The 57,671-nt window shown below is 71.2% G+C and carries 41 protein-coding genes and 1 pseudogene (2 of these 42 only partly in view); 22 read left to right on the top strand and 20 right to left on the bottom strand.

Annotation, left to right across the window (positions count from 1 at the left end; translation table 11 throughout):
• The 3 genes from ACTMVF_RS18065 to ccrA form a co-directional block, all read right to left on the bottom strand.
• A protein-coding gene (locus tag ACTMVF_RS18065) for a type I polyketide synthase (RefSeq protein WP_441272068.1) crosses the window boundary here: on the bottom strand, nt 1-12,231 show its beginning. It extends 14,802 nt beyond the left edge of the window; the window shows 12,231 of its 27,033 coding nt (coding positions 1-12,231); its start codon is at nt 12,229-12,231; the stop codon falls past the left edge of the window.
• A gap of 169 nt (nt 12,232-12,400) precedes the next feature.
• Entirely contained in the window at nt 12,401-13,609 is a 1,209-nt protein-coding gene (locus ACTMVF_RS18060; RefSeq protein ID WP_441272067.1) for a cytochrome P450, read from the bottom strand.
• On the bottom strand, nt 13,606-14,961 hold the full coding sequence (ccrA, locus tag ACTMVF_RS18055) for a crotonyl-CoA carboxylase/reductase (RefSeq protein ID WP_441272066.1): 1,356 nt from the start codon (nt 14,959-14,961) through the stop codon (nt 13,606-13,608). The genes ACTMVF_RS18060 and ccrA overlap by 4 nt, the downstream gene beginning before the upstream one ends.
• 167 nt (nt 14,962-15,128) lie before the next feature.
• Here ccrA and ACTMVF_RS18050 point away from each other — a divergent pair, with 167 nt between their 5' ends.
• Both ACTMVF_RS18050 and ACTMVF_RS18045 read left to right on the top strand, forming a co-directional pair.
• Complete coding sequence (locus ACTMVF_RS18050) at nt 15,129-16,856, top strand: ABC transporter ATP-binding protein (protein WP_441272065.1); 1,728 nt, start codon at nt 15,129-15,131, stop codon at nt 16,854-16,856.
• A complete protein-coding gene (locus ACTMVF_RS18045) occupies nt 16,853-18,748 on the top strand; it encodes an ABC transporter ATP-binding protein (RefSeq protein WP_441272064.1) in 1,896 nt (631 codons plus the stop codon). The genes ACTMVF_RS18050 and ACTMVF_RS18045 overlap by 4 nt, the downstream gene beginning before the upstream one ends.
• 76 nt (nt 18,749-18,824) lie before the next feature.
• Here ACTMVF_RS18045 and ACTMVF_RS18040 read toward each other — a convergent pair whose 3' ends face one another.
• Nucleotides 18,825-19,856, bottom strand: coding sequence for a GDP-mannose 4,6-dehydratase (locus tag ACTMVF_RS18040; RefSeq protein WP_441272063.1), 1,032 nt, complete (start codon nt 19,854-19,856; stop codon nt 18,825-18,827).
• Nucleotides 19,857-19,867: 11 nt separating this feature from the next.
• Complete coding sequence (locus ACTMVF_RS18035; RefSeq protein ID WP_441272062.1) at nt 19,868-20,677, bottom strand: thioesterase II family protein; 810 nt, start codon at nt 20,675-20,677, stop codon at nt 19,868-19,870.
• 1,079 nt (nt 20,678-21,756) lie between these two features.
• Between ACTMVF_RS18035 and ACTMVF_RS18030 the strand changes: the two genes are divergently transcribed.
• Nucleotides 21,757-22,269, top strand: a complete 513-nt coding sequence (locus ACTMVF_RS18030) for a hypothetical protein (protein ID WP_441272096.1) — start codon at nt 21,757-21,759, stop codon at nt 22,267-22,269.
• A 98-nt stretch (nt 22,270-22,367) separates the two neighbouring features.
• Here the strand turns inward: ACTMVF_RS18030 and ACTMVF_RS18025 are convergent, their stop codons facing one another.
• Nucleotides 22,368-22,592: a hypothetical protein gene (locus ACTMVF_RS18025; protein ID WP_441272061.1), complete on the bottom strand. Its 225-nt coding sequence runs from the start codon at nt 22,590-22,592 to the stop codon at nt 22,368-22,370.
• A gap of 153 nt (nt 22,593-22,745) precedes the next feature.
• On the opposite strand from ACTMVF_RS18025, the gene ACTMVF_RS18020 reads away from it, so the two are divergent.
• Nucleotides 22,746-23,066, top strand: a complete 321-nt coding sequence (locus ACTMVF_RS18020) for an antibiotic biosynthesis monooxygenase family protein (RefSeq protein ID WP_031117185.1) — start codon at nt 22,746-22,748, stop codon at nt 23,064-23,066.
• Nucleotides 23,067-23,362: 296 nt separating this feature from the next.
• The gene (locus ACTMVF_RS18015) at nt 23,363-24,013 is read left to right on the top strand and encodes a zinc-binding dehydrogenase (protein ID WP_441272060.1); all 651 of its coding nucleotides are present in this window, start codon (nt 23,363-23,365) and stop codon (nt 24,011-24,013) included.
• A gap of 279 nt (nt 24,014-24,292) precedes the next feature.
• Here the strand turns inward: ACTMVF_RS18015 and ACTMVF_RS18010 are convergent, their stop codons facing one another.
• Nucleotides 24,293-25,198, bottom strand: a complete 906-nt coding sequence (locus ACTMVF_RS18010) for a S41 family peptidase (RefSeq protein ID WP_441272059.1) — start codon at nt 25,196-25,198, stop codon at nt 24,293-24,295.
• A gap of 57 nt (nt 25,199-25,255) precedes the next feature.
• On the opposite strand from ACTMVF_RS18010, the gene ACTMVF_RS18005 reads away from it, so the two are divergent.
• Nucleotides 25,256-25,798 carry an ArsR/SmtB family transcription factor gene (locus ACTMVF_RS18005; protein WP_441272058.1) on the top strand — a complete coding sequence of 181 codons (543 nt, stop codon included), beginning with the start codon at nt 25,256-25,258 and terminating at the stop codon, nt 25,796-25,798.
• An 83-nt stretch (nt 25,799-25,881) separates the two neighbouring features.
• A pseudogene (locus ACTMVF_RS18000) lies at nt 25,882-27,003 on the top strand (IS630 family transposase).
• Between the two features lie 18 nt (nt 27,004-27,021).
• Here the strand turns inward: ACTMVF_RS18000 and ACTMVF_RS17995 are convergent.
• The gene (locus tag ACTMVF_RS17995; RefSeq protein ID WP_441272057.1) at nt 27,022-27,705 is read right to left on the bottom strand and encodes an alpha/beta fold hydrolase; all 684 of its coding nucleotides are present in this window, start codon (nt 27,703-27,705) and stop codon (nt 27,022-27,024) included.
• A 384-nt stretch (nt 27,706-28,089) separates the two neighbouring features.
• Between ACTMVF_RS17995 and ACTMVF_RS17990 the strand changes: the two genes are divergently transcribed.
• The 3 genes from ACTMVF_RS17990 (at nt 28,090) to ACTMVF_RS17980 (ending at nt 30,340) form a co-directional block, all read left to right on the top strand.
• Nucleotides 28,090-28,587, top strand: a complete 498-nt coding sequence (locus ACTMVF_RS17990) for an effector-associated constant component EACC1 (RefSeq protein ID WP_441272056.1) — start codon at nt 28,090-28,092, stop codon at nt 28,585-28,587.
• 2 nt (nt 28,588-28,589) lie between these two features.
• A complete protein-coding gene (locus ACTMVF_RS17985; RefSeq protein WP_441272055.1) occupies nt 28,590-29,540 on the top strand; it encodes a hypothetical protein in 951 nt (316 codons plus the stop codon).
• 428 nt (nt 29,541-29,968) lie between these two features.
• Complete coding sequence (locus ACTMVF_RS17980) at nt 29,969-30,340, top strand: peptidase inhibitor family I36 protein (RefSeq protein ID WP_441272054.1); 372 nt, start codon at nt 29,969-29,971, stop codon at nt 30,338-30,340.
• A 139-nt stretch (nt 30,341-30,479) separates the two neighbouring features.
• On the opposite strand, the gene ACTMVF_RS17975 is transcribed toward ACTMVF_RS17980, so the two are convergent.
• The 3 genes from ACTMVF_RS17975 to ACTMVF_RS17965 all read right to left on the bottom strand — a co-directional run bounded on the left by ACTMVF_RS17975 (nt 30,480) and on the right by ACTMVF_RS17965 (nt 34,069).
• A complete protein-coding gene (locus ACTMVF_RS17975; protein ID WP_441272053.1) occupies nt 30,480-31,169 on the bottom strand; it encodes a hypothetical protein in 690 nt (229 codons plus the stop codon).
• 57 nt (nt 31,170-31,226) lie between these two features.
• Nucleotides 31,227-31,472, bottom strand: a complete 246-nt coding sequence (locus ACTMVF_RS17970) for a hypothetical protein (protein WP_441272052.1) — start codon at nt 31,470-31,472, stop codon at nt 31,227-31,229.
• A 146-nt stretch (nt 31,473-31,618) separates the two neighbouring features.
• Entirely contained in the window at nt 31,619-34,069 is a 2,451-nt protein-coding gene (locus ACTMVF_RS17965; protein ID WP_441272051.1) for a hypothetical protein, read from the bottom strand.
• Between the two features lie 214 nt (nt 34,070-34,283).
• Here ACTMVF_RS17965 and ACTMVF_RS17960 point away from each other — a divergent pair, with 214 nt between their 5' ends.
• Entirely contained in the window at nt 34,284-35,669 is a 1,386-nt protein-coding gene (locus ACTMVF_RS17960) for an MFS transporter (protein WP_441272050.1), read from the top strand.
• 61 nt (nt 35,670-35,730) lie between these two features.
• Here the strand turns inward: ACTMVF_RS17960 and ACTMVF_RS17955 are convergent, their stop codons facing one another.
• The 4 genes from ACTMVF_RS17955 to lnt form a co-directional block, all read right to left on the bottom strand.
• A complete protein-coding gene (locus tag ACTMVF_RS17955; RefSeq protein WP_441272049.1) occupies nt 35,731-37,674 on the bottom strand; it encodes a helix-turn-helix domain-containing protein in 1,944 nt (647 codons plus the stop codon).
• 76 nt (nt 37,675-37,750) lie between these two features.
• Nucleotides 37,751-38,560 carry a 3-hydroxybutyrate dehydrogenase gene (locus tag ACTMVF_RS17950; protein ID WP_441272048.1) on the bottom strand — a complete coding sequence of 270 codons (810 nt, stop codon included), beginning with the start codon at nt 38,558-38,560 and terminating at the stop codon, nt 37,751-37,753.
• A gap of 54 nt (nt 38,561-38,614) precedes the next feature.
• The gene (locus ACTMVF_RS17945; RefSeq protein ID WP_441272047.1) at nt 38,615-39,094 is read right to left on the bottom strand and encodes an NUDIX hydrolase; all 480 of its coding nucleotides are present in this window, start codon (nt 39,092-39,094) and stop codon (nt 38,615-38,617) included.
• Between the two features lie 78 nt (nt 39,095-39,172).
• Complete coding sequence (gene lnt, locus ACTMVF_RS17940; protein ID WP_441272046.1) at nt 39,173-40,783, bottom strand: apolipoprotein N-acyltransferase; 1,611 nt, start codon at nt 40,781-40,783, stop codon at nt 39,173-39,175.
• Nucleotides 40,784-41,139: 356 nt separating this feature from the next.
• On the opposite strand from lnt, the gene ACTMVF_RS17935 reads away from it, so the two are divergent.
• Nucleotides 41,140-42,207 (top strand): O-antigen ligase family protein, encoded by a 1,068-nt coding sequence (locus tag ACTMVF_RS17935; protein WP_441272045.1) that lies wholly within the window; start codon nt 41,140-41,142, stop codon nt 42,205-42,207.
• 102 nt (nt 42,208-42,309) lie between these two features.
• Here ACTMVF_RS17935 and ACTMVF_RS17930 read toward each other — a convergent pair whose 3' ends face one another.
• Both ACTMVF_RS17930 and ACTMVF_RS17925 read right to left on the bottom strand, forming a co-directional pair.
• Complete coding sequence (locus ACTMVF_RS17930; protein ID WP_441272044.1) at nt 42,310-42,852, bottom strand: hypothetical protein; 543 nt, start codon at nt 42,850-42,852, stop codon at nt 42,310-42,312.
• Between the two features lie 106 nt (nt 42,853-42,958).
• Entirely contained in the window at nt 42,959-43,744 is a 786-nt protein-coding gene (locus ACTMVF_RS17925) for a glutamate racemase (RefSeq protein WP_441272043.1), read from the bottom strand.
• 57 nt (nt 43,745-43,801) lie between these two features.
• Between ACTMVF_RS17925 and ACTMVF_RS17920 the strand changes: the two genes are divergently transcribed.
• The gene (locus tag ACTMVF_RS17920) at nt 43,802-44,977 is read left to right on the top strand and encodes a glycosyltransferase (RefSeq protein ID WP_441272042.1); all 1,176 of its coding nucleotides are present in this window, start codon (nt 43,802-43,804) and stop codon (nt 44,975-44,977) included.
• A gap of 53 nt (nt 44,978-45,030) precedes the next feature.
• On the opposite strand, the gene ACTMVF_RS17915 is transcribed toward ACTMVF_RS17920, so the two are convergent.
• Complete coding sequence (locus ACTMVF_RS17915) at nt 45,031-46,320, bottom strand: TerD family protein (protein ID WP_441272041.1); 1,290 nt, start codon at nt 46,318-46,320, stop codon at nt 45,031-45,033.
• A 298-nt stretch (nt 46,321-46,618) separates the two neighbouring features.
• Between ACTMVF_RS17915 and ACTMVF_RS17910 the strand changes: the two genes are divergently transcribed.
• The 4 genes from ACTMVF_RS17910 to ACTMVF_RS17895 all read left to right on the top strand — a co-directional run bounded on the left by ACTMVF_RS17910 (nt 46,619) and on the right by ACTMVF_RS17895 (nt 51,256).
• Complete coding sequence (locus tag ACTMVF_RS17910) at nt 46,619-47,053, top strand: DUF6643 family protein (RefSeq protein WP_441272040.1); 435 nt, start codon at nt 46,619-46,621, stop codon at nt 47,051-47,053.
• Nucleotides 47,054-47,095: 42 nt separating this feature from the next.
• Nucleotides 47,096-47,920 (top strand): MOSC domain-containing protein, encoded by an 825-nt coding sequence (locus ACTMVF_RS17905; protein WP_441272039.1) that lies wholly within the window; start codon nt 47,096-47,098, stop codon nt 47,918-47,920.
• 179 nt (nt 47,921-48,099) lie between these two features.
• On the top strand, nt 48,100-48,705 hold the full coding sequence (locus ACTMVF_RS17900; protein WP_441272038.1) for an Rv1733c family protein: 606 nt from the start codon (nt 48,100-48,102) through the stop codon (nt 48,703-48,705).
• A gap of 109 nt (nt 48,706-48,814) precedes the next feature.
• Complete coding sequence (locus tag ACTMVF_RS17895; RefSeq protein ID WP_441272037.1) at nt 48,815-51,256, top strand: right-handed parallel beta-helix repeat-containing protein; 2,442 nt, start codon at nt 48,815-48,817, stop codon at nt 51,254-51,256.
• A 61-nt stretch (nt 51,257-51,317) separates the two neighbouring features.
• Here the strand turns inward: ACTMVF_RS17895 and ACTMVF_RS17890 are convergent, their stop codons facing one another.
• On the bottom strand, nt 51,318-53,621 hold the full coding sequence (locus ACTMVF_RS17890; protein ID WP_441272036.1) for a hypothetical protein: 2,304 nt from the start codon (nt 53,619-53,621) through the stop codon (nt 51,318-51,320).
• Between the two features lie 293 nt (nt 53,622-53,914).
• On the opposite strand from ACTMVF_RS17890, the gene ACTMVF_RS17885 reads away from it, so the two are divergent.
• Genes ACTMVF_RS17885 through ACTMVF_RS17875 form a run of 3 tightly spaced genes read left to right on the top strand, consistent with a single transcriptional unit; the run spans nt 53,915 to nt 55,389 of the window.
• A complete protein-coding gene (locus ACTMVF_RS17885; RefSeq protein WP_274236726.1) occupies nt 53,915-54,745 on the top strand; it encodes a DeoR/GlpR family DNA-binding transcription regulator in 831 nt (276 codons plus the stop codon).
• Complete coding sequence (locus tag ACTMVF_RS17880; protein ID WP_441272035.1) at nt 54,726-54,851, top strand: Cys-every-fifth RiPP peptide CefA; 126 nt, start codon at nt 54,726-54,728, stop codon at nt 54,849-54,851. The genes ACTMVF_RS17885 and ACTMVF_RS17880 overlap by 20 nt, the downstream gene beginning before the upstream one ends.
• A 58-nt stretch (nt 54,852-54,909) precedes the next feature.
• Nucleotides 54,910-55,389: an SRPBCC family protein gene (locus tag ACTMVF_RS17875; RefSeq protein ID WP_441272034.1), complete on the top strand. Its 480-nt coding sequence runs from the start codon at nt 54,910-54,912 to the stop codon at nt 55,387-55,389.
• Nucleotides 55,390-55,399: 10 nt separating this feature from the next.
• Here ACTMVF_RS17875 and ACTMVF_RS17870 read toward each other — a convergent pair whose 3' ends face one another.
• Nucleotides 55,400-56,524: a PLP-dependent cysteine synthase family protein gene (locus ACTMVF_RS17870; RefSeq protein WP_441272033.1), complete on the bottom strand. Its 1,125-nt coding sequence runs from the start codon at nt 56,522-56,524 to the stop codon at nt 55,400-55,402.
• 342 nt (nt 56,525-56,866) lie between these two features.
• On the opposite strand from ACTMVF_RS17870, the gene ACTMVF_RS17865 reads away from it, so the two are divergent.
• Both ACTMVF_RS17865 and ACTMVF_RS17860 read left to right on the top strand, forming a co-directional pair.
• Nucleotides 56,867-57,190 carry a hypothetical protein gene (locus ACTMVF_RS17865; protein ID WP_302002917.1) on the top strand — a complete coding sequence of 108 codons (324 nt, stop codon included), beginning with the start codon at nt 56,867-56,869 and terminating at the stop codon, nt 57,188-57,190.
• A 184-nt stretch (nt 57,191-57,374) separates the two neighbouring features.
• Nucleotides 57,375-57,671 carry the 5' portion of an ATP-binding protein gene (locus ACTMVF_RS17860; protein ID WP_441272032.1) on the top strand. Its footprint extends 240 nt past the window's final position, so only the first 297 of its 537 coding nucleotides appear in the window; the start codon lies at nt 57,375-57,377; its stop codon lies off the right edge, out of view.

The following is a 57,671-nucleotide window of genomic DNA, read 5'->3' as shown; positions in this document are numbered from 1 at the left end:
GAGCGTGGCGAGGTCGGACTGCTCGACCGCCGTCCAGAACGCGGCGTCGGCCGGGTCGGCGGCACCGGCGGCCTGCGGCGGCATGGCCGGGCCGGTCCAGAACCGCTCACGCTGGAAGGCGTACGTCGGCAGGTCGACGCGGCGCGCCCCGGCGAACTGCTCCTTCCAGCGCACCGGAATCCCGCGCACCCACACCTCGGCGACCGAGGCGAGCACCCGGGCGGCGCCCCCCGCGTCACGACGCAGGGTGCCGGTGACGACGGCGCGTCGGCCGGCGTCCTGCGCGGCGTCCTGCACGCCAGGGGTGAGCACGGGATGCGAACTGACCTCGATGAACGCCTGGTGCCCGGCCGCGAGGAGCGTGTCCACGGCTTCGGCGAGGCGCACGGTGCGGCGCAGGTTGGTGTACCAGTACTCGGCGTCGGTGGTGGCGTGGTTCCACTCGCCGGTGACCGTGGAGAGGAAGGGGACCTCGGGTTCCCGCGGCCGGATCGGCGCCAGGTCGCGCAGGAGTTCCTCGCGGAGCACCTCCACCTGCGCGGAGTGCGAGGCGTAGTCGACCTCGATCCGGCGCACGCGGACGCCTTCCTCGGTGAGCGCCCCGCACAGCGCGTCCAGGGCCTCCAGGTCGCCGGAGACCGCGACCGAGCGGGGGCCGTTGGTGGCGGCGAGCGAGAGCCTCTCGCCCCATTCGGCGAGGCGCGGCTCGATCTCGGCGGCGGACAGCGCGATGGACACGATGCTGCCGGAGCCGGACATGGTGCGCCCGATGGCCTGGCTGCGCAGCGCCACCACGCGCGCGGCGTCCTCCAGCGACAGCGCGCCGGACACCGCGGCGGCGGCGATCTCGCCCTGGGAGTGGCCGATCACGGCGTCGGGGGTGACGCCGTACGCCTTCCACACCTCGGCGAGGGACACCATCACCGCCCAGGAGGCGGGCTGGACGACGTCCACGCGGTCCAGGAAGCCGCCGCCGCGGATGACGTCGATGAGCGACCAGTCGGTGAACGGGCGCAGTGCGGCGGCGCACTCGGCGAGCCGGGCGGCGAACACCGGTGATTCGTCGAGGAGTTGTGCGCCCATGCCGACCCATTGGGTGCCCTGGCCGGGGAAGACGAAGGTGACCTTGCGTTCCAGGTCGGCGACGCCGCGCGCGATCTCGACGCCGTCGAGGAGCACCGCGCGGTGGTCGAACACGGAGCGGTGGGCGAGCGAGAACCCGATGTCGTGCGGGCTTCCCGGCACCTCGCGCAGCCGCTCCACCTGGGCGAGCAGCGCGGCGTCGGACTTCGCGGAGACGACCCAGGGGGCGACGGCGGCCGCGCCGGCGAGGACCGGGACGGGCGCCTCGCTCACCTCTTCGGCGACCGGGGCGTCGTCGCCCGGCGCCTGTTCCAGGATCACGTGGGCGTTGGTGCCGCTGATGCCGAACGACGACACGGCGGCGCGCGCCGCGCGACCCGTCTCCGGCCACGGCGTGGGCTCCTTGAGCAGCGACAGCGCGCCGGAGCTCCAGTCGACGTGCGAGGACGGCGCGTTGAGGTGCAGGGTCTGCGGCAGGACCTCGTGCCGCAGCGCCATCACCATCTTGATCACCGACGCCACGCCGGCCGCGGACTGGGTGTGGCCGATGTTCGACTTCACCGAGCCGAGCAGCAGCGGCCGGTCGGCGTCCCGGTCGCGGCCGTAGGTGTTGAGCAGCGCCTGCGCCTCGATGGGGTCGCCGAGCGCCGTGCCGGTGCCGTGCGCGTCCAGGGCGTCCACCTCGGACGGCAGCACGTCGGCGTTGGCCAGGGCCTGCTGGATGACGCGCTGCTGGGAGGGGCCGTTGGGGGCCGACAGTCCGTTGGACGCGCCGTCCTGGTTGACCGCGGAGCCGCGTACGACGGCCAGCACCGGAAGCCCGCCCCGGCGCGCGTCGGACAGCTTCGCGAGGAACAGCATGCCGATGCCCTCGGACAGGATCATGCCGTCGGCGGAGTCGTCGAACGCCTTGCAGCGGCCGTCCTTCGCCAGGGCGCGCTGCCGGGAGAACGCGATGAGCGGCTTCGGGTTCGGCATCACGGTGGCGCCGCCGGCGACGGCGTACGTACTCTCCCCGGACCGCAGCGACTGGCAGGCCAGGTGCAGGGCGACCAGGGAGGAGGAGCAGGCGGTGTCGACGGTGACGGCCGGGCCCTCGAAGCCGAACACGTACGACACCCGGCCCGACAGCACCGACGGGCTGCTGCCGGTGACGGCGTAGCCCTCGCTGCCGCCGCCGTCGCCACCGCCGTACTCGATGTAGCTGGACCCGATGAACGCGCCGACGCGGTCGCCGCGCAGCGCGGCGGGGTCGAGGCCGGCCCGCTCGACCGCCTCCCAGGTGGTCTCCAGCAGCAGCCGCTGCTGCGGGTCCATGCCGGTGGCCTCGCGCGGCGAGATCCCGAAGAACGCCGGGTCGAAGTCGCCGGCGTCCGGCAGATAGCCGCCGGCGGTGGTGTACGTCGTGCCGGGCCGGTCGGGGTCGGGGTCGTACAACTGGCCCATGTCGAAGCCGCGGTCGCCGGGGAACTCGGTGATCGCATCGGTGCCCGCGAGCACCATGTCCCAGAACCGTTCCGGGGTGTCCGCGCCGCCGGGGAAGCGGCACGACATGCCGATGATGGCGATGGGTTCGTCGGAGCCGTCGCGGTGGGCGGTCCAGACGGTGTCGGCTTCGGTGGCGCCGAGCAGTTCGGCGAGCAGGTGGTCGGCGAGGACCGCGGGGGTCGGGTAGTCGAAGACCAGCGTGGCGGGCAGCTGGAGCCCGGTGGCGTCGGAGAGCTTCTTGCGCAGCTCGACGGCGGTGAGCGAGTCGAAGCCGATGTCGCGGAAGGCGCGGTGCTCGCCCACCTCGTCGGCGGAGCCGTGGCCCAGCGTCGCCGCGGCCTCGGCACGGACCAGGTCGACGATGCGGCGCCGCCGGTCGTCCTCCGGCAGATCGCGTAGCCCGCGGACGAAGTCGGAGTCGCTGCGCGCGGGTTCGGCGGGCGCGGTGAGCAGCGCCTTCGCCTCGGGCAGGTCGGCGAGCAGCGGGCTCGGCCGCACCGAGGTGAAGACCGGGAAGTAGCTCTCCCAGGCGACGTCGGCGACGGTGACGCAGGTGTCGCCGTGCACGAGGGCACGGTTGAGTTCGGTGACCGCCTGCTCGGGCGGAAGGAGGGTCAGGCCTCGCTTGGACAGGTGCTCCGACATCGCGGCGTGGGTCGCCATGCCGACCTCGGCCCAGGGGCCCCAGGCTATGGACGTGGCCGCGAGACCACGTGCCCTGCGATGCTCGGCGAGCGCGTCGCAGTACGCGTTGGCCGCACCGTAGGCGGCCTGGCCGCCGCTCCCCCACACGCCGGCGATCGAGCCGAACAGGACGAAGAAGGCGATGTCACCGACGAGTTCGTCGAGGTGTCGGGCGCCGTCGACCTTTGCGGCCAGCACGTCCGCGAAAGCGGTCAGGTCGGTGTGCTCCAGCGGCGCCTGCTGGGGGGCGCCGGCGGCGTGCACGACGCCGGTGAGGTCGTCGATGCCGTCCAGGAGGTGCTGGAGTGCTGCCCGGTCGGCGACATCGCAGGCGACGATCTCCACCCGGGGCCCCAACTCCTCCAGCTCCGCCCTGAGTTCGGCGGCGCCCGGCGCATCCGGGCCACGTCGGCTGGTCAGGACGAGGGTCTCGGCGCCGCGTCCGGCGAGCCACTTGGCGGTGGTGGCGCCCAGGCCGCCGGTACCTCCCGTGATCAGCACCGTGCCGGAGACGGGGAGGGCGGCGGGCAGCGCGTCGACCGGTCGGCGGGCGAGACGGCGGCCGAGAACGCCGGTCGAGCGCACGGCGACCTGGTCCTCGCCGTCGAGTCCGGCGACGACGGTGACCAGACGGCGCAGGGCGTTCTCGTCGAGGGTGTCCGGGAGGTCGACCAGGCCCGCCCAGCGCTGCGGGTACTCCAGCGCGGCGGCCCGGCCGAAGCCCCACACCGCCGCCTGGGCCGGCGAACGAACCTCGTCGCCGAGACCTGCGGCGACCGCGCCGGAGGTGACCGTCCACAGCGGGGCGTCGAGCCTCTTGACGAGTTCGACGGTGAGCGCGAGGCCGACGGTGAGCGCGGCGTGCGGACGCTCGTCCAGCGCGAGCAGCGACACCGCGCCGTCGCAGTCGGGGAGTTCGCCCATGGCGGCGACATCGGCGGGGTCGTCGGCCGGATCATCGAGGGTGACCACGGTGACGTCGGCGCCGTGCGCGGCGAGCGCGGCGCGGTAGGGCTCGGGGTCGGTGTCGCCGGAGGTGAACAGGGCGATGCGACCGTCCAGGACCGGGGTGGCGGCGGCCCGCAGCGGCGCCCACAGCACCCGGTAGCGCCAGGAGTCGAGGAGGGTCTTCTCCTGGTTGCCGTGCCGCCAGGACGACAGCACCGGGATCAGGGAGTCCAGGGAGGAGCGCTGGTCGGCGTCCAGCCCGAGCAGTGCGGCGAGTTCGCGGGCGTCACCGCGTTCGACGGCCGCCCACAGGGTGGCGTCGGCGGGGTCGGCCGAGGTGTCGGAGCCGGCGGCGGGCGGCTGCTGCGGCGCGCCGAGCGGCCAGTAGTACTCGTGCTGGAAGGCGTAGGTGGGCAGGACGATCTCGCGGGCGCCTGCGAAATAGGTGCGCCAGTCGACGCCCACCCCGGCCGCGAACAGCCGGCCCAGGGCGGCGACCACGGCCTCCTCCTCGCCCCGGTCCTTGCGCAGCACCGGGACGGCCTCGTCGACCAGGGCGGACAAGGCGCCCTCGGGGCCGATCTCCAGGAAGGTGGTGACACCCGAGTCGCGCAGTGCCTGGACGTGGTCCGCGAACCGAACGGCGTCGCGCACGTGCCGCACCCAGTACTCCGGGTCGGTCACGTCACCGCTGGTGACCAGCGGGATCTCGGGGGCGTTGAACGACAGCCCCGCGATGGCGGCACGGAAGTCGTCCAGCATCGGGTCCATCAACGGCGAGTGGAAGGCGTGCGACACCTTCAACCGCTTCGTACGACGGTCGGAGAACCGCTCCACGACCCGCGCCACATCGGCCTCGTCACCCGCAACCACCACGGACGACGGCCCGTTGACGGCCGCGATCGACACCGCACCATCCAGGTACGCAGCCACCTCCTCCTCGGTCGCCTCGACCGCCACCATCGACCCACCCGACGGCAACGCCTGCATCAACCGCGCCCGCGCCGACACCAGCGCACACGCGTCCTCCAGCGACAACACACCCGCCACATGCGCCGCCGCGATCTCACCGATCGAGTGCCCGGCGAGCGCGCCCGGCCTGATCCCCCACGAGCGCACGAGCCGGAACAGGGCGACCTCGACGGCGAACAGCGCGAGCTGGGCGTGGCCCGTCCGGTTCAGCTCCTCCTGGTCCTCGCCCCACATGACGTCGCGGACGTCGAGACGCTGCAGCACCTCGTCCAGGGCGTCCCTGAACACCGGGTGGCGCTCGGCGAGTTCACGCCCCATGCCGAGGCGCTGGGTGCCCTGTCCGGAGAACAGGAAGGCGACCTTGCCCGGCGCGGCCTCGCCCTCGACGAGCGCGCCGTCCGTGTGCTCGGTGGCCAGCGCGGTCAGCGCCCGCAGCAGCCCCTCGCGGTCCTCGGCGACGACGGCCGCCCGCTGCTCGAACGCGGAGCGGGTGGTCGCCAGCGAGTACGCGAGGTCGGTGAGGTCGAGCGAGGTGTCGCCGGCCACGAACGACCGCAGCCGGGCGGCCTGGCCGCGCAGCGCGCGCCGGGTGCGGGCCGACAGGACGAAGGGCCCGCGGACCTGCTGCAGCGACTCGCCTGCCTGCTGCAGGGACTCACGGGGCGGCTCCTCGGCCTCGCGGCGCAGCTGTGCGGCATCGGCGCTTTCGAGGATCAGGTGCGCATTGGTGCCGCTGATGCCGAAGGAGGAGACGCCGGCCCGGCGCGGCCGGTCGGCCTGCGGCCACTCGGTGTTCTCGGTGAGCAGCCGGACTGCGCCCTCGGTCCAGTCGACATGCGTGGACGGCTCGGTGACGTGCAGGGTTCTCGGCAGTACGCCGTGGCGCATCGCCATGACCATCTTGATGACGCCGGCGACGCCCGCCGCGGCCTGGGTGTGGCCCATGTTGGACTTCACCGAGCCGAGCAGCAGCGGCCGGTCGTCGTCGCGGTCCCGCCCGTAGGTGGCGAGCAGGGCCTGCGCCTCGATGGGGTCGCCGAGGGTGGTGCCTGTGCCGTGCGCCTCGACCGCGTCCACCGCGTCCGGGGTGAGCCCGGCGGAGGCCAGGGCCGCGCGGATGACGCGCTGCTGGGCGGGGCCGTTGGGGGCCATCAGGCCGTTGGAGGCGCCGTCCTGGTTGACGGCCGAGCCACGGACGACGGCGAGGACGCGGTGGCCGTTGCGCCGGGCGTCCGAAAGCCGTTCCAGTACGACCACACCGGCACCCTCGGCCCAGCCGACGCCGTCGGCGGAGTCGGAGAAGGCCTTGCACCGGCCGTCCGGGGACAGGCCGCGCTGCCGGGAGAACTCGATCAGCGCGGTCGGTGTCGACATGACGGTGACACCGCCGGCCACCGCGAGCGAGCACTCACCGGCACGCAGCGCCTGCATCGCCCAGTGCATGGCCACCAGCGACGAGGAGCACGCCGTGTCCACGGTGACGGCGGGCCCCTCCAGGCCCAGCGTGTAGGAGACCCGGCCGGACACGATGGACGGCGAGGTGCCGGCGCCCTGGAAGCCCTCGAAGTCGCCGCCGCCGAGCCGGGCGCCGTAGTCGTTGTACATGACGCCGGCGAAGACACCGGTCTGGCTGCCGCGCAGCGAGGTCGGGGCGATGCCCGCGTTCTCGATCGCCTCCCAGACGACCTCCAGCAGGATGCGCTGCTGCGAGTCGGTGCCAAGGGCCTCGCGGGGCGACATGCCGAAGAACCCGGCGTCGAACTCGCCGGCGTCGTGCAGGAATCCACCGGAGCGGGAGTACGTCGTGCCGGGGTGCTCGGGGTCGGGGTGGTACAGGTTCTCCAGGTCCCAGCCCCGGTTGGCGGGCAGGCCGGTGACGGCGTCGCCGCCCTCCGACACCAGCCGCCACAGGTCGTCGGGCGAGCCGATGCCGTCGGGGTAGCGGCAGCCCATCCCGACGATGACGATCGGGTCGTCGGAGACGTCGGTGACCGCGGTGGGGGCGGTGATCTCGGCCGCGCCGTCGAAGAGGTCGTCCAGCAGGTGGGCGGCGAGCGCGGTGGGGGTCGGGTAGTCGAACACCATCGTCGCGGGCAGTCTGAGCCCGGTCACGGCGGTGAGCTGGTTGCGCAGTTCGACCGCGGTGAGCGAGTCGAAGCCGAGGTCCTGGAACTGCCGCGTCGGCTCGATCTCGGCGCCCGAGGCGTGGCCGAGCACCGCGGCGACCTGCGTGCGCACCAGGTCGAGCAGGGCGTCGCCGCGCTCGTCCGCGGGCAGTTGGGCGAGGCGGCGGACGAGGGTGTCGGCGGTCTGCGAGCCGGTGGCGGCGCGGCGGACGCGGGTGCGGATCAGGCCGCGCAGCAAGGGCGGCACCTCGCCGCGCCGGCGCAGCGTCGCGAGGTCGAACCGCGCGGGTACGGCGGTGGCGTGGGAGCCCGCGACCGTGGCGTCGAACAGCCGCAGTCCCTGCTCGACGGTGAGCGGTGGCATGCCGGTGCGGGCCATGCGCTCGGCGTCGGCGTCGGCGAGCATGCCGGCCCCCGCCCAGGCGCCCCAGGCGAGCGACACGGCGGGCAGGCCCTCGGCCCGCCGGTATTCGGCGAGTGCGTCGAGGAAGTGGTTGCCCGCCGCGTAGTTGGCCTGGCCGGGGGTGCCCCAGGTGCCGGCGAGGGACGAGAACAGCACGAACGCCTTGAGGTCCAGGTCCCGGGTGAGTTCGTGCAGGTGCCAGGCCGCGTCCGCCTTGGGGCGCAGCACGGGGTGGAGCCGTTCGGGGGTGAGGGAGGAGAGCACGCCGTCGTCGAGGACGCCGGCCGCGTGCACGACCGCGCTGACGGGGTGCTCGCGCAGCAGCTCCGCCAGCGCCTCGCGGTCGGCGACGTCGCACGCGGCGACGGTCACCTCGGCGCCCAGCGCCCGCAGTTCGGAGACGTCGGCCGTGCCGCTGCGGCTGACCAGCACCAGTTCGCGGACACCGTACGCCGTCACGAGGTGCTGTGCGATCAGCTTGCCGAGACCGCCGGTGCCGCCGGTGACCAGGACCTTGTCGCCCCAGTCGGCCTGCGGCTCGGCGGCTTGGGCGCGGGTCAGGCGGGGCGCGTAGGCCTCGCCGTCACGCAGGGCGAGCTGCGGTTCGTCGGAGCCGATCGCCTGGCCCAGCGCCGTCAACGAGGCTTCGGTGCCGTCGAGTTCGAGCAGGGTGTGGCGGCCGGGGGCCTCGGACTGGGCGGAGCGGACCATGCCCCAGACGGCGGCGGAGGCGAGGTCGCGGTTGCTGGTGACGAAGACGAGCCGTTCCTCGCGCTCCTCCTGGAGCAGGCTGAGGACGCGTTCGGTGAGCGTGTGCACGGAGCCGACGACGTCCGCGTCGCCGAGCAGGGGCACGACGAGCACGTCGGCGTCGTCTTCGCCGCCGAGCCCGAACACGTCCTCGCCCAGCACGGAGTACGCGGTGGGCTCCGCGGGCACGGTGACCGACACCCAGTCGACGGTGAACAGCGCGTCGCGGTCGGTGGCGGCGGAGGGTGCGCCGACGGGCCGTACGACCAGCGAGTCCACGGTGGCGACCGGTTCGCCGGAGGCGTCGGCCGCGGCGATGGCGTAGGTGTTGTCGCCGCTGCGGGTCAGGCGCACGCGCAGTTCGCTCGCGCCGGTGGCGTGCAGGGACACGCCCTCCCAGGAGAACGGCAGTCCGGCGTCGCCCTCCCCGGCGGCGAGCGCGGCGTGCAGAGCGGCGTCCAGCAGTGCCGGGTGCAGGCCGAAGCCCGCCGCGTCGGCGTCCTCGGGCAGCCGCACCTCGGCGTAGAGGGCGCCGTCGCCGCCCTGCCAGGCCGCCTGGAGCCCCTGGAACACGGGCCCGTACTCGAAGCCCATGCCCGCGAACTGGTCGTAGCAGCCGTCGATGTCGAGGGGGCGGGCGTCGGCGGGCGGCCACACGGTGGTGCCGAAGGACGTGGCGCGGGCGGGTGAGGTGAGGACGCCGGTGGCGTGCTGCGTCCACGGCTCGTCCTCCTCGCCGTCCGGGCGGGAGTGGACGGTGACGGTGCGGCGGCCGTCGGCGTCCGGCTTGCCGATCCACAGCTGCACCTGGACGCCGCCGGTCTCGGGCAGCGCGAGCGGCGCGGTGAGGGTCAGTTCCTCGACGCGGTCGCAGCCGACCTCGTCGCCGGCGCGGACGGCGAGTTCGAGGAAGGCGGTGCCGGGCAGCAGGACCGTGCCGCGCACGGCGTGGTCGACCAGCCACGGGTGGGTGGTGCGGGTGAGGCGGCCGGTGAGCAGCACCCCGTCGGAGTCGGCGAGCGAGACCGCGGCGGTGAGCAGCGGGTGCTGCGCGGCGCCGAGGCCGGCCGAGCGCGGGTCGAAGCCGAAGCTGCCGCCCTTGGGCCAGTAGCGCCGGGTCTGGAAGGCGTACGTCGGCAGGTCGACTCGGCGGGCGCCGGTGCCGGCGAAGTACTCGGCCCACTTCACGGTGGTGCCGCGCACATGCAGGGCGGCGAGGGCGGCGGTGACGGTGTCGGTCTCGGGGCGGCCGGAGCGCAGCAGGGGCAGTGCGGTGACGTCGTCTGCGCTCTCCTGTGCCAGGGCGGACAAGACGGCGTCGGGGCCGACTTCGAGGAAGGTGGTGACGCCGTGCTCGTGCAGCCAGCGGACGCCGTCGGCGAACCGCACCGCGCGGCGGACGTGGTCCACCCAGTAGTCGGCGGAGGTGACCTGCTCGACGCGGGCCTGCTCGCCGGTGACATTGGAGATCAGGGGGATGAGCGGCGGGTTCAGGGTGAGGTCGGCGACGACGGCGCGGAAGTCGGCGAGCATCGGGTCCATCAGCGGCGAGTGGAAGGCGTGCGACACCGCGAGGCGCTTGGTCTTGCGGCCCTCGGCGGTGAAGTGCGCCTCGATCGCGGCGACGGCGTCGGCCGCTCCGGCGACGACGACCGAGCGGGGGCCGTTGACGGCGGCGACGGAGACCTGTCCGGCGGGGATCCGCCCGTCCGACTCGGCGTCGCCGAGGTGGGCCAGGACCTCGTCCTCGGTGGCGGTGACCGCCAGCATGGCGCCGCCGGCGGGCAGTGCCTGCATGAGGTCGCCGCGGGCGGTGACGAGGCGGGCGGCGTCCTCCAGCGAGAGCACTCCGGCGACGTGCGCGGCGGCGATCTCGCCGATCGAGTGCCCGGCGACGAAGTCGGGCTTCAGGCCCAGGGATTCGGCCAGGCGGTAGAGGGCGACCTCGAACGCGAACAGCGCGGGCTGAGTGTGCCGCGTCTGGTCCAGGATCTCGGCGTCGTCGCCCCAGACGATGTCGCGCAGCGCGGGGTCGAGGTGGGCCAGGGCGGCGTCGAACGCCTCCCGGAAGACGGCGAAGCGCTCGGACAGTTCGCGTCCCATGCCGAGGCGCTGGGCGCCCTGGCCGGTGAAGAGGAACGCGCACTTCGAGCGGGTCACGGTGGCCTGAAGGAGCCCGGCGGCCGGTTCGTCGGCGGCGAGGGCGGCGAGGCCGGCCCGGATGTCGCCGGTGATCGCGGCGCGGTGGTCGAAGCTCGACCGGGTGGTGGCCAGCGAGTGGGCGAGGTCGAGTGCGCGGTGCTGGTCGACGACGGTCAGCAGCCGCGCGGCCTGGGCGCGCAGCGCCTCCCGGGAGCGGCCCGAGACGAGGACCGGCACGGTGCCCGCGGGCACCGGGACCTGCTCCTGCGTGGGTGCCTCGGCGGGCGGGGCCTGCTCGATGATGGTGTGCGCGTTGGTGCCGCTGAGGCCGAACGAGGAGACGGCGGCGCGGCGGGGCTGCCCGGTCTCGGGCCAGGGCCGGTTCTCCCGCACCAGTTCTACGGCGCCGGAGTCCCAGTCGACGTGCGAGGAGGGCCGGTCGACGCCGAGGGTCTGCGGGACGACGCCGTGGCGGATCGCCATGACGGCCTTGATCACGCCGGCGACTCCGGCGGCGGCCTGGGTGTGGCTGAGGTTGGACTTCACGGAGCCGAGCAGCAGCGGCCGGTTCGCGTCGCGGTCCCGGCCGTAGGTGGCGAGCAGGGCCTGGGCCTCGACGGGGTCGCCGAGGGTGGTGGCGGTGCCGTGCGCCTCGACGACGTCGATCTGGTCGCTGGTGAGCCGCGCGTTGACGAGGGCCTGCTCGATGACGCGTCGCTGCGAGGGGCCGTTGGGCGCGGTGAGGCCGTTGGAGGCGCCGTCCTGGTTGACGGCCGAGCCGCGCAGGACCGCGAGGACCTCGTGGCCGTTGCGCTGCGCGTCCGAGAGGCGTTCCAGGACGAGCATGCCGACGCCCTCGGCCCAGCCGGTGCCGTCGGTGGAGTCGGCGAACGAGCGGCAGCGGCCGTCCGAGGACAGGCCGCCCTGGCGGGAGAACTCGATGAACGTCGCCGGGTTCGCCATGACGGTCACACCGCCGGCCAGCGCGAGCGAGCACTCGCCGGCGCGCAGCCCCTGCATGGCCAGATGCATCGCCACCAGCGACGACGAGCAGGCGGTGTCGAGGGTGACGGAGGGCCCGACGAGGCCGAGGGTGTAGGAGATGCGTCCGGAGATGACGCTGTTGGAGCTGCCGAGCAGGACCATGCCCTCGCCGCCGTCGCGGGGACCGAGCTGGTAGTCCTGGTTCATGGCGCCGGCGAACACCGCGGTCTGGCTGCCCTTGAGGGTGTGCGGGTCTATGCCGGCCCGCTCCAGCGCCTCCCAGGTGACCTCCAGCAGGACCCGCTGCTGCGGGTTCATGCCCAGCGCCTCGCGCGGCGAGATGCCGAAGAAGTCGGCGTCGAACTCTCCGGCACCGTCGAGGAAGCCGCCCTGGTCGGTGGCCGACAGGGCGAGCATGTCCGGGTCCCAGCCGCGGTCCTGGGGGAACGGGCGGATGCCGTGCTCGCCGCTGACGACCATGCGCCACAGGTCCTCGGGGCTCTTCACCCCGCCGGGGAAGCGGCAGCCGATACCGACGACGGCGATCGGCTCCTGCGCCGCCGCCTCCAGGTCCTGAAGCCGCCGCCGAGTGCGCTGAAGGTCCGTACTGGCCCGTCGAAGGTAGTCCCGGAGCTTCTGTTCGTTGTCCATCTCTCAACCCATCTCGACAGGCGACAGCGACGTGCTCGAAAGTCTTGTTCGGCGCGGGGTGGCATCCCCCTAGAAAGCGGGGCGGCATCCCCCGGAAACCGTCGAAGGCCGCGCCGGCCTTCGAAGGCCGGCGCGCGCCGGGTGACGGGGTGCACGAGGTGACGGGCGGTCACCAGGTGACGGGCAGCTCCCGCAGGCTGTAGACGATGGCGCCGTCGCGGAAGCGCAGTTCCTGCGCGGGCTTGGCGAGCTTCAGCGTCGGAATGCGGGTGATCAGCGTGAGGACGGCCACCTGGAGTTCCACGCGCGAGAGGAACTTCGCGATGCAACTGTGGATTCCGTGCCCGAAGGCCAGCGGGGTGCTGTCCTTGCGGGTGATGTCGAGCCGGTCGGCGTCGGCGTAGACGCTCTCGTCACGGTCGGCCGAGGAGAGCAGGGCGATGACGCCCTCGCCCGCCCTGATCACCTGTCCGGCGATCTCCACGTCCTCCTTGGCGACCCGGCCCACCCCGCACTGCATGACGTTCTGGTGGCGCAGCAGTTCCTCCACGGCGCCGACCACCAGGTCGGGGTTCTCACGGAGTTTCACCAGCTGGTCGGGGTGTTCGAGCAGCGCGAGCACGCTGAGCGCGATGGAGCTGGCGGTGGTGTCGTAGCCGGCCGACAGCAGCATCATGCCGATGACGACGACCTCTTCGCGTCTGATCTCACCGGTCTTGAGCTGGTTCTCCACCAGGAGCCCGAGCACGTCGTCGCTGGGCTCGCGCTCCTTGTGCATGACGAGCTTGGTGAGGTAGCCGAAGAGGGCGCCGGCGGCGGCGTTGCGGTGCGCCTGGCTGGAGGTGGTCTCGACGAGGGTGCCGATCCAGCGGCCGAAGGCCAGCCGGTCCTTGTAGGGGACGCCGAGCAGTTCGCACACGACGGTGAGCGGGATCGGCCGGGCGAAGGCCGACACCAGGTCGGCGGGCTGCGGCCCGGCGAGCAGCGCGTCGATGCGTTCGTCCACGAGCTTCTGCACCGCGGGCCGGATGCTCTCGGCCTTCTTCTTGGTGAACATGCTCATGATCATTCGCCGGTAGCGGGTGTGCTCCGGCGGGTCGACCGTGACGAACGCTCCCGGCTGCGGGTCGACCGGGAAGAGGTAGCGGGGGTAGCCGGGGTTCACCACCTCGGCGCTGAACCGCGGGTCGGCCAGCAGCGCACGTACGTCGGAGTAGCGGCTGACCAGCCAGGCGACGTCGCCGGCGGGGGTCTCGACCCTGCGGACCGGGTGGTCCTCGCGCAGGCGCCCGTACTCGGGGGGCAGGTCCAGGGGATGGTGCGGGTCGCGCGGGGACGGGAACGGGCACGCCGCCGGCACGGAAGACGTGTCGTTCATCGCAGCGGGGCTCCATCCTCGGCGCGGCGGGCGTCGGAGATCCGGTACCGGTTGATTGCGTCCAGGTGGCGGTCGCGCAGCGCGTGGTCGCGCACGCCCAGCCCCTCCGAGGGCGCCAGGCACAGCACGCCGACCTTGCCCTGGTGGGTGTTGCGGTGCACGTCGTACGCGGCCTGCCCGGTCTCCTCCAGCGGGTACACCGTGGACAGCGTCGGGTGGATCCGCCCCTGGGCGACCAGCCGGTTCGCCTCCCATGCCTCGCGGTAGGTGGCGAAGTGGGTGCCGATGACGCGCTTGAGGTGCATCCACAGATAGCGGTTGTCGTACTGGTGGAGAAAGCCGCTGGTGGAGGCACAGGTGACGATGGTGCCGCCGCGTCTGGCGACGTACACACTGGCGCCGAAGGTCTCCCGGCCGGGGTGCTCGAAGACGATGTCCGGGTCCTGGCCGCCGGTCAGTTCGCGGATCCGCGCGCCGAACCGCTTCCACTCCCTGGGGTCCTGGGTGTGCTCGTCGCTCCAGAACCGGTATCCCTCGGCGGACCGGTCGATGATCAGCTCGGCGCCGGCCCTGCGGACGACCTCCGCCTTCTGCGGCGAGGAGACCACGCACACCGGCGTCGCGCCGCCGTTGAGGGCGAGCTGGGTGGCGTAGGAGCCGAGCCCGCCGGAGGCGCCCCAGATCAGGACCGTGTCGCCCTGCTTCATGTTCGCGCCGTTGGCGGAGACGAGTTGCCGGTACGCGGTGGAGTTGACCAGGCCCGGCGCCGCCGCCTCCTCCCAGGTGAGGTGCTCCGGCTTGGGCATCAGCTGGTTTGCCTTGACCAGGGCGAGCTCGGCGAGGCCGCCGTAGTTGGTCTCGAAGCCCCAGATGCGCTGCTGCGGGTCGAGCATGGTGTCGCCGTGGCCGTCCGGGTGCTCCAGTTCGACGTCCAGGCAGTGCGCCACGACGCGGTCGCCGGGCTGCCATGCGGTGACGCCCGTGCCGACGCGGAGCACGACGCCGGCGAGGTCGGAGCCGAGCACATGGTGGGGCAGGTCGTGCTTGCCGCCGAGCCGCTTGAGGAAGGTGAAGGTGGGCAGCGGCTCGAAGATCGAGGACCACACCGTGTTGTAGTTGACGGACGATGCCATCACCGCGATCAGCGCCTCGCCCGGCCCGACCTCGGGGGTCCGCACCTCGGCCAGGCGCAGCGATCGGCGCGGGTCCTTCTCCCGGGTCCGCAGTCCCTCGAACATGCCGACGTCCTCGCGGCGGACCACGACCCCCCGGTAGCTGTCGGGCACCGGCAGGGCTTCAAAATCCCGGGGCCCCGCGTCATCCGACTCGATGGCACTCAGGATCTCGCTCATCCGGGCACTCCTCACGACGGCCTCAGGGTCTGACACCACCGTAGGAGCGGGAACACTAGGGATTCTGCGAGTCCTTGGGCCGCGGAAGTCTAGTGATCCCCCACGCTCCCCGTGCGGTCTGCTGGTCGGGCAAACCGTGTCGCCCTGGACCTCAAGGGGAGTGCCGTGTGCTGATCGGATTCCTGAAAACCCATCTGCGGCCCTACCGCCGAGGGCTTGTGGCCCTGCTGGTGCTGCAACTGATCCAGACCGTGGCCACCCTGCTGCTGCCCACCCTGAACGCCGCCGTCATCGACCACGGCATCCTCACCGGCGACGTGGAGTACATCTTCACCATCGGCGCGGTGATGCTGGCCGTCGCCGTGGTGCAGATCGTCACCGCCGCCGGCGCCGTCGTGTTCGCCGCCCGGTGCGCGGCCGGCCTCGGACGCGATCTGCGCCGCCGGGTCTTCCGGGCCGTGCTCGGCCTGTCGGCGCGCGAGGTGGGCGAGATCGGCACGCCCTCGCTCCTCACCCGCACCGTGAACGACGTCCAGCAGGTGCAGACCATCGTCCTGACGACGGCGGACGTGGCGGTGTCGGCGGTCATCATGTGCCTGGGCGGAGTCGTGCTGGCCGTCCTCCAGGACGTCGCGGTGTCCGTGGTCGTCGTCGCGCTCGTGGTGGCCGTGATCGCGAGCCTGACGGTGGTGCTGGGCCGGCTGAGCCCGTTCTACGCGCGCATGCAGAAGTCCATGGACCGCATCAACCACCTGCTGCGCGAGCGGATCAGCGGGGTGCGGGTGATCCGCGCCTTCGTCCGCGACGACCATGAGCGTGCCCGCTTCGACCGCGCGAACGACGAGCTGTTCGAGGTGTCGCTGCGGGTGGGGCGGATCATCGCGGCCATGCCGGTCGTGGTGATGATCGTGATGAACGTCCTGACCGTGGTGATCATCTGGGTCTCCGGGCGGCGGATCGACGCCGGCGACATGCAACTGGGCGCCCTCACCGCGCTGCTCAGCTACGTCACGCTGATCATCGTCTCGATCATCATGGCGGTGATGGTGTTCACCGAGGGCTCGCGGGCCGCCGTCTCGGCCGGGCGTATCCAGGAGGTGCTGGACGCCCGCACCAGCGTGCCGGCGCCCGAGCGTCCGGTGCGGGAGCTTCCCGCCCCCGGCCACCTCGAACTGCGGGGCGCCGCCTTCGGCTACCCCGGTGCGGAGAAGCCCGTCCTGCGCGACGTCGACCTCGTCGTCCGGCCCGGTCAGAAGGTCGCGATCCTCGGCAGCATCGGCAGCGGCAAGTCGACGCTCCTGAACCTGGTGCTGCGGCTGTACGACGTCACCGCCGGCCACATCCGGGTGCACGGCGTCGACGTACGCGCCCTCGACCCGGCGGTGCTGTCGCAGACCGTCGGCCATGTGCCGCAGCAGCCGCACCTGTTCAGCGGCACCGTGGCCTCGAACCTGCGCTTCGGCCGCCCCGACGCCACGGACGCCGAACTGTGGCACGCGCTGGAGGTCGCCCAGGCACGGGAGTTCGTCGAGCGGATCGGGCTGGACGCGCCGGTGGCGCAGGGCGGTTCCAATCTCTCCGGCGGCCAGCGCCAGCGTCTGGCGATCGCCCGGACGCTGCTCCGACGCCCCGGCATCTACCTGCTGGACGACTGCTTCTCCGCCCTCGACCACGGCACCGAGGCCCGGCTGCGGGCCGCGCTGGCGACCGAACTCGCCGACGCGACGGTGCTCCTGGTGACGCAGCGGGTGGGCGCGGCCGAGGACGCCGACCACGTCCTGCTGCTGGACGACGGACACGTGGTCGGCTCCGGCACGCCCGCACAGCTGTCGCGGGACAACCCCACCTATCGGGAGATCGCGCTCTCCCAGCCCGCCCACCAGGAGATCCGATGACCGCCCCGACCCGCGAGGCGCCCCCGGCGGCCGTACCCGTACCCGCCGAGAAACACGAACCCGCCACCACCGGACGGCTCCTGGGCCTGCTGCGGCCCTACCGGGCCAAGCTCGTCCCGATGGCCCTGCTCGGCACCGCCTCGATCGTGCTGAACCTGCTGGGCCCCAAACTCCTCGGCGACGCCACCGACCTCATCTTCGCCGGTCTCGTGGGCCGCTCGCTGCCCGCGAACGCGTCGGAGGAGCAGGTGCTGGAGCATCTGCGCGCCGACGGCAAGGACACCGTCGCCAACGTCATCAGCACCGTCGACGTCACCCCGGGCCAGGGCGTGGACCTGCGTGCGCTGGGCGGGGTGCTCGCGGTCATCGTCGCCCTGTACGTGGTGGGTTCGCTGTGCATGCTGGCGCAGGGGCGGCTCGCCGCCGCGGTGGTGCAGCACGCGGTGCACCGGCTGCGCGAGGACGTCGACGCCAAGCTCACCCGCCTGCCGGTGGGTTACTTCGACCGCAACCCGCGCGGAGAGGTGCTCAGCCGGGTCACCAACGACATCGACAACCTCCAGCGCACCCTGCAGCAGACCATCGGCCAGATGATCAACTCGGTCTTCTCGGTCGTCGGTGTGCTGGCCATCATGCTGGTGATCTCCGTCGAGCTGGCGCTGTTCGTGCTGCTCAGCGTGCCGGTGGCGCTGGCACTCGCGACCTGGATCAGCAAACGGGCGTGGCCGCGCGTGCAGCAGCAGTGGAAGAGCACCGGCGAGCTGAGCGCCCACGTCGAGGAGAGCTACAGCGGTCACTCCCTGGTCAAGGCGTTCGGCCGCCGGGAACTCGCCGAGGAGCGGTTCGACGAGCACAACGAGGCGCTGTACCACTCCGGTTACCGCGCCCAGGCGTTCTCCGGTCTCGTCTCTCCCACGACGCGCTTCGTGACCGACCTCAACTACGTGCTGGTGGCGGTGGTGGGCGCGCTGCGGGTGGCCTCGGGTGCGGTGACGATCGGCGACGTGCAGGCGTTCATCCAGTACTCGGGCATGTTCAGCCGCCCGATCATCGACGTGTCCAACTTCTCCGGCCAGCTCCAGTCCGGCATCGCCTCGGCCCGCCGCGTCTTCGAACTCCTCGACGAGCCCGAGCAGTCGCCCGCCCCGGCCTCCCCGAAGCGCATGGCCTCGGTGCGGGGCCGGGTCGAGTTCTCGGACGTGTCGTTCCGTTACCTGCCCGACGAGCCGCTGATCGAGAACCTGTCCCTCACGGCGGAGCCGGGCCAACTGGTGGCGATCGTCGGCCCCACCGGCGCCGGCAAGACGACCCTGGGTAACCTGCTGCTGCGCTTCTACGACCCCGACGCCGGCCGCATCCTCCTGGACGGCGTCGACACCCCCGCCCTGACCCGCGCGGACCTGCGCTCGCGCATCGGCCTGGTGTCGCAGGACACCTGGCTGTTCCACGGCACCATCGCCGAGAACATCGCCTACGGCCGCCCGGGGGCCACCCGTGCGGAGGTCGTGGACGCCGCCCGGGCCATGTGCGTGGACCGGTTCGTGCGCGCCCTGCCGGACGGCTACGACACCGTGCTGGACGACGACCACGGCGGTCTGAGCGCCGGCGAGCGGCAACTGATCACGCTGGCGCGGGCCTTCCTCGCGCAGCCGGCGATCCTGGTCCTGGACGAGGCCACCTCGTCGGTCGACACCCGCACCGAGGCGCTGATCCAGCAAGCCATGGTGTCCCTGCGGGCGGGCCGCACGAGCTTTGTGATCGCGCACCGCCTGTCCACCGTCCGGGGCGCCGACCTGATCGTCGTCATGGACCGCGGCAACGTGGTGGAGCGCGGCACGCACGCCGAACTGCTGGGCCGCGGCGGGTTCTACGCCAAGCTCCACTCCGCCTGAGCGGTAAGAGGGCAAGAACGAGCGGGGCGCGCACCGGGTGCGCGCCCCGCTCGGGGTCTGCGGTGGGTCCCGCGAGCTACCAGCCGGCGGCTGCCAGCAGTTCGCCGTACTCGTGCTCGGTGGCGACGTGCTTGAGGTCGGCGTCGACCATCATCCGGATCAGCGACGTGAAGTCGACCTCGGGCTTCCAGCCCAGTTCCTGGCGGACGCGGGTGGTGTCCGCGCAGAGGATCTCCACCTCGGCGGGACGCACCAGCGCGGGGTCGATGTACACGTGGTCCTGCCAGTTGAGCCCGACGTGCTCGAAGGCGAGGCTCATGGCCTCGCGCACCGAGTGCATCTCGCCGGTGCCGACGACGTAGTCGTCGGGCTTTTCCTGCTGCAGCATCAGGTGCATGGCCCGCACGTAGTCGCCGGCGAAGCCCCAGTCGCGCAGGGCGTCGATGTTGCCGAGGGGGAGTTTCTCCTGGAGGCCCAGTTTGATCCGGGCGACGCCCAGGGAGATCTTGCGGGTCACGAACTCCGCGCCGCGGCGCGGGGATTCGTGGTTGAAGAGGATGCCGCCGACGGCGTACATGCCGAACGACTCGCGGTAGTTGCGGGTGATGAAGTGGCCGTACGCCTTGGCCACGCCGTAGGGGCTGCGCGGGTGGAAGATGGTCGTCTCGCGCTGCGGGGTCTCCGCGGCCTTGCCGAACATCTCCGAGGACGACGCCTGGTAGAAGCGGATCTGCTTGCCGGTGGCGTGCCGCGAGGCGGACAGGCCGGAGACCTGGCGGATCGCCTCCAGCATGCGCAGCACGCCCATGGCGTTGACCTCGGTGACGAGTTCGGCCTGCTGCCACGACATCGGTACGAAGGAGATGGCGCCGAGGTTGTAGACCTCGTCCGGCTGGACGAGGTCCACCGCCGAGACCAGGGACGCCTGGTCCATCAGGTCGCCGTCGACGAAGGACAGTTCGGACATCAGCCGGGCCACCCGCGACTTGCGCGGGTTGGCCTGACCTCGCATCAGTCCCCACACCTGATAGCCCTGCTTGATCAGATGCTCTGCGAGGTACGAGCCGTCCTGCCCGGTGATGCCGGTGATGAGTGCACGCCTGGTCATCCGGTTTCCTCTCAGCACGCGGAAGGTCCGCGAGGCGACGGACCCGGAACTGGTGTCAAAGTAGAGCGCCGAGCACTAGGTGATTCGCCGGAAAGCAGGTCCATCACCGCTGTGCTGTGCTCGGCGAGGAAGAAGTGGCCGCCGGGGAACACCCGCAGCTGGAACGGGCCCGTGGTCCGCTCCTGCCAGTCGGCCGCCTCCTGGACGGTCGTCTTGGGGTCGGCGTCCCCGGTGAGCGCCGTGACCGGGCAGGTCAGCGGTGGTCCAGGCCGGTAGCGGTAGGTCTCGGCGGCGCGGTAGTCGCCGCGGATCGCGGGTAGCACCATGCGGACCAGTTCCTCGTCGTCGAAGACGCGCGAGTCCGTGCCGGCCAGCCGGCGCACCTCGGCGATCACGCCCGCGTCGTCGAGCCGGTGCACCTGCTCGTCGTGGGAGTGCTGCGGCGCCCGGCGCCCGGACACATAGAGGTGGGCCACCTCCGCCGACCTGGCCTGGAGCGCCGTCGCGACCTCGAACGCCACGGAGGCGCCCATGCTGTGCCCGAACAGCACCAGCGGGCGGTCGCGCAGCGGGGCGACCACCTCGGTGATGCGCCGGGCCAGGACGTGTACGTCGTCGATCAGGGGCTCGTTGTGACGGTCCTGGCGGCCCGGGTACTGCACCACCAGCACCTCGGCGCGCGTGGCCAGCCCGGTGGCGAGCGGCCGGTACCAGCTGGCCGCACCGCCGGCGTGCGGAAAGCACACCACACGGGGTGCGGCACCTTGCGGCGCGTCGTGGAAACGGCGCAGCCAGAGATCGGTATCCGATAGGAGGGGCATGGTTCCGGATCCAACCAGCGTCCCACCTGAGAAAAGCCCTAGTCTGCCGACAGCCCCGCGCACCTCCTGTACCTCGTATCGAAAGGTCGTCGCTTTGCTGCCTGTTGGGTCACCATGTGAGGTGCCCCAGGGGATGGCGCCTGCCGCCGGGGCACGATCTACTTGTCGCCCCCCGCGCCGGACCTCCGGGCGATCACCCCGGGCGTGGTTGGCCATGGCCCGCAGGTGGTCGGTGATGGTCTTCGCGGGGTGCTGGGCGGACGGGCCGCACGGGGCGATCGGATTGGACGCGAGAGCGACGAGCCAGAGGAGCCCAAGCAGGGCGGGAACGATCTGGCCGAACTCTGCGATGTGCGTCAACACGGTGAAGTCTTCCTCCCGTTGTCGTGATGTGGGTGCGCCGGGCGCCTCGGCACGGCTCAAGAATCACGACACGGAAAACAAGATCGAAAACAGCGTTGTAGCAGGTCGCGGAACCCCTAGGACCCCACACGCCACGCCGGTATGTGATGCACCTCACATTGCGGGTTGAGTCGGCATCAGAAAATGCGCAGGTCAGGGCACTTGCTCACCGCTTGCCACCCTGGTCGATTTGGAGATGCCGAGTAGTCTCCGGCCGGCCGTTTCGGACTCCCGGACCTGACCAGTTACTCGCGGCACAGCAGCGCTGTTCGGAGCCCGCACGGCCTCCTGGCCGGGGCATGTACGCCCAGATGGCGCGTATCGCGCTCAAGCTGCAGTGGGCGCGCTTCTACGACTTCAGCGCCGACCGAATGCCGCAGTTCCTCGCCGAACTTGCCAAGAGGGCGAGCCGACCATGCCGCCTTGGACGTGGCGCGCGGACGCGCCACACCCCTTGGGACTCCGGCTGACGGGTCTGCGAAGTCGGGTCTAGTGTTGTGACCGCGAACGTTCACCGGGTTGGTCGTGATGTGCTCGATCGCCGGACGGTTGGATAACCCAGCTCGTGCGGCGATTGAGCCCGCCTCAGGTCCTCCTTCAGCAGGTGCGCCCTCATCCGCAGGGCGGATACGGTCCGCCGTAGCGGACGAAGCGCGGCCGCTATGTCCAGGGCCAGCATGTACGTCATGACGACAGCGACCACCCCTCTCCCCGCCTCCGTACCTGCGCCTGTCTGGGCTCGCCTCGCGGCCCACGCCATCGCTCTGTGCGCCGTCCCTTCCGGCCTGTGGCGGATCGCCATGGCATCCGGTGTCTATGTGGGCTACAGCGACCAAGTGCTGCACGACGTCTTCGACATCCCGGGCTGGGGCATCGCGTACGTCGTCGGCCTCTCCGTCCTCACTGAGCTGGCCGCTCTGTTTCCGCTGCTGCTCGTCAGCGACCGGTGGAGGCCGCTGCGCCCCAGGGTTCTCGCCCCGCTGGCCTGGACCGCCTCGGGCGTCCTGTTCCTGGTGGCGCTGTGGCAACTCGTGGTCGCTTTCACCGTCGAGAGCCAGACGTACATGTCGAGCGGTACGGCGCAGACTGTCTGGGGGTTCGCTTTTGCCCCGCTTTTCGCCATCCCGGCCCTGATGACCGCGGTGACCTGGTCGTACGCAAAGCGGCACCGGGCACGGGGACAGGCATAGGCCCGTACCACGTCCTTGACATCGGCTAACCCTGTTCCACCGCTTCCCGGCCCGACAAGCGTGGCCGATGGCTGAGCCGCCCGGTGATCGTTTTCCGATCACCGGGTTGAGCGGTCAGGCTGCTGTGGTGAGGGGCGTCCGCTCCAGCGGATGCCCTTCTCCTTGCGGATGCAGGCGTCTTCCTTGCGCTGGGCGGCGAGGACGTCGGGGTGGCGGGCCTTGGCGTTGCGCCAGCGCAGGTAGCGGTCCAGGGCCCCGGGTCTGTGCGGGATGGGGACGGGCCACTGTCGCAGCGCACAGGGGTTCAGTTCGGTGCTCCCCAAGCTTGGCGTCCGGAGGTCCTGGATGGCGTCCGAACTTCCTTGTCAGACACGCGCGTTGGGCAGTGCCAGGGCCTGGAAGAAGCGCGGTGCCGATCCGTGTTGCTTCCTGTGACGGACACCATCTCTCACAGGGCCTGCGAGGAGATATTGAGCATGACCGAGATCAGTACGGGCGGCGACCTGGTCACTTACATCAATGTCTTCACTGTCGCTCCCGAGAATCAGCAACGTCTCATCGAGCTGCTCCAGTACATGGCGCGGGAGGTCATGCCGAAGCAGCCTGGCTATGTGCAGGCCAATATTCACCGGGGTCTTGAGGGAACTCGAGTGGCCAACTACAACCAGTGGCGCTCGCAAGCGGATCTGGCGGCCGCGCGCGAAGACGCCGATGTGCGGGCGTGCATGGAGCAAGTACTGGAGATCGCGACGCTCGACCTCGTACCGTACGAGGTTGTCTCCGTACACCGGCCGTAGTTAGTGGCCGGAAGGTTGGCTTTGTGCACTACGAGGATGGCCAGCTGCTCGAAATCCTCGTTCTGGCCGGCTGGTACCGCACGATCAGCTACATGACCAATGGGCTCCTCCTGGAAGAGGAACCCTGAGGCACCCGCTTCCCGGCCCGGTGACCGCACTCCGCACATGCTTGGCCGTTGACCAGCAGTGCGGGACAGCTCTTCAGACGGGCTGGAAACAGTGATCTCACAGGAGGGCATTCATGCGTGCCATGCGGTTCGGGAGGTTCGGTGGGCCGGAGGTCCTGGAGGAGGCCGATGTGCCAGATCCGCTGGCGGGGCCGGGCGAGACTCTGGTCCAGGTGGAGGGCCGCGGGTGTCAATTTCGGCGACATCAAGCAGATCGCGGGCGAGCACACCGACGGTCCCTACGCCCCCCAAGGCCCGCTGCCCCGTATTCCTGGCATGGAGGTCGTCGGCCGGACCGCAGCCGGCCGACGAGTCCTCGGCTATGTTCCGCAGGGCGGTTACGCTGCCAAGACGGTCGTCGCCGACCGCCACCTGGTCGCGTTACCGCAGGGGGTGGCTGCGGGCGAAGCGCCAATCACGGACACCCGGTTCGACATCGTCCTGGACGCCATCGGCGGCCCCGTCCTCGACGCCGGCCTGGACACACTCGGACACCTCGGCCGACTGGTGACCTACGGCGCCTCGTCCCGGCAGACAGCCTCCGCTATTGCGCCGAGCCGACTGGCGGTGGACAACATCACCGTCGCCGGCTTCTGGGTCATCCCGCTCATCGCCAGGAACGGCGCCGGCGGTGCGGAGCTGGCGGAGCTGCTCGACCTCACGGCGCGGCGTCGCCTGCGGCCCTTGGTCGGCGCGGAGTACGACCTGGCGCGGGCCCGCGACGCGCACGAGGATCTGCTTGGCCGTCATACGAAGGGGAAGCTGGTCCTCCGTCCTTGAAGCGAACGTCCGTCTTGCCACCGGACGGTCCCCACTGTCGGCCCGCGGCGACCCCACCGTATGGTTCGAGGACAGCCACCCCGTGCCCGAGCAGGAACCGCTGAGCAGCTTCTTCCTACAGTTCTCCTTGTGGGAAGCCACGCTCGCCGCTGTGTACCAAGCCAGTTGCGACGACCTCCCGATGCGCCTGCTTCCGGCGCTCGAAAGCTGCCTTCAGGGCGTCCCCCCTACGACCGTTGGGGGGCGCTGCGTGCAGTGCTGGCGATGAGCTGGACTGGGTCAGCCTGCCAGTCGGGCGAGGGCCAGGGCGTGAGCGTGGTCGAGGGAGTCAGCAGCGGCGCAAGGGATATCCGGCTGCACACCGGTGCCCTCCCAGTTCGTGTGGGAGACGGGGTTGATGGCGCGGCCGACGGGCACGGTGGCTTCAAGGTGTGGGTGCAGGGTCCAGCCCTGGCACGGGTGTGCGCCGCCGCGGGTGGGCTCGCCGACGACTACGGCGCGGCCGAGTTGTTGGAGGTCGTACGCCAGCTCCTCAGCGGCAGAGAAGGTGCTGTCGCTGGACAGCACATACAACGGCTTGCTGCCGCCGAAGCGCGCGCCGGGAACGTGCGGCAGGCTCCAGGACTGCTCGCTGTGCTCGCCGCCGTGCCAGTACATGGTGTTGAGGTGGGTGCGCTCGTCCAGCAGGTAGCTGCAGACGAAGGCGACCGTGTCCGGGTCGCCGCCCCGGTTGGCGCGAAGGTCCACGATCAGCGCCTGGGCGCGGGAGGCCAGGGTGAGCGCGGCGCTCAGCGGTTCGGCGGCCCACTCCAGCGGAAACAGCATCGGTGCCAGCTCCACCACGGCGACCCCTCCGTCGAGCAACTGCATCCGGGGCGCACCGCCCAGAGAGGAGTCGAAGTCCCGGCGCATGGCGTCCCGGGTGGCGGCCCCCTGCTTCGGGGAGGCCGGGTCGGCGTGGTGCTTCAGTCTCAGGTGCCGGTCGCCGTTGACGGACTGCAGGTCCGCGGTGACCAGGCGGGCGAGCTCCTCGGCGTCGTCGACGTCGTAGGCGCCCTCGGCGAGGCGTCGTTGCAGCAGGCCGGCCAGCTGCTCAGCTATCTCGGGGAAAACGTAGTGCTCGGTGAGCAGCCGGGCCGTCTCGTCGATGACAGGGGCCGGCGCAAGCTTCGTCGGAGTCGTCATGGCAGGGAGTAGAGCACTGCCCTTGCGAAAGCGTCAAAGAGTTTAGACGCTTTAGGTATGCGTGATCAGCCTCCCTATTCACCGCCTCCTGAGGACGTCCTGGAGATCGGTGCGCCTGAGCAGTTCGCGGCGCTCTCTCACCCATTGCGTCAGCGGTTGCTCTTCGCCCTGGGCCACCGGCCTGCCACTACCAGCCAGCTTGCGGCGCAGCTCGACGCGAAGAAGGGCAACGTGGCCCACCACCTCAAAGTGCTCCGCGATGCCGGGCTGGTCCACATCGCCGAGACCCGCCAGGTCCGCGGCGGCACCGAGCAGTACTACCAGCGCACGGCCCGCCAGATGGTCGTCGCCGAACCCCAAGCGGCAGGCACCGCCGCGATGCTCGCTGCGGTCGCCCAGGAGCTGGACCGCTCTCCCGTCGAGACCCACCTGACACTGCGCCACCTGCGTCTGAGCCCTGCGAAGGCAAGAGAACTCGGCGAGGCCCTCGCCCAACTGGTCGATGAGGCCGAGGAGGATGCGGACGACCAGCCCGTGCACGGTGTGTTGGTGGCGCTCTATCAGCAGGCCCTGCCGACCAGCACCACTAGTTCCGCCTAGTGCTGTGACCAGGAAGGTTCACGGGGTTGGCGGTCGGAGCGGTTGGATATGGCGTGTCGTCCGATCCGAGTGCTGGGGGTGCGGTGGCTGAACCTGTCCGTGTGCGCAGGTTGACCGACCGGGAAGGGCTGAAGCTGCAGCAGATCGTGCGCCTGGGCAGCACCAGCTCGGTGCGATACCGGCGCGCCATGATGCTGCTCGCCTCGGCCGGCGGCAACCGGGTGCCTGTGATCGCCAGGCTGGTGCAAGCCGACGAGGACACCGTCCGCGACGTGATCCATCGGTTCAACGAGATCGGCCTGGCCTGCCTGGACCCTCGGTGGGCGGGAGGCCGTCCCGCCTGCTCAGCGCTGACGACGAGGACTTCGTCGTGGAGACGGCCACTACCCGCCCGACCAAGCTCGGTCAGCCCTTCACCCGCTGGTCCATCCGCAAACTCGCCGCCTACCTGCGGAAAGTGCACGGCCGCGTGATCAGGATCGGACGAGAGGCGTTACGGTGCCTGCTCGCCCGCCGCGGCATCACGTTCCAGCGGACCAAGACGTGGAAGGAGTCGCCCGACCCGGAGCGCGACGCCAAGCTGGACCGGATCGAGGAGGTGCTGGAGCGTTTCCCGGACCGGGTGTTCGCGTCCGATGAGTTCGGGCCGCTCGGGATCCGGCCCACCGCCGGGTCGTGCTGGGCCGAGCAGGGCCGGCCCGAGCGGCATCCCGCGACCTACCACCGCACCCACGGGGTGCGCTACTTCCACGGCTGCTACTCGGTCGGCGACGACACCTTGTGGGGCGCCAACCGCAGGAACAAGGGTGCCGCGAACACCCTGGCCGCACTGAAGTCGATCCGGGCCGCCCGCCCGGACGGCCGCCCCGATCTACGTGATCCTCGACAACCTCTCCGCCCACAAAGGCGCCGGCATCCGCCGCTGGGCGAACAAGAACAAGGTCGAGTTGTGCTTCACCCCGACCTACGCGTCCTGGGCCAACCCGATCGAGGCGGACTTCGGGCCGTTGCGGCAGTTCACCGTCGCCAACTCCAACCACGGCAACCACACCGTGCAGACCCGGGCTCTGCACGCCTACCTGCGCCGGCGGAACGCCAACGCCCGCCATCCCGATGTTCTCGCGGCCCAGCGCAAGGAGCGTGCCCGCATCCGCAGCGAGAAGGGCCTCCGCTGGAGCGGCAGACCACTACCGACCGCGGCCTGACCACCCAACCAGGCGCCGCTAGGAGTTGGCAGCCTTTGCCAGGACGCGGGCGAGTTCGCGGGGGCGGGTGACCATCGGCCAGTGGCCCGAGTCGAGGTCCACGTACTCAAGGTGGGCAGCGCGGGCGAGTTCAGGACTCTCACCGGCGGCGATCCACTCCTCGGCCTGGGCGGGGGCGAACTCGGGGCAGACAACCACAACGGGGACGTCGAAGCGGCGCTCGTCGGTCAGGCGCACGACTCCCCTGGCGACCGCCTCGGGGACAGGAACGGCGGCGGACGCGAAGCGGTCCCGGGCCTGCTGGTCCAGGTCAGCGGCGTCCGCGCCCTCGAAAGGATCCCAACCCGGGAAGGGCATGGCGCCGCCCTCGATCGCGAAGTGATCGGCGTAGGCCCGTCCATCGGCGGCGGGGAAGCCGCCGATCAGGGCGACCTTGGCCACCTTCTCCGGTCGTGCGTCGGCGGCCAGCCAGGCCAGGGTCGATGCTGCGGAGTGCCCTACCACCAGAGGCTTTCCGGGCGCCGCGTCAACCGCGGCAAGCACCGCTTTCATCTGGTCGTCAAGCGTCGCGGAAGCGGCGCCGTCGCCCTGGCCTGGGAGGGTGAGCGGCACGGGATGGTGGCCGAGCGCGGTGAGTTCGGGCACGACGTCGTCCCATGCGGATCCGTCGAGCCACAAGCCAGCGATGAGCAGGATGTCCACGGGGGTTCTCCCGGAGAGGAGTCGGATCTGGTTGCCGGCACGCTACCGGGAGGCTCTGACACCGGGCTCCGGCCAGAGTGCGATCTTTGAAAGCGGCGGCTCGACCCAACCCAACCCGGCGAACCTACGCGGTCACAACACTAGCCGCCCTTTCGTGACGACTCCGCCTGGCGGAAGACACGGGATTCAGAGGGCGAGCCGACAGAGACTGTGAAGAGGCCCCCTGCCGGACGGGACGCTCAAGAAGCGTCTCTTGGCCGATCAAGTACTGCGGCAGGCGAACGCGCCTGATGTATCTGGCAGTTGAGACCTAGCAGCCGGGGCCGTCGACGGACGGGGCCTTATGCTGACTGGGCGATCAGGTCATCACTGGACGGGGGCGGCGTGGACCTCATCATCTCTCTTCCTGACGAGTCCGAAGTGGCCTCACTGGCGGCCTGGCTCCGGCACGACCACTCGCTTGCGAGGCACATCCATGTCAGTGTCAGTGCTCCGCCGCCCGATGCCGTTCACGGTTCACTGCCGCAGATCCGAGTGACCAGTGTTTCGGCCCCGGCACTCGCCTCGGTGGTCCAAGCGGTCACAGTCTGGCTGCATTCGCGGAGGAAACCCCTCGAGGTCACCATTCAGGGCTCCTCGGGTCAGAGGGTAGTCCTCACGGTCTCGAGCCCTCAGGACGCAGCCGAGCTCAGCCGCGTCTTGGCGGTACCCGGGAGCCGACAGCGGGACGAATCGACTGCCACCGCAGACGAGATCACCACACAGGATAGTCATGCCTCTTCCGAGCCCTCTCTCGGCAGCATCACAGCAGACGGTCACACCCCTCCCGGGCCTCCGCTCGACCCAGATGATGATGACTGGCTGGACCTCCGGGAGAAGTGACCGTGGGAGACATCGCGAAAGGTGTGCTCGGAGGCGGCTGGGCATTGCTGGTGGGGTGGATCCTGCCCGCAGCTCTCAACCTTGCTGTATTTACGCTCGCCGTTGCCCCAAATCTGCACCGCCCCACCTTGCTGGATTCTCTGTGGCCGGCAACCGGCGGCCCCACCGCGCTCGTGTTGTTTGTGGCCGCTGTCCTGCTCGGACTTGTTCTGAACGCCCTGCAGACTCCCCTCTACCGCGTCCTGGAGGGGTATGCCCTGTGGCCGGCTAGCGCCTACGAACGAGGTTGCCGGGTACAGCGGTCCCGGCGCCAACAGACAGTCGACCGCCTGGCTGATCCGGCTTTCACGTCGCCCATCCGACGTGCCCTGCTCCGGGAGAAACTCAGCCGTTATCCGGTGAGCGACGAACAGATCGCCCCGACCCGGCTCGGCAACGCCATACGCCGCTTCGAGGAGTACGGACACGACCGCTACCGCCTCGACACTCAGGTGCTGTGGAACGAACTAGCGAGCGCCGCCCCGGAGCCGGCCACCAAACAGGTCGTCACCGCGCGCACAAGCGTCGACTTCTTCGTGGCTCTGCTGTACGGGCACGCGGCCGTAGCCGTCACCGCCTTTGCCTCGGTTTCTGCCTCCCACGCCCACAGACCAGTGCTCGTCCTCACTGGGGTTTGCCTGATTGCCCTGACCCCACTCTGGTACCACGCCGCAGTAGCCGCCACAGACGAATGGGCCGCATCCGTACGAGCCTTGGTCAACCTGGGCCGCAAGCCTCTGGCAGAGGGGCTTGGGCTCGCCCTCCCCAAGAGCCTGGAAGACGAACGCCGCATGTGGAAGCTGGTTACACGTATGTCCACTAAGGCTTACGCTCCGGCCGCTGACGCCGCTTTCGCGCCCTACCGCGTCGATCCGTCCCAGACGGCTGGAGAGCCGCCCCAGCCCGCTTCCTGACCCGATGCCTAATGGCCTCGTCCTCTCCCGCGGCGGCCGCAGCGGCGTGGCGGACGGTGCGGGGTGCTCAGTTACTCAGGGAGAGTCGGTGTCGGCGTTCACGTGTGGACGTGAGCATGTCGTCGGCTGTTCGTCGCAGGATCCGCGTGAGCTACCCGAAGGCACCCCCGGACTACCCGGCACAACGGCCAATTGATCGGCTACACCAGGGCAAGGGACCACCGCTGTTCCGCAGTCAGCAGTACGGCCCGAATGCGTGACGGACGCGGCACTCCAGGCTCCGGCCGGGGGTCTTCGCATACCCGGGAGAACCATGGAATCGTCACCGGGGCAACCTGTAACTCGCCAGTCCCACAGTGGAGTTGGGCGCAGCTAGCTTACGAGTGTCAGAAGCATCCACCACGGAGAATCACATCGGGGGCGAGAACATGCGTTCACGTATTCGAGGAATCGGCCTGGCGGTGGCCACAGCGGCGCTGCTCGCAGGAGGGGTCGCGCTGGCTCCGACGGCCAGTGCGGAGGAGGACGGCTCGTGTGAGAGCGGGGACATCTGCCTGTACACCGGGGCCCTCCTCACCGGCAACATGCTGGATCTCTCCAAGTGCACCTACGTCGATCTGGCGGACAAGGGCTGGGCGGGCGCGATCCGCTCCTACGACAACCGCCAGTCAGTCGGAACAGTCACCACGTTCTACACGACGACCCCGCTGGGGCGGCAGGTCGTGGCCACCTCCACGGCGCCCGAGAGGATGACCGCCTTCCCGCAGGGCGCCCTCGTCGACGGCATGCAGGTCTGCTGACCGGATTCCCGCACCGGGCCCCCGACCGCACCCCGCGGTCGGGGGCTACGGCGTTAGTTGCCCGCGCGATCCTCATCGCCTTCCTCCACACCCCCAACCACGACATTTCGGCTCCCGTCGTGACCGAGCTCACCGCGCCCTACGCCTCCAACCGCGAGTTCCACGCCCTCAGCGGCGACTTACCGGACCCGGACGACGTACGGCCGGAGCAGGTGGCGGCCGCACTGACCGGCAGCACGAGCACATCTACGCCACCCACGGCCCCCGCCGCGAACCCACCGGCCCGCACCTCGCCGCCGCCCACGCCAAGGACGGCATCCTCACCTGGCGCTGATGGCCCCGCAAGGAACTCTCCGGAGCCCGGCCCCCCCCTGACCACCGGACCTCGCCCGCCTGCTCGACGACCTCGACGGAACCTGACCCCGATGGAATGGATGACCGTCGCCGACCAGGCCCGCTGCATGTGGGTGTCGGTGCGGGAGATGTTCGCGCAGGCCGGGTTGCGGCGGTTCCAGTTCGGGGTGCGTAGGGACGGCTTCGTGTCCTTGGCCAGGTCGGGATCGCACAGCGCCTTGTAGGGATCGAGGTTGCAGGTCAGCAGTGCTTGCGGGTCCTCGAAGATCTGCAGCCGGGGGTTGTTCCGCAGCGCTTTCATCTGGCCCTTGGTGGCGAATCCGCCCGCGTAGCGGGCGCTGAACTCGTCCGCGGCGGCGATGTAGCGGTCGGCGGCCGGCCCGCTGACCGCTTCTCCGGCGGATAGCCGGTCGCTGGCCTCAGCTAGCGCGTCCGCCAGGGCCAGGGTCTTCTCGAAGTCGAGGATCTCCAGCATGTCGGCCTTGGTGCGCCCGCCGTACGACTCGGCCAGGGAGCTTCCGACATGTCCGTACTACAGACCGAGGGCGATGCGCCCGCCGGGACGGCGGTAGACGAACCAGGCCACGGTGCGACGCAGACGGCGCAGCGTGATCGGTCCGTGAGGATCGGCCGGAATCAGCTCGTGCGGGCGGCCGAGCCGGGTGGCCGTCGCGTTCGCCCAGTCGATGAACGCCTTGATGCGCCCGATGAACCGGTTCGGGTTCAGCCCCTCCACGCGAATCTCGGCCGGGGCAGGCTCGAGGGTGCGGACAGTCATCGACCGAGGGAAGAGCAGGCGGTCGTCGTGGAGTTGCTCCAGGACCCTCACGGCGCGGTCGACGAGTTCGATGACCGTCCAGGGTGGCTACGGCGGCGCCAATTGGCTCCGCCAAGGCGACCCGGAGCGGCCCCACTTTGTGAAGATCACAAACGCCGAGGGTTGCTTGAAATAGCCCCACCCAGAGAGTCCTTGCTGCTCGTTGGCGGCCACTTCCGGCCCCGTCGAGGCGGCTTCACAGAACGGGGCCAGTTGGAGCCGCCTCGACTGGGCACCTGTACGCCGCCGTAGCCAGCCGCCGTCGGCTCCACTACGGTCATCGCGAACGGGATGAAGCTGCAACCGAAGTACAGGGCGTCGGAGTCCCGGCCCGGGTACACGGTGAGTTCCTGTGTGAGGTGACCCAGTGCCTCTAGGCCCGGCGCGGAGACGGTGATCGTCAGTTGTGCGCCTTCTTCGGGCAGTGGGAACGGCCGCATGCGGACACTGCCTTGGCCTTGGCCAGGCTCTCGGGTGATCTGAACGTGCAGCGGGATCTCGCGGCCGGGGGCAGCTTGTTCCGCCAGTTCGGCAATGAGGTGGTGCGGTTGGGACAGCTCATCGACCACCTCTGTGTGAGCCGGCGGCGACTGCGCCCGGAGCCGAGGCGTTGTCGTGGCTGGTCTGGCGGTCTGGTCGGGCGGCGACGCAGCAGTGTTGCTGTCGACCAACCCGCCACGCTCTAGGGGGCGACGCGGACCCGATCCCGAACCGCTTACCGCACCGGCGCCCCTGTCCTGGCCTGCTTCCCCCTGCGCGCCAACCGGCTCATTCGTGCCAGCTGCTGCTTTGCGGCCCCGCGCGATGCCCCGGCGGAGATTGGACAGCCGTCCGCGTACGTCTTCGGGCGCACGCGAGGTCTGCGGGCCAGTTTGCTGCTGATCCGTGCCCGCGATGAGGTTCGCCCGGGGCATCCGGCGTGGCAGTCCGGAGCTGGTGACACCACCCGCCGCCGGCCGCCTGGCGCGTTCTGCCTGGCGGCCGAGTTCGTCGTTGGGCGAAATACGCCAGGACGTCGATGCGGGTCGCTGTGAGGGAGCCGAGGAAGTCTGCGGCTGCTGAGCGGCCGGGCCTGAGTCGTTGGCGTCCGGCCGCTGACCCTGCTGGCCCTGCTGACCGCCATGGAACCATTTGGTCTCCAGCGCGTCGTACAACGGGGTGCGCCCGTCGCCGGGATCCGTCGCGGGCGGCGGCGCTTCGGGCTCCTGACGGGCGGGCCGCCGCGGCGGACGCGGCGGGACCGGTGGACGTGGGGCACCGAAGTCGGCGGCCCCCGCGCTGTTGGCCCCCGGGCGCTCGAACTGCCCGGTGGAGTCGGGGTCCTGGCTGCCGGACGGGACGTCCTGGCCCGTCGAGCTGTTGTCATACGGCTGCCGCCAGTCGAACTGACCCGTCTGTGGCCAGTCGTCCTGGGCGCCGGCGCCGGAGATGTCCGAGCGGTCGAACTGACCGGTGCTCTGCGGTCCGTTCGCTCCGGGACGGGCGAACCCGGAGTCCGAGCCCGGATCCGGGCGGTCGTCGATTCGCGGCATCTGAGAGGTTGGTGCGGGGTCTTCGTGCCGGCGCGGGGGGTCGAGCGAGGCGCGCGGCACCGGCGGCAGGGCGTTCTCGTCGCTCCAGCTGGGCGTTCGGGGCGGGTCGCCGCCCGGCAGCTCAGCCCGCGGGCCACCCCGGCGCGGCAGCTGCGGCCGACGGCGCCCGTCCCGCTTGGCGTCACCCCGAAACTCGTCTTCCGTCGGATTCGGGGAGACCCCCTGCTGCGGTTCGCCGGGCGGCGGTTCAGCAGCCCGGCTGTCTTCCTGGCCTGGCTCGTTGACGCCCCGATACTTCGTTCGCGGGAAGCCTTCCGCGACAACCGCCGCCAGCTCACGGTACGCCTGCCAGGTCGCGTCCCCCATGCCCTCCGGGTCTATGCCGGCGTCGACCGCAAGTCGTGGGTCGAACGGCACGATGACGACGCTGCGGCAGGCTCCATCCAGCTGTGCGGCAGCGTCACGTGCGTCGAGCATGGGGCCGTCGCCGTCGCGTACTCCGGTCAGGACGACATGGCTGCTATCGGCCAGGTAACGGTAGGTCGCCAGAGCCTCGGCGGTGGCGGCGACACTGGACTCGGACAGGCTGCTGACGAATATCTGCTGATCAGCCCCCGTCAGCGCGACGAAGGCAGCGAGACCGTCCACCCCGGTGGCGCAGTCGCTGAGGACGACCCCGTACGAGCTGAGGGCAGCAAGAAGGGCACTGTAAGAAACGGCGTCGAGCGGCTGACTCGGTGCGGTGGCGGCTGCGGAATCGGCGAGGATCTCCAGGCCAGAGGACGCACGGGAGGTGAAACCCCGGATATCGACGCCGTTTTCGGACACATGAGCGGCCAAGGCCCGTAAGGTCGCCCCGGTACTGAAGGTGGGGGCATAGCGACCCAGCGTGCCGTCGTCGGCGTCTACTGCGATGACCTGGTCGTCGCGCTCGGAAGCGAGGATGGCGCCGAGGACGGCGGTCGTCGTGTTCTTCCCGGTGTTGGCATGCGGGCTAACCACCGCGACGACATTGGGAGTCAGCACGCCACCGTCAAATCACCCCCAACTACGCTTCCCGGACAGCACCAATTTCGCCCCTCTCAAAGCCTCTCAGCCGCCGCTCCGCGAGCGGGCATGGTGGTCCGACGCATAGCCGCGCCCCGAACTATGTTGCCCCGCCACATGTGCGCCTGACCTGCGTGTTTCTACCGTGTGCCAACACGTACCCGTCCCCACCGCACACGAGGAAGTGGCGAACATGGCCTCCCCAGCAACCGCTCCCCCACCACCCGCGAACCTCCGTCGCATCGTCGCCGCCAGCCTCATAGGCACCACCATCGAGTGGTACGACTTCTTCCTCTATGGCTCCGCCGCAGCCCTCGTTTTCAACAAGCTGTTCTTCCCTGACTCCGACCCGCTCGTCGGCACTCTGCTGTCCTTCCTGACGTACGCCGTGGGATTCGCCGCCCGGCCGCTGGGTGCCCTCGTCTTCGGGCACTACGGCGACCGTCTCGGCCGTAAGAAGCTGCTGGTGCTGAGTCTGCTGTTGATGGGTGGGGCGACCTTCGCGATCGGGCTGCTGCCCACGCACGCGACCGTCGGGTCCGCCGCGCCTGTGCTGCTGACCGTGCTGCGCCTGGTGCAGGGATTCGCGCTGGGTGGTGAGTGGGGCGGAGCCGTGCTGCTGGTGTCCGAGCACGGGGACGCTCGGCGGCGCGGCTTCTGGGCATCATGGCCGCAGACCGGTGCGCCGGCAGGGCAGTTGCTGGCGACCGGCGTGCTGTCCTTGCTGACGGCCTTGCTGTCGGACAGCGCATTCAACACGTGGGGCTGGCGGATACCGTTCCTGCTCTCCGGCATCCTGGTGATCGTCGGCTTGTGGATTCGTCTGTCTGTCGATGAATCGCCCGTCTTCAAGCAGGCGTTGGCGCAGGCGGAGGCACGCAAGGTCGTGCACGAGGCCGCGGCCGAGAAGATGCCGCTGGTCTCCGTGCTGCGGCACCACTGGCGGGACGTGCTGGTGGCGATGGGCGCCCGCATGGCGGAGAACATCAGCTACTACGTCATCACCGCGTTCATCCTCGTCTACGCCACCACTTCGGCCGGCGTCTCCAAGCAGACCGCCCTCAATGCCGTGCTCATCGCATCCGCCGTGCACTTCGCCGTCATTCCGGCCTGGGGTGCGTTGTCGGACCGGATCGGCCGCCGTCCCGTCTACCTGCTGGGCGCCGTCGGCGTCGGACTGTGGATGTTCCCGTTCTTCTCACTCATCGACACCGGCGGCTTCGGCAACCTGATCCTCGCCGTGACCGTGGGTCTTGTCCTGCACGGCGCCATGTACGCGCCCCAAGCCGCCTTCTTCTCCGAGATGTTCGCGACCCGCATGCGCTACTCCGGTGCCTCCATCGGTGCCCAGTTCGCCTCGGTCGCGGCGGGCGCGCCCGCACCGCTCATCGCCACCGCGCTGCTGTCCGACTACGGCAGCTCCACTCCGATCGCCCTGTACGTCATCGCCGCGGCCGTCCTGACGGTGATCGCGGTGGGCGCCGTCAAGGAGACCCGCCACCGGGATCTCGCCGGTATCGGGTCCTCCGCCGACGCGGAGAACGCAACGGCGAGGACAGCGGACGCGCACACCGTCTGACCCTGTGGCCCCCACGGCCCAACCCCTGCAACCGGCCCCTGTACGCCCACGCGTACGGGGGTCAGTGCTGTCCCGGTGCCGACAACCGGTGCAGTCGCAGGGCCAGTTGGATCTCCAGTGTGCGGGCGGGGCTCTGCCAGTCGTCGCCGAGGAGGCGGCCGACGCGCTCCAGGCGCTGGGCGACCGTGTTCACATGGACGTGCAGTTCGTCCTTGGTGCGCGCCGGGCTCATCCCGCAGGAGAAGTACGCGTCGAGGGTGCGCAGCAGGTCGGTGCCGCGCCGTTCGTCGTACGCGACGACCTGGCCGATCGTACGGTCGACGAACCCCCCGATGTCCCGGTCCCCGGCGAGCAGCAGCCCCAGGAATCCGAAGTCCTCGGCGGCGGCGCCGTCTCCCGAGCGGCCAAGCAGCCGCAGGGCTTCGAGGCAACGCCGGCCCTCCTCGTAGGCGGCGGCCACGGCGTCCGGGTGTGCGGCCAAGTCCTCGACCGGGGCGGAGGCGCCGACGGTGACCGCCTCATGGACGGCCGCGCCGAGATGTCGGGCGGTGCGGCGGGCCAGGGCGGTGGCGGTGTCCCCCGCTTCGAGGGGCAGGAGCAGAACCGTGCCGCCGTCGCGGGCGGCGGCCAGGCCGTGCCGGGTCGCGGCGAGGTGGGACGCGGCGGACCACAGGCGTCTGCGGGCGGCGGCCTCCTGGTCGGCGTCGGCCGCGATGGCGTCGAGGCGGGCGGCGAGCACGACATGCCCGGCGTCGAGGTCGGCGTCCAGCCGCGCCGCGCGCTCGCGCAGCAGTCGCGGGTCACGGTCGCGGGCGTCGAGCAGGTCGTCCAACAGCTCGCCCCGGACGCGCTGTTCGGCTTCGGCGGCGGAGCGCCGGGCTAGGAGCAGGAGCGAGGTGACCATCGCGGCCCGCTCCAGGGTGCGCTGGTCGACGGGGTCGAGGCCGGGGTGGCCACGCAGCACCAGCGCGCCGAGCAGTTCGCCGCCTGCGACCACCGCGGCGATCCAGTCGTCGTCGTGCCGTACCGCGTGGCCTTCGGCGCGGGATGCCTCCAGCGCCCGGGCCGGAGCGGCGTCGGCTTCCGCGAACTCGACCGTGCCGTCGAGGACTTCGGAGACCGCGGCGGCCACGTCGTGCACCCCGCCGCCGCGCAGCACGAGTTCGGCGAGCCGGTCGTGCACGTCCGAGGCCCGTTCGATGACTCCGCTGCGGTCCCGGATGATCTCGTTGGCCAGCTCCAGTTCGGCGAGGGCCGAGCGGGTCTCGGTGAGCAGGTTCGCGGTGTCGATGGCGGCCGCGGCGAGGGCGGCGAAGGAGCCGAGCAGCGCGATCTGCTCCCGCTCGAAGACCCGGGCGCGCCGGTCCGCCGCGAAGAGGACGCCGATCACGTGGTGCCCCAGCATCAGGGGCACCCCGAGGATGGCCACCAGCCCCTCGTCGCGCACGCCGGCGTCGATGGTGAGGGTGTGCTGGAAGCGGTCGTCCTTGAAGTAGTCGTCGGTGACATAGGGGCGGGCGGTCTGCGCGACGAGTCCGCCGAGGCCCTCGCCCATGCCGAGCCGCAGCTGCTGGAACCGGGCGGCGACCGAGCCTTCGGTCACCCTCATATACGTGTCGCCCCTGGCCGGGTCGTTCAGGCTGAGATAGGCGACGTCAGTGCCGAGCAGCGACCGGGCGCGCTGCACGATCGCCTGCAGTACGGCGTCCAGGTCCCGCAGACCGGCCAGGTCGTGGGCGGTCTCGAAGAGGGCCGACAGCTCCGCCTCGCGCCTGCGCCGCCCTTCCAGCTCGGAGCGCACGCGCAGCGCGAGCAGCTTGGCCTGTTCGAGGGCGACGATCCACTCGGTCGGTCTGCCCTCGGCGCGGGCGAGCAGCACCGGCTGCTCGTAGGCGTCGGCGGACGTACCCCTGGCCAGCAGCTCGAGAAACGGTGTCTCGGCGCTGCTCAGGGGCGCTCCGGCAGCGGCGGAACGCGAGGTGGACTGCACGTGATCGCGGGACATGCTCACAGGATTGCTCATCGCACCGCCGCCCCGTCAGCCCTGTGGATAACTCGGAATTCCGTCGGCACCGGCACGCTCAGTGCGCGGTCCAGCCACCATCGAGTACGAGCGACGTACCGGTCACGAAGGACGCCTGCGGACTGCACAAATACGCCACGGCCTCCGCGACCTCCTCCGGTTCGATGAGCCGCTTGACCGCGCTGTCCTGCAGCAGCACCTCGGACAGCACCCGCTCCTCGGGGATACCGTGCGCCCGGGCCTGGTCGGCGATCTGCTTCTCGACCAGTGGGGTGCGCACATAGGCGGGGTTCACACAGTTCGAGGTGACGCCATGGGGTGCGCCCTCCAGGGCGGCGGTCTTGGAGAGTCCCTCCAGACCATGTTTGGCGGCCACATAGGCCGACTTGAAGGCCGATGCGCGCAGCCCATGGACCGAGGACACATTGACGATGCGGCCCCAGCCCTGTCCGTACATATGGGGCAGGGCACCACGGATGAGCCGGAACGGCGCCTCCAGCATCACGGTGAGTACCGTGTGGAAGACATCGGCCGGGAAGTCCTCGATGGGGCGCACCAATTGCAGCCCGGCATTGTTGACGAGGATGTCGGTGCCCGCGGCGGCGAGTTCGGCGGCGTCCAGGTCGGTGAGGTCGAGGACGTGCGGTTCGACGGCGCCGGCGAGGCCCCGTGCCCTCTCGGCAAGGGCCTCCAGCCCCGCGGCGTCCCGGTCGACCGCTCTCACCTTGGCCCCTGCGGCCGCGAGCCGCAGCGCACAGGCGCGGCCGATGCCACCGGCCGCGCCGGTGACGAGGGCGGTACGGCCACCGAGGTCGAGCGGCGAGGCCGGGGACGAGCCGTCAGCCGGGAGGGTACTGGGCGGGGTCATGGCACGACCCTAGGCCGCACCCTCGCCAGGCCACATATGGTCACAGCACATACTTCAGTCCGAACTCATAGGCTCGAACCATGTGGGTTCGTCGGACAGCGCCTGCTTGATCCGGAACAGCTGGCGTTCGTCCATCGCAGGCAGCGCGTCCACCTCGAACCAGCCGACCTGCAGCGACTCGTCGTCATTCACCCGTGCCTCGCCGCCCACGGCCCGGCAGCGGAAGGTGATGTCCATGAACTGGCACGTGTCGCCATTGGGATAGGTGACCTCATTCCCCGACCGGACCAGGACGACGCGCTCGGCGACACACTGGACACCCGTCTCCTCGTACACCTCCCGCACGGCAGCCGTCGCGGGCTGCTCGCCCGGGTCCGGGATGCCGTTGATCACCGTCCACTTGCGGTTGTCCGCGCGCTGCCCCAGCAGGACCCGCCCCTCGTCGTCGAAGACGACGGCGCTGACCCCGGGAAGCCACAGCAACTGGTGGCCGGCGGAGGCCCGGATCGTACGAATGAAGTCAGGAGTAGCCATGACCTCGACCCTAACGGGCCGTTGGCCGCGCCCCCGGCGAGTTCCGGCTCCTACGACAGGCGTGCGACCGGCGGACGACTACACGTCGGCGGCGCGTCGCGTGCGCATCCCGGCGCCGATCGCCCAGCCGAGGCCGCCCGCGGCGACCAGCACCAGGGCGATCTCCGGGATGATGCCGAGCTGGGTGGCGGGCGTCTCGCTGGAGCGCAGCGGCACCTTCTGGACCAGCGAGTCGGCCACGAACAGGCCCGTCTTCTGGGTGATCGTCCCGTCCGGCATGATGATCGCGCTGACGCCGCTGGTCACCGGGACGGTGACGGTCCGGCTGTGCTCGACGGCGCGGACGCGGGACATGGCGAGCTGCTGGTAGGTCATCTCGCTGCGGTCGAAGGTCGCGTTGTTGCTCGGCACGGAGATCATCTGCGCGCCGTCGGTGACCTCGGAGCGCACGGCCCAGTCGAAGGCCGCCTCGTAGCAGGTGACAAGGCCGACCTTGGCGCCGTCCATGGTGAACACGCCCGGTTCGGTGCCCCGGCTGAAGTCCTGGCGGACCATGGACGTCCAGTTGTCGTTGATCGCTCCGACGAGCGAGCGCAGCGGCAGGTACTCGCCGAACGGCTGGATCTGCCGCTTGTCGTACGTGTCGACGGGCCCCTTGGCCGGGTCCCACAGGATCTGCTCGTTGAACAGCTTGCCGTCCCGCTCGACGACGCCGCCGACGGAGATGGGCACGCCGATCGCCTTGGCGGCCGTGTCGATGACGGCGCGCGCGTCGGCGTTGGCGAAGGGGTCGATGTCGGAGGAGTTCTCGGGCCACAGCACGAAGTCGGGTTGTGCGACCTTGCCCGCCTTGACCTCGGCGGCCAGCCGCTCGGTCTCGCGCGCGTGGTAGTCCAGTACGGCGCGCCGCTGGGCGTTGAAGTCCAGCCCCGCGCGCGGCACGTTGCCCTGGATGACCGCGACGGTCGCGGTGCCGTTCTCGGCCTGGTCACTGACCAGGGGCTGTGCGGCCACGGCGCCCACCACGGGCACGGCCACGCTCAGCAGGGCGACCGCGGCAGCAGACCGCCGTACGGCCCGTGTCCGCCGGGCCTCGACAGCCAGGCGTATCACCTCGTACAGACCGAAGCCGCACAGCACGACCGCGAAGCCGAGCACCGGGGTGCCGCCCACGGCGGCGAGCGGCAGGAAGACGCCGTCGGCCTGGCCGAACGCGATCTTGCCCCAGGGGAAGCCGTTGAACGGAGCACGCGCGCGTGCCGCTTCTCCGGCGATCCACAGCGCCGCCGCCCACACCGGCGAAGCCGGCAGCTTCGACACTGCGGCGACTCCCGCGCCGACCAGCGCCACGAAGACCGCCTCGATCGCGGCCAGCGCGAGCCAGGGGCCGGGGCCGACCTCCACTCCGGTCCACACCAGCAGCGGCAGCAGGAAGCCGAGGCCGAAGAGGTAGCCGAGGCCGAGGCCCGCCTTCCAACTACGGCCGCGCAGCACCCAGCCGAAGACGGCGAAGGCCGGCAGGGCCAGCCACCACAGGGTGCGCGGCGGGAAGCTGACATAGAGCAGCACTCCGGAGAGCGCCGCGGCGAGGGCCGGAACCAGGCGCACGAGCCGTGCCGCGCGCGAGGCGGGCGCGATCTGCGGCTGCAGCTGGTCCGACTCGCCCACGGAAGTTGCGGTGACGGTCACTCCGGGAGTGTACGGCGGTTGACCTCGGCGCCGACAGCGCGGTCCGGTGGGGGCAGGTCTCCCACGTGGGCGCATGCGTCCATCGGGTCCACGGCAAGGGTCACCGCGAGCACGGCCCCCGCGGGAGACGCGGCCGTGCCGCCGCCGGCCGGCCCTCCCCAGCGTGCGGACGGCGCCGCCGGCCCCGTGGCACTCAGGTGACGCATCGTTCCTGCACGACACGTCCACAAATCGCCCATCAGCGGTTACGGTATGCCGGAGCTCAGTCGTACCGGCAGGTCAGGTCCGGTCCGGACGGCGGGGCCCGTCACAGGTCGGGGGACCGGGTTTCGGGGGGCGGGGTGGATGTCACGGGGATGACGTCTGCGGCAGGTCCGGATGAGGACGGCGACAGACGAAACGTTTCTGATGCGGCGGGCGTGGTCGTGCTGGGGGCATGCGCCGCCTGGTCGCTGATCTCGGCTGCCGTGCACGACGGCCGCCCCGAGGGTGTGCTGCTCGCGATCCTCGCCGTGGCCGCCGGCTATGCCGCGGGACGGATCGGCGGGGCGTTGCTGCCGGTCGCCGCGCCCTGCGCCGGAGCAGTGGCCGGAGTGGGTCTGACGCTGGCCGTACCCCACCTCGCCCCCGGGCCGCAGATCGTCGCCCCGCTGGGCCACGCCGGGGGCACGGCCGCCGTGCTCACCCTCTCCACCGGCGCCGCGTGCTGCGCCGCCTGGGCCGCCTCGGCACCGGCGCTGCGACTGGGCCTGCGCGCGCTGGCCGCGGGAATCGCGGTGACGGCCGGTGCCCTCGGCTCGACCTCGGGCTTGGTCACCTGCACCGCCGTCCTGCTGTGCTCGCTCGCCGCCGACCACATCCGCCATCGCGGCGTGGGTATCGCGGGACTGGCCCTGACCGCGACCTCCGTCACCAGCCTGACCTGGGCAATCGCCGGGAACGCGATGCCCGGCGGACTCACCGAATGGCTCGAGGGTCAGCTGACGCGGCACCGGATCCAGCTGTGGCACGACGCCCTGCACCTGGCAGGCCGGGACCCCGCGCTGGGCGTGGGCCCGGGACGCTTCGGGGAACTCAGTACGACGGCCACCGGAACGCTGCTGTCCGACGGCAAGCCGCACTCGGCGCCCTTGCAACAGGTGGCGGAACAGGGCGTGCTCGGCGTCGTCCTGCTGGCGGCGGCCTTCGGCTGGATGCTGTTCGCGCTGTGGCGCACCGCGCGCCCCACCCCGGTCGCACTCACCGCGGGCGCGGCCCTGACGGCGCTGGCGGCCATCGCCGCGGTAGGCAACGCGCTCAGCTTCACCGCGGTGTCGGTGGGCGCGGGCCTGCTGGCGGGGCTGGCCACGGCACGTCCGCTCGCCCACGGATCGCAGGAGCGCGAGATCGACGTACACGCGCGTGGCGAACGGCTGACCCCATGACACCGGTGTGCGGCGAAGGGCCGGCCCACACACATGGCTCCGAAGCACCTCCCACGCGGTGACGAACGGGCCCTGGGGTCGACGAAAGGAAAGGGCCTGGATTCAGTGCGCCGTGCCCGGCGCCCGCGTCTGCAGGCGGGCCCTGATGACCCGTACGGCCGCCTCCGCGTCGTCCACGGTGACCGTGAACGTATGACCGTCCCACAACCGCAGTACCAAGCCCTCGCCGCGCCGCACGACGACCGCGGTGCCCTTTTCGGGCCGCCACCGGTAACCCCACCCACCCCAGTGGCGCGGGGTGACGTGGGCGACGAAGTCTGCGCCCGCCACCTCGGACAGCGGAATACGGCGGCGCGGCACACCGATGTGGCCGCAGCGCACCTCGAGGCACTCATGGTCGACTTTCAGGGCGACATGCACGAACGCCAGAGTGCCGAAGAGGACCAGCAGGCCGGCCGCGATGCAGCCGACGACGGCCATGACGAGGGGGGCGACGCCGTCCGTCCACGGCGAGTCGACGGCCAGCTCGATCCCGAGCGCCATGCAGGCGGCACCGACGAGCGCCAGCAGCCACTGGACCCGGTTGGTCGCCCGCCCGGTCCAGACATCGGGGTGCGGCTGCGCGCTGTGGGGGTGGTCCCTCATGCCTATGAGGTTACTCAGGTTTCGCTGCGCTGGTACCGCGCTGCGGAGGGTGACTGCGCCGACCGTGCTTCGGACGGATCGAGGCCCTCCGATTCGTGACCGTCGGTTACCGCGCGGGGCTGGTCTCCTGCAGCAGACGGCCTTCTTCGTAGGCGAGAGCGGGCACGGGCAGCGCGCCCTCACGGCCGCTCAGCAGCACCGTCAGGGTGCCGTTCGCCTCGGCGCCGGGGGCCGGCTGCTCGCCGAGGCGGCGCAGCGCCTGCGCTGCGACCGCGCCGGCGGAGCCGTGCAGGACGAGCGGCGGGAAGCCGGGGCGCTGGACGGCGGCGCGGATGCGCTCGGCGACGAGCTCGTAATGCGTGCAGCCCAGGACGACGGTCGTCACGTCCTTGGGGGTCAGTGCGGCGGCCGCGGCGACGGCCGCTTCGATCGCCGTCTCGTCGGCGTGCTCGACCGCCTCGGCCAGCCCGAAGCACGGCACCTCGGTGACGGCCACGCCGTCGGCGAAGTCCTTGATGAGACCGCGCTGGTAGGGGCTGCCCGTCGTGGCGGGCGTGGCCCAGATCGCGAACGGGCCGCCACCGGCCGTGGCCGGCTTGATCGCCGGGACCGTGCCGATGACCGGTATGGCGGGTTCCAGGCGGGCACGCAGGGTGGACAGGGCGTGCACGGTCGCGGTGTTGCAGCCGATGATCAGGGCGTCGGGCCGGTGCGCGGCGGCAGCGTCCGCGACGGCCACGGCGCGCTGTGTGAGGTCCTCCGTGGTCCTCCGGCCCCAGGGCATGCCGTCGGGGTCGAGGGAGAGCACGAGATGTGCGTCGGGTCGCAACCGCCGTACCGCAGCGGTGGCCGCGAGCAAACCGATTCCGGAGTCCATCAGCGCGATCTTCACCCGGCCACGATAGACGATGGGCCCTTGCGGGCCCCTCCGGTGGGGCAGACTGCGCGCGTGAGCGCCATCGCGTGGACTGCCGCCGGATCACTCGCCGCCTGGCTGTGGCTGCTGCTCTGCCAGGGCTTCTTCTGGCGTACGGACGTCAGACTTCCGCGGCGGACGGAACCGGACGTGTGGCCGTCGGTCTGCGTCGTCGTACCGGCGCGGGACGAGGCGGCGGTACTGCCCGCGAGCCTGCCGTCGCTGCTCGCCCAGGAGTACCCGGGGCGCGCGGAGGTCTTCCTGATCGACGACGGCAGTTCGGACGGCACGGGGGAGCTGGCGCGCGAGCTCGCGCGGCGGCACGGCGGGCTGCCGCTGACCGTGGACTCCCCCGGCGAGCCGCCCGGGGGCTGGACCGGCAAGCTGTGGGCGGTGCGGCACGGCATCGACCTGGCACGCGCGCGTGATCCCGAGTACCTGCTGCTGACGGACGCCGACATCGCGCATGCGCCCGACAGCCTGCGGGGGCTGGTCGCGGCCGCGCGCACCGGGGGCTTCGACGTCGTCTCCCAGATGGCCCGGTTGCGGGTGGAGAGCCGGTGGGAGCGGCTGGTCGTGCCGGCCTTCGTGTACTTCTTCGCGCAGCTGTATCCGTTTCGCCGGATCGGCAGGAAGGGGGCTCGGACGGCGGCCGCGGCGGGTGGCTGTGTCCTGCTGCGTGCCGAGGCCGCCGAGCGGGCGCGGATCCCGGATGCCATCCGGCACGCCGTCATCGACGACGTGGCTCTCGCGCGGGCCGTGAAGCGCGGCGGTGGCCACATCTGGCTGGGGCTGGCCGAGCGGGTGGACAGCGTGCGCCCGTATCCGCGGCTGAGCGACCTGTGGCGGATGGTCTCGCGCAGCGCGTACGCGCAGTTGCGGCACAACCCGCTGGTGCTGGCCGGGACGGTCGCCGGGCTCGCGCTGGTGTATCTGGTGCCGCCTGGGGCCCTGGTCGCGGGTCTGGCCGGCGGGGGTACGGCGGCGGCGGTCGTCGGCGGTCTCGCGTGGCTGGTGATGACGGGCACGTACGTGCCGATGCTCCGTTACTACCGTCAGCCGCTGTGGCTCGCTCCCCTGCTGCCGTTCACCGCCTTCCTCTACCTCCTCATGACGGTCGACTCGGCGGTGCAGCACTACCGCGGGCGCGGCGCGGCCTGGAAGGGCCGCACCTATACGCGTCCGGACGCGGTGCCCGACGAGGGCTGACCTGTTTTGGTGTCCGACGAGGGCTGACCCACTCGGTGCCCGACGAGGGCGGACTACTTACGGCCGGGCGTCCAGTTCATGCCCCACGCGTAGGCGTAATCGACGGTGCGCTGCGGGCTCACCCCGCGCTCGGGCACCAGGTAGCGGGCCTCACGCTGGACGACCAGGTCGCTGCCGGTGTTGGTGATCAGGGCGAGTGCGCACACCGTGGAGGGGACCGTGCACTCGTCGAGCGAGAAGTCGACCGGGGCGCCGTGCTGCGGCGTGAGGGTGACCGTGGCGTGCAGGTCGGCGAAGGAACGCGCCCCTTCGTAGATGGTCACGAAGATCAGGATGCGCCGGAAGGCCCGCTGGTGGTCGAGGTTGACGGTGAGGTTCTCGCCGCTGGACACAGCGCCGGTGCGGTCGTCGCCGTCGAGGTGGACGTACGGGGGCTGGTGCAGGGCGCCGAAGGCGTTGCCGAGGGACTGGATGACTCCCTTGCTGCCGTCGGTGAGCTCGTACAGGGCGCACAGGTCGAGGTCGAGGTCGTTGTGCAGGGCGAGCGGGCGGCCCAGCTTGCTCGCCCAGCCCGAGAACTGCTTGCGCACCTGCCAGTTGAGGTTCACGCGCAGGACGCCCGAGGTGCCGCCCTGCTTGGTCAGCGAGACGGAGGGGGACGCCTTGGTGAGCGTCACCTTGCTCAGGCTGACCGGCGGCGCCTGAGGTGCGGGCGGGGGTACCGGCGGCATGGCGGGCGGCGCCATGGTCACCGGAGGTGCCACGGGGGGCGGTGTGGCAGCCGGGGGCGGGGCGACGGGGGCCGGAGCGGGTGCCGCGTGCTGGGGTTCGTCGACCGTGATGCCGTAATCGGTGGCGAGGCCCTCGAGGCCGCTGCTGTAGCCCTGGCCGACCGCTCGGAATTTCCAGGCACCTTGGCGGCGGTAGAACTCACCGAGTACGAAAGCGGTTTCCACGGTGGCGCCCATACTGTCGAAACGGGCGATGACGGTCCCCTGGGCGGCGTCCTTGACCTCGATGCAAAGGTCCGGAACCTGACCGAAAGCGCCGCCGTCCGCGGAAGCGGCGAGGATGACCGTCTCGATCGCGGGCTCCACGCGCGCGAGGTCGACCAGCAGGCTGTCGGTCACCCGGCCGCCGGCGTCCCGCTTGCCCTCGTGCCGGACGGCGCCGGAGGAGTGCGCCGGCTGGTTGTAGAAGACGAAGTCCCCGTCGGAGCGGACTTTTCCGCCGACCAGCAACAGCGCCGAGGCGTCCGCGTCCGGCACACCGGGCCCGGAGCGCCAGCCCAATTCGACCCGCAGTGCCGTCGTCGGCACCGGAGCATTCGATCCTTTCGACATTGACATGTCCGCCCCCACTCACGGGTCACCGCGCCAGGCATGTCCCGGCAGCTCACTGGGTTCTTTACAGAGCCAACCTATTCCTCTCGACAACGAACTCCCATGAGGGCCACCTGAACACCGGAGGCCAACCCCCGGTAACCCGCCCGGAACTCGGCATTTACACGATCCGAGCGCCGATCGGCGTCCCTTTTTGACAAGTTCGCTCGCATTGGGGATCCGGCGTCACCGCAGACACCTAAAACAACCCTCTTATCGGTCTCCCCAACCAGCACATCGTGGGCTTAACTTATGTGCCATGACCTCCCCCCGCTCCACCTATGGCGGCGGCTACTACTCCGCCTCCTTCCCGGACACTCCGATCTACGACTCGCTCGTGGCCGAGCGGGGTACCCCGCAGATCGCCCCGATCCGGGTCCCCGCCGCGTACGACATGCCGAGCGGCAATCTGCCCGCGCTGCCGTCCGCGCTGCCCGCGCTCCCGGCGGCCCCGTCCCAGCCCTCCTACGGTTATCCGCAGGCGCCGCAGCCCGCTCCGCTACAGCAGGCGCCCGCGGCGTACATCCCGCAGCAGGCGGCCGCTCCGCGTGGCTATCCCGGTCCGCAGGCTCAGCAGCCTCGGCCGGTGGCGCCCGGCGGCACGGGCTACGAGGCGATGCGCCCCGCGGCTCCCCGCCCCGCCGCGGCTCCTTACCAGGAGCCGTACAACAACCAGCAGTACCGCGGCTACTGACGCGAGCCCCACGCTGTCGGTGCCACCTGGCACGATGGCCGCATGGGGCACGCACAGCTGCAGTCGATTCATGTTCATCCGGTCAAGGCGTTCCGAGGCACAGCGCCCCGGGAAGCCGCCGTGGAGCCCTGGGGGCTGGCCGGAGACCGACGCTGGATGCTGATCGACGACGGGGGAAAGGTCGTTACGCAGCGCCAGCAACCGCGCCTCGCGCTGGCCGCCGCCGAGCTGCTGCCCGGCGGCGTCCGGTTGTCCGCGCCCGGCACGGACCCGCTGACCGTTCCCGTGCCGCGGACGGTCGGCACGGTGCCGGTGGAGATCTTCCGCGACAAGGTCGAGGCGGTCCTCGCCGAGGACGATGCGGCGCATGCCTGGTGCAGCGCTTATCTCGGCGCCGACATACGCCTCGCGTACATGGACGACCCGGGCACGCGCCGGCCCGTCGATCCGGAGTACGCCCTGCAGGGCGAGATGGTCAGCTTCGCCGACGGCTACCCGCTGCTGCTCACCACGACAGCGTCCCTCGATGCTCTCAACTCCCTCATTGCGCAGGGTGATCACGCGCAGGAGGGCCCGCTGCCCATGAACCGCTTCCGGCCGAACGTGGTCGTGTCGGGCACCGCCCCCTGGGCCGAGGACGACTGGTCGCGCCTCGCCATCGGCGAGGTGACCTTCCGTGCTCCCAAGAAGTGCGCGCGGTGCGTGGTGACCACCACCGACCAGGCCACCGCCGAGCGCGGCAGGGAGCCCCTGCACACCCTCGGCCGACACCGCCGCCTGGGCGGCAAGCTGATGTTCGGCCAGAACCTGGTGCCCCTCTCCCGCGGCACGATCCGGGTCGGTGATCCGGTCACGATCCTCGACTGAGAAAGATCTCGCGGAGCGGCGATGCGCGGGAACCGGGGCCGGGTGCCCGCGCGTTTGGCTTTTCGTGAGAAGTTCATGAGAGGCCCCGAACTCAGGTGTTTCACTCTCTCTTCGGCGGGGCCCGCGCGTGAACGGCTCGGTGAGGGGTTATCACGGAGCGGGAAGGGGGTGTGCGGACCATGCGGGCGATCAGCGGACTCTGGCGCTGGCGGCACAATCCGCTGCGCCGTGCGACCGATCTGGCCGAGGCCTGGGTCGCCCTCGCGGCCCTGCTGCTGATCCTGGCCGTCACGCCGTTGGCCGGCTCCCTGGTCGGCGGCCTCGCTCAGGACGCCCTGCAGGAGTCCGTCCACGAACAGCGCGCGTCCCGGCATTTGGTGACGGCGACCGTGGTCCGCGAGGTGGAAGGCTCTTCGCTGGACGCGGACCCCGAGACCGCCACCGGTCGGGACCTGCGCACCAAAGTCGTGGCCGACTGGACCGCCCCGGACGGCAGCCCGCACCACGGTTCGGTCATGGCGAGCCTCGACTCCCCACACCCCGGTGACCGCTTCACGATATGGACGGACCGGCAGGGCCGCACCGTCGCCCGCCCGCTGGACTCCGCGACAGCGTCGACGCACGCCGCACTCGCCGGGCTCGGAGCGGCCCTGCTGGCCGCGGGCCTTGTCGAGGGCAGCAGACGGCTCGTCGTCTGGCATATGGTCCGTCGCCGGTACGCGTGTTGGGACCAGGCGTGGGACAAGGCGGGCCCGGACTGGGGCCGGACCGGCACCGGCAGCTGACGGCCTTCCGGCTCTGGTCAACCCACCGCCCGCGCGCACGCTACGGTGGACCGGCCGAACTCTTCGGCAGCGAAACCCGCGTACTTCGAGGTGGGGGCACATCAACGCCATGGCACAGGGCACGGTCCAGGTGACGCACACCGGCACATCGCGGTGGCGGCGCCGCACGGGTGAGTACGCATCGCTCGCGGCCGCCCTGGAGGCCGCGGCCGACGGTGACGTCCTCACCGTCGCGCCCGGCACCTACCGGGAGAACCTCGTCGTCCAGCGGGCGGTGACCCTGCGCGGCCCCGAGGGCTCCCCCGGCTCGGTGCGTATCGCGCCCGTGGACGGTGTGCCGTTGACGGTGCGCGCCTCGGCGGTGGTCCAGGACCTGCATGTGGAGGGCCAGGACGCTGCGGCGCCCGCACTGCTCGTCGAGGAGGGCGCCCCGGAGCTGTCGGACGTCCGGGTCGTGACACGGTCCGCGGCCGGGATCGAGGTGCGCGGCGGCGCGCGCCCGACCGTGCGGCGCTGCACCGTCGACAATCCCGCGGGCATCGGCATCGCCGTACTCGACGGCGGGGGCGGGGTGTTCGAGGAGTGCGAGGTCGTCGCAGCGGGCCAGGCGGGCATCGCCGTGCGCGGCGGGGCGCACCCCCGTCTGGAGCGCTGCCGGGTCCACCACGCCTCGGGCTCGGGGCTGACGGCCACGGGGGAGAACTCCGCGCTGGAAGCGGTGGGTTGCGAGATCTATGAGGTCCGGGGCTCCGGCGTCCAGATCACCGGCCGGGCCACCGCCCATCTCACCGACTGCGATGTGCACCGCACCACCGCCGACGGCGTCACCCTCGACACGGACGCCGTGCTGACCCTGGCCGACTGCCGTATCCACGACATCCCGGAGAACGCGGTCGACCTGCGCTCCCGCTCGGTGCTCACCCTGACCCGCACGACGGTGCGGCAGTTCGGGCGCAACGGCCTGTCGGTGTGGGATCCGGGCACGCGCGTGGACGCCAACCAGTGCGAGATCTTCGACAGCACGGGCGACTATCCGGCGGTGTGGGTCAGCGACGGCGCCACCGCGGTTCTGGAGTCCTGCCGGGTGCACGACGTGCCGGACGCCTTGTTCGTCCTCGACCGGGGCTCGCGCGCGGATGTCGTCGACAGCGACCTGTCCCAGGTGCGCAACACGGCCGTGTCGGTGAGCGACGGCGCCACCGCCCAGCTCGACGACTGCCGGATCCGAGACGCGGCGACGGGCGCCTGGTTCCGGGACCACGGCAGCGGCGGCACCCTCAACAACTGCACCCTGGACGGCACCCAGACGGGCGTGATCGTCACCAAGGGCGCCGACCCCACCATCGAGCGCTGCACCGTCGACTCCCCCGCCGAGGCCGGGTTCTACGTCTCGGCGGGCGGCCGCGGCACCTTCCTGAACTGCCGGGTGCGGGGCAGCGCCGGCTACGGCTTCCATGTGATCGACGGCTGCCGTACGACGCTGAAGAAGTGCCGTACGGAGCGGTGCGCGCGGGGCGGGTACGAGTTCGCGGACGGCGGCCCGGACGCGGCCTCCGGGGTGGGCCCCGACGTGGAGGACTGCACCAGCGACGAGAGCGCCGGTCTCAGGCAGCCTCACCCCGCGCCGGAGCCCGCCGTGCAGACGGTGTGCCAGTCCCCTGGCCTGCTGGGCGCGATTCCCGGCCAGCGCACGACCGAGCAGGAGCCGCTCGTCGCCGCCTCGCAGCCCGACACGCCGACGCGGACCTCCAAGGCCGTACTCGGTGAACTGGACGCGTTGGTGGGCCTGGAGAGCGTCAAGCGCGAGGTGCGCGCTCTCACCGACATGATCGAGGTGGGCCGGCGCCGCCAGCAGGCGGGCCTGAAGGCCGCCTCGGTCAAGCGGCACCTGGTCTTCACCGGCTCCCCCGGCACCGGCAAGACGACGGTGGCCCGCCTTTACGGCGAGATCCTCGCCTCCCTCGGCGTCCTCGAGAAGGGCCATCTGGTCGAGGTGTCCCGAGTCGACCTGGTCGGCGAGCACATCGGCTCCACGGCGATCCGCACGCAGGAGGCCTTCGACAAGGCTCGCGGCGGTGTGCTGTTCATCGACGAGGCGTACGCGCTGTCGCCGGAGGACTCGGGCCGGGACTTCGGCAAGGAGGCCATCGACACCCTGGTGAAGCTGATGGAGGACCACCGCGACGCGGTCGTGGTGATCGTGGCCGGCTACACGGCCGAGATGGAGCGCTTCCTGTCGGTCAACCCCGGTGTGGCGTCCCGCTTCTCACGCACCATCACCTTCAGCGACTACGGCCCCGACGAGCTGCTGCGGATCGTGGAGCAGCAGGCCGAGGAGCACGAGTACCGGCTCGGCCCGGGCCTCGCCGAGGCCCTGCTGAAGTACTTCACGGCGATCCCCAAGGGCCCGGCGTTCGGCAACGGCCGTACGGCACGCCAGACCTTCGAGGCAATGGTGGAGCGGCACGCGGGCCGGGTCGCCCAGCTCGACGAGCCGAGCACGGACGACCTGACCCTGCTGTACGCGGAGGACCTGCCGGAGCTGTCCTGAGGCCGACCGGATCGTGCGGGGGCCGGAACCGGCCGAGTGGCCCCCTCCCCAGTCGGCCGGGTCAGCTCTCGGCCGCGGCCTGCGGCCGTTGCGCCGGTACCTCCGGCGTCAATCGCGCCAGTAGCCGCTCCCTTTCCTCGGCGAACGCCGGGTCCGCCTGGTAGTCGCCGTGGCCGAGGATGGGGGCGGGCAGGGGGTGTTCGGGGGTACGGCCGTACGCCAGGGGGTCCTTGAGGGCCTCGCGGTCCACTGTGGGGGTGCAGCTGCCGGGCAGGCGGACCGGGCCGCCGATGGGGTCGGTGGGCCGGTACAGGTTGCGCCAGCAGTCGACCTCGGCGTGCAGGGAGGTGAGCGCGGCCGGGCCGAAGTGGGCCGGGAACCAGCGGCCGTAGAGGCGTTCCAGCGGGGAGCCGTAGGTCAGCAGCGCGACCCGCTTGCGGTCGGCGGGGGTCAGCTGCCAGGCCGCCGCGGCCGCGAGCACGCTGCCCTGGGAGTGCCCCGAGATGACGAGGCGGCGGCCGTCCTCGGCGCGCGTCCAGGTCGCCATCCGCCAGGTCAGGTCGGGCACCGCACGCTCGGCGTAGCAGGGCGGCGCGAAGGGGTGGGCGGCGCGCGGCCAGAAGGTGCCGACGTCCCACAGGATGCCGATGGTGCGCCGCGCGGAGGCGTCCTTGTAGGCGCGCCTGCCCCAGGTGACGAAGAGTATGAAGCCCACGCCGATCAGCCAGGAGCCCAGCGCCTGCGCCGTCTCGGCGGCGCCGTGGACGAAGGCGTGCGTGTCGTCTGCGGCCGCACTCGGGGTCGCGTCGGTCGTCAGTGCGCCCACCAGGGCTCCGGCGCCCAGGAGCAGGGTCGCGGCTGCGGTGACGGCGACGACGAGGGGGGCGCGGTCGGTGAGCGTGGCCATCGCGCGCGTGCTCGCGATACGGCGGGTGCGTGCCGTGTCCTGGGGTTCTCCGGCGTAGTCGAGCTCCACCGTGCCCAGTTCGGTGCGGCGCAGTTGCCAGGCCCGCCACGCCAGCCAGCCGCAGAGCAGCAGCAGGACGACCAGCAGGGGTGGGATGACGGACGCCTGCCAGGTCAGCAGGACCGGCGGCCCGGCGATGGACGTGCCTGTGCCGTCCAGCCAGTCGGCCACCCGCTGGGACACTCCGCCGGACATCACGCCGCCGAGGGCGCAGGCCAGCATCGCCACGGCCGGTCCGCCGAGGCCGCGCATCGCGGCGCGCGGGTCGGGACTGGTGCGGTGCAGGACGTGGGCGACGACGGCGAGGACGATGACGAGCAGGCCCTGGAGGAAGGCGATGGCGCCGAAGGTGGGGTCGCCCGGGAGGCGGCCCGCTGACTGCCAGCCCGGCCGCTCCCACCCGGCGTACCCCAGGGCGAGCGCCAGCAGGACGAGGGCGGCGAGTGGCAGGCGTCGTACGAGATGCTCGTCGAGGTCCTGGTCGAGGCGGTTCTCGCTGCGGCCCCGGCGGCAGACCACCCACACCACGACGGCCGCTCCGGCGACGATCGCCGCTTCCAGGAGCCACCCCAGTGTGTCGAGGAGCGCGGGTCCGCCGGGCCTGCGGTCGAAGCGTGCCGCCGCCGAACCGACCGCCGCGGCGACCGTGAGCAGGCCCGCGGCGGTGTGCGCGGCGCGCAGCCGGGCGACCAGGCGACGGCCGTACCAGAAGCCGGGGCGGCCCAGGCCGGTGCCACCGGACTCCTCGTGTGCCTCCGGCTCGCGGGACATCGGCTGCTGGGACTCGTACGCGCTCCAGGTGCGGCGGGAGAGGTACCACAGCAGGCCGGTCAGCGCGGCCGGCACCACGGCTGCGAGGGCGAGCCTGCGGCCCGGGCGGCTCCACCAGCCGCCCTCCGAGACCACGGGCGACAGGAAGCCCAGCCAGCTGTGCCGCTCGGCGCACGCGCGCGTGCCCGCGCACTGCCAGGCCGCGAGGTCCAGGGCGACCTCGCACGCTGCCGCGACCAGCAGCACCGTCAGCGTCAGTCCCGCGAGCCGCACGAGGAGGCCGTAGAAGCGCACCGTACGCTCGCGGTCCCGTGCGGTGGGGCGCATCCAGTGGGCGAGGTTGACCACCATGAACGGCAGTAACAGCAGCCACAGGGCGCGTGCGCTGTTTCCCGAGGTGAGGTTGCACCAGACGTAGGCCTCGGGGACCGGTTTGCCCCGGTAGTCGTCCGGTCTTTGCTCGGCGTCGACGTCCTCGGCCCGCCGGAAGACGGCCGCCGTGTCGTCGCCGGTGATCCGCACGGTTCGCGGATCGTCGAGCATGTCCTGCGGTGTGGTGCCGCCGACACCGTGGACCAGGAGTTCCAGGGCGGTCCCGGCGCGTTCGTGTCTCTGCGCACGTTCCACTGTTCGCACTTCCCCCGTGACGAGCCGTCGGCTTCTGTCCGTGCGGGCACAAGGATCTCCCCGGAGCGGGTCCCTTACACCTCTCCTCACGGAATCTCCCCCGATCTGTGAGGAGGACTGGGGAGCGCGAGATGCGGAAGTGACATGAGCGCGTCGGGACAGCCAGTGGCGCCACCGGTACCGACCCGTGCGAGGATGGGACGTCCCGCGCGCCGGGAGGGGTGAGAATGTCCTCATCAGAGCGGGTGCGCAGGGTGTGTCGGACAGCTTGAGGCGAAAGGACCGGAGCGTACGTGAGCGAGAATCAGAACCTCCTCGCGGAGCAGCGGCGCGCCCTGATCCTGGACGAGGTCCGGCGCCGGGGCGGGGTCCGCGTCAACGAGCTGACGCGCAAGCTCGGCGTGTCGGACATGACGGTGCGGCGAGATCTCGACGCGCTGGCCCGGCAAGGCGTGCTGGAGAAGGTGCACGGCGGTGCGGTCCCGGTGGTCGAGGCGAGCACGCACGAGCCGGGCTTCGAGGCCAAGTCGGGTCTGGAGCTGACGGCCAAGGAGGACATCGCGCGGGCGGCGGCCGAGCTGGTCGCACCAGGCAGCGCGATCGCACTGTCGGGCGGTACGACGACGTACGCGCTGGCCCACCAGCTGGTCGACGTTCCCGACCTCACGGTGGTCACGAACTCGGTGCGGGTGGCCGACGTCTTCCACGCCGCGCAGCGCACGTCGGGCCCCCGGCAGGGCGCGGCCACGGTCGTGCTGACCGGCGGGGTGCGCACGCCGTCCGACTCGCTGGTGGGCCCGGTGGCCGACCAGGCGATCGCGGCGCTCCACTTCGACGTGCTGTTCCTCGGTGTGCACGGCATATCGGTCGAGGCCGGCCTGTCCACGCCGAACCTCGCGGAGGCCGAGACCAACCGGCGTCTGGTGCAGTCGGCGCGCCGGGTCGTGGTGGTCGCCGACCACACCAAGTGGGGTGTGGTGGGGCTGAGTTCGTTCGCGGCGCTGGAGCAGGTCGACACGCTGGTGACGGACGCCGGTCTCGAGACCGAGGCGCGCTCGGAGATCGCGGAGCATCTGCGGCGGCTGGTGGTTGCGGGCGAGCCCGATGAGGGCGCGGATCTCTGACAGGACAGACATGTGCCGTGCAGACATGTGCCGTGCAGACATGTGCGGGACAGACATGTGCGGGACAGACATGTGCGGGACAGACATGTGCCGTGCAGACATCTGACGGGGCGCCAGCTATGGTGACGCTGCCCGGTGCGGCGTCGGCATAGGGGGTTCCGTCCATGGCTCACCTGCTGCGTGAGGTGGGGCTCGACTTCGTCGAGGCCGCGCCCGTACGGCATGTCTTCGCGCGGGAGATCACCGCTCCCCCGGAGCGGGTCTACCGCGCGCTGGCCGAGGACGTGCCGGGCTGGACGGAATGGTTCTCGGCGGTGACGCTGGCCCGGCCGCTCGACGGCGGAGGCCGGCGCGAGGTCCGGCTCCGGGGCGGTACGCGTTTCGAGGAGACGATCCTCGTGGCGACGAGCCCCGAGGTGTACGCCTACCGCGTCGACGTCACCAACGCGCCGGGCGCACGGGCCGTCGTCGAGGAGTGGCGGCTCGCCCCGGCCGGGGCGGGCACGCGGGTGCAGTGGACGTTCGCGGTGGACGGCACGGCGCCCTTCCGGTTCACCGTCGGCCTCGCCCGGGCCGGACTGGGCCGGGCGTTCCGGGACGCGGTGACCTCACTGGACCGACGGCTGGCGTCGGAGGCGCGCTGAGGCTCGCGGGTCACTCGGGCCAGACGCCCGTGGCCAGCAGCTGCTCGATGGCCCTCGAGTACGGTGCGATGTCCAGGCCCTGCTCGGCCAGCCACACGTCCGAGTAGTACTTGTCGAGGTACCGGTCCCCCGGGTCGCACAGCAGCGTCACCACGCTCCCGTGCCGTCCCTCGGCCACCATCTCGGCGACGATCTTCAGCGCGCTCCACAGCCCGGTGCCCGTCGAGCCGCCCGCCTTGCGTCCGATGGCCCGCTCCAGGGCCCGTACGGCGGCCACGCTCGCCGCGTCCGGCACCTTCATCATCCGGTCGACGGCGCCGGGCACGAAGCTGGGTTCCATACGGGGTCGGCCGATGCCCTCGATGCGGGAGCCGCAGTCGCAGGTGACGTCCGGATCGCCGGTGGTCCAGCCCTCGAAGAAGCACGAGTTCTCCGGATCGGCGACACAGATGCGGGTGTCGTGCTGCATGTAGTGGACGTACCGGGCGATGGTCGCGGAGGTGCCGCCGGTGCCGGCCGTGGCGACGATCCACGCGGGCTCCGGGAACCGCTCCAACTCCAGCTGGCGGAAGATGGATTCGGCGATGTTGTTGTTGCCGCGCCAGTCCGTGGCCCGTTCGGCGTAGGTGAACTGGTCCATGTAGTGGCCGCCGGTCTCCACCGCGAGGCGGGCGGACTCCTCGTACATCCTGCGCGAGTCGTCCACGAAGTGGCACTGCCCGCCGTGGAACTCGATCAGGCGGCACTTCTCGGCGCTGGTCGTGCGCGGCATGACCGCGATGAAGGGCACGCCGATCAGCTTCGCGAAGTACGCCTCGGAGACGGCCGTGGAGCCGCTGGACGCCTCGATCACGGGGCGGCCCGGCCGGATCCAGCCATTGCACAGGCCGTAGAGGAAGAGCGAACGGGCGAGGCGGTGCTTGAGGCTGCCCGTCGGGTGGGTCGACTCGTCCTTCAGGTACAGGTCGATGCCCCACTGCTCCGGCAGCGGGAAGCGCAGCAGGTGCGTGTCGGCGGAGCGGTTGGCGTCGGCCTGGACCTTGCGTACGGCTTCTTTCAGCCAGACGCGGTAGGCGGCGTCGCTGTGGTCGACGTCGAGGGTCACGCCGGACGGGATCTGCTGGACGGTGCTCACGGCGGTGCTCCTCGTGCTGTTCGGCCACGGCGACTCGCGCGGCCGTCACTTCGAGCATAAACATCTTGCGCACGCTTCTCACCTGCATAAACACACCTTTGAGAGCCTCAAAGGCATCCCTGGACCGCTGGCCTCACCGGGTCTGCGGGGGCGCATTCGGGCGAGTGCTCCGAGCGCCCCCGGTCAGGCGTGACGTGCGTACTGGTGCTCGACGCGGGACGGGGGCAGACTGCACCGGACGGGACGGCGATCCCGCACGGGGGGGCACACTGGATCACGACCAGGGCCGGCGACACCAGACAGGACGAGCCGGCACACCGACGCGCACTAAGGGGGCGGGGCATGGCGGAGCCGGAGTTCAGGGCCACGGGCGTGCGGATCGGGAAGCGGCTGCGCTCGCTGACCCGGGCCGGGCAGGTGCGGATCAGCGACGGCAGGCTGCAGTTGCTCACCAGCTACGGCAGCGAGATCGACAGCGCGCCGGTGCAGGCCGTGCGGGCGTCCAAGCCCTGGTTCGCCCCGGACGACCGGGCGCTGGCGGACCTCAACGGCAACCGCTACTCACTGACCCTGGGCGATCACGACCCCGCCCCGGGGGAGCCGGGCCCCCCTGCGGCGCGCCGGTTCATAGAGGCCGTGCGGAAGGCTGCCGGGCGTAAGGGCTGAGTCACAGCGAGTTGCGCTACCGCACCCCGTGCGTCACTCTGGTCTCACGTCACTCTGGGTTTACCGGCGATAACGCTGCGAACCAGCCCGCCGGACACGACAGCAGGCGGCCGTTTCCTTCAAGCACCCTGCTGGATCCGTACTCCGTGTTCTTCCGGACCACTTCAGTCGGGGAGTCGCAGCCGTGATCAAGTACCCAAGCAGGCACTGCACGGTGGAGCTCCAAGCCCTGCCGTCGCGGATCGGCCAGGTCCGCAGAATCGTATCGGCGCAGTTGCGCTACTGGCATCTGGACGCCTTGATAGACCGCGCCGCGCTCGGTGTGACCGAACTGTTGACCAACGTCCACCAGCACGCCCAGCCGGACAAGACGTGCACCGTCGAGATCGAGCTGCTGCTCGACCGGCTGACGGTCTCGGTACGCGACCACGATCCGCGTCTGCCGGTCGTGGCGGACGTCGAGGGCATCGACGGCGTCGAC

The sequence above is a fragment of the Streptomyces sp. SD31 genome, from assembly GCF_052068475.1.
Taxonomy (GTDB): Bacteria; Actinomycetota; Actinomycetes; order Streptomycetales; family Streptomycetaceae; genus Streptomyces.
Note: the sequence above shows the minus strand (reverse complement) of the source record. Positions and strands in the feature narration are given on the sequence as shown.

Excerpts from the sequence above, each read along its gene's own strand:
- ACTMVF_RS18035 (WP_441272062.1), bottom strand. The coding sequence starts at position 20,677 with ATGCCCCTCCTATCGGATACCGATCTCTGGCTGCGCCGTTTCCACGAC.
- ACTMVF_RS17875 (WP_441272034.1), top strand. The coding sequence starts at position 54,910 with ATGGCTCACCTGCTGCGTGAGGTGGGGCTCGACTTCGTCGAGGCCGCG.
- ACTMVF_RS18060 (WP_441272067.1), bottom strand. The coding sequence starts at position 13,609 with ATGAACGACACGTCTTCCGTGCCGGCGGCGTGCCCGTTCCCGTCCCCG.
- ACTMVF_RS17955 (WP_441272049.1), bottom strand. The coding sequence starts at position 37,674 with ATGTCCCGCGATCACGTGCAGTCCACCTCGCGTTCCGCCGCTGCCGGA.
- ACTMVF_RS18045 (WP_441272064.1), top strand. The coding sequence starts at position 16,853 with ATGACCGCCCCGACCCGCGAGGCGCCCCCGGCGGCCGTACCCGTACCC.
- ACTMVF_RS18040 (WP_441272063.1), bottom strand. The coding sequence starts at position 19,856 with ATGACCAGGCGTGCACTCATCACCGGCATCACCGGGCAGGACGGCTCG.
- ACTMVF_RS17970 (WP_441272052.1), bottom strand. The coding sequence starts at position 31,472 with ATGACTGTCCGCACCCTCGAGCCTGCCCCGGCCGAGATTCGCGTGGAG.
- ACTMVF_RS17980 (WP_441272054.1), top strand. The coding sequence starts at position 29,969 with ATGCGTTCACGTATTCGAGGAATCGGCCTGGCGGTGGCCACAGCGGCG.
- ACTMVF_RS17945 (WP_441272047.1), bottom strand. The coding sequence starts at position 39,094 with ATGGCTACTCCTGACTTCATTCGTACGATCCGGGCCTCCGCCGGCCAC.
- ACTMVF_RS17915 (WP_441272041.1), bottom strand. The coding sequence starts at position 46,320 with ATGTCGAAAGGATCGAATGCTCCGGTGCCGACGACGGCACTGCGGGTC.
- ACTMVF_RS18020 (WP_031117185.1), top strand. The coding sequence starts at position 22,746 with ATGACCGAGATCAGTACGGGCGGCGACCTGGTCACTTACATCAATGTC.
- ACTMVF_RS18030 (WP_441272096.1), top strand. The coding sequence starts at position 21,757 with ATGTACGTCATGACGACAGCGACCACCCCTCTCCCCGCCTCCGTACCT.
- ACTMVF_RS17880 (WP_441272035.1), top strand. The coding sequence starts at position 54,726 with ATGAGGGCGCGGATCTCTGACAGGACAGACATGTGCCGTGCAGACATG.
- ACTMVF_RS17975 (WP_441272053.1), bottom strand. The coding sequence starts at position 31,169 with ATGCTGGAGATCCTCGACTTCGAGAAGACCCTGGCCCTGGCGGACGCG.
- ACTMVF_RS17905 (WP_441272039.1), top strand. The coding sequence starts at position 47,096 with ATGGGGCACGCACAGCTGCAGTCGATTCATGTTCATCCGGTCAAGGCG.
- ACTMVF_RS17910 (WP_441272040.1), top strand. The coding sequence starts at position 46,619 with ATGACCTCCCCCCGCTCCACCTATGGCGGCGGCTACTACTCCGCCTCC.
- ACTMVF_RS17930 (WP_441272044.1), bottom strand. The coding sequence starts at position 42,852 with ATGAGGGACCACCCCCACAGCGCGCAGCCGCACCCCGATGTCTGGACC.
- ccrA (WP_441272066.1), bottom strand. The coding sequence starts at position 14,961 with ATGAGCGAGATCCTGAGTGCCATCGAGTCGGATGACGCGGGGCCCCGG.
- ACTMVF_RS17900 (WP_441272038.1), top strand. The coding sequence starts at position 48,100 with ATGCGGGCGATCAGCGGACTCTGGCGCTGGCGGCACAATCCGCTGCGC.
- ACTMVF_RS18010 (WP_441272059.1), bottom strand. The coding sequence starts at position 25,198 with ATGACGACTCCGACGAAGCTTGCGCCGGCCCCTGTCATCGACGAGACG.
- ACTMVF_RS18015 (WP_441272060.1), top strand. The coding sequence starts at position 23,363 with ATGTGCCAGATCCGCTGGCGGGGCCGGGCGAGACTCTGGTCCAGGTGG.
- ACTMVF_RS17865 (WP_302002917.1), top strand. The coding sequence starts at position 56,867 with ATGGCGGAGCCGGAGTTCAGGGCCACGGGCGTGCGGATCGGGAAGCGG.
- ACTMVF_RS17935 (WP_441272045.1), top strand. The coding sequence starts at position 41,140 with ATGACGTCTGCGGCAGGTCCGGATGAGGACGGCGACAGACGAAACGTT.
- ACTMVF_RS17950 (WP_441272048.1), bottom strand. The coding sequence starts at position 38,560 with ATGACCCCGCCCAGTACCCTCCCGGCTGACGGCTCGTCCCCGGCCTCG.
- ACTMVF_RS18005 (WP_441272058.1), top strand. The coding sequence starts at position 25,256 with ATGCGTGATCAGCCTCCCTATTCACCGCCTCCTGAGGACGTCCTGGAG.
- ACTMVF_RS17960 (WP_441272050.1), top strand. The coding sequence starts at position 34,284 with ATGGCCTCCCCAGCAACCGCTCCCCCACCACCCGCGAACCTCCGTCGC.
- ACTMVF_RS17895 (WP_441272037.1), top strand. The coding sequence starts at position 48,815 with ATGGCACAGGGCACGGTCCAGGTGACGCACACCGGCACATCGCGGTGG.